Here is a 57,671-nt window from a genome sequence, read left to right on the forward strand (position 1 = left end):
CCATCCCCTCCGCCCCACTGATGGAATCGCAGGCCATTGCCACACCAGCCCCGGTCATGGTGCTGCACGGCGGCCTGGACCCGGTGCTGTCCCCGGAAGACGTGAATACTGCGCGCAAGGCATTGCCCAACCACCAGTGGCTGCTGTTCCCACAACTGGCCCACGATATTATTTCGGCGAGCAACTGCGCCGAACAGGCCGCCGCGCGCTTTCTCAACAACCCGATGGAAGATCAGACCCAGGCCGCCCTGATCTGTCGCCAGCAGGAGTTGAACCACCAGCAAGCAGCGAAACCGCAGCAGACAGAAGCGCTGCCCGCACAATCATCGACACCGGAAAGCGGACTTTGATCAGCCCATATTTTCTCTGGGCGACACAAATCCTGGAACAACGCAATGGAAAAGAACAGTGATGACCCGCTAATCGAAGTGGCGGCGCTCACTCGGTTGCAGGCGTGTGCGGATCCGGTGATTCTGGACTGCCGCTACGCATTGTCAGATCCCGACAAGGGTGCACGGGCCTTTGCCAACGGGCATATTCCCGGAGCCCACTATGCCAGCCTGCACAGGGATCTCTCAGCGCCCCTGCAGCGATACGGGGGCCGCCATCCCCTGCCAAGCAGCGCACAGTTCCAGCAGTTAGCACGCAAACTGGGCGTGTGCCGTACTACACCCGTGGTTGTTTATGACGATAACCGTCTGGGTTTTGCCGCGCGGGCCTGGTTCCTGTTTTTCTTTTTTGGCCATAAAAGCATCCATATTCTGAATGGTGGCCTGCAAGCCTGGAAGGATGCGGGCCAACCCCTGGAAACCCGTGCGCCCGCTCCGCGCCCGGCGGGTGATTTCAAACCTGAGCCACAGGAAAACCTGCTGGTTCACTATGCACAGGTAAAGGCCGGGCTGCACACTGCTTCCTGGCAATTGGTCGATGCGCGCGATCGCGAGCGCTTTGCGGGCCTGAAGGAGTCCATCGACCCCATCGCCGGCCATATCCCCACCGCCATTAACAGTCCCTGGCAGGAAATCACCGAGACTGCGAGCGGTAAGGTAAAATCCCCCGAGGCCTTGCGCAAACAGTGGGAGTCTCTCTCAAACGGTCGGCCACTGCTCAACTACTGTGGCTCCGGAGTGACCGCCTGTGTGAATTTTTTTGCCCAATACCTGGCCGGCCGGCGCAACTCCCTGCTCTACCCCGGCAGTTGGAGCGACTGGTGCGCGCACCAGCGGGGGCGTCATTAACGCCAAATGCCCACTGGAGAAATGCGCAAGCGCGGAGCCGGGGGCGGCAGTTCGCAAAGCACACCGGGACGGCGGCGCCGAGGTACCCCTCCTGGCTTCAGTCATGCATGGGATTGCTCAGCAGTGGACAAACCGCCTCTTTGTTTTTCGCCATGTACTGCTGGTGATACTCCTCGGCGTAGTAGAAATCCGGAGCCATACTGATTTCAGTAGTGATCCTGCCGCGATTTTTTGCATCCAGCGCTTCCTGGATTGCCGCTTTACTGGCTTCGGCTGCTTCTTTCTGCGTTTCGGAATAGCAGAAGATACAGGAGCGATACTGTGAGCCGATATCATTGCCCTGGCGCATTCCCTGGGTGGGGTCGTGCCGGTCCCAGAAAAGACCCAGCAACTCCGCATAGCTGACAACTGTGGGATCGTAAACAACTTTGACCACCTCGGCGTGCCCGGTGCGCCCACTGCATACCTCGTCGTAATTGGGGTTCTCGGTAGCGCCATCGGTATAACCAACAGCGGTGGCAAAGACACCCTCAGTTTCCCAGAATAAGCGCTCGGCGCCCCAGAAACAGCCCATGCCAAACAAGGCAACTTCCGTACCCTCGGGAAATGGCTCCTTGATGGGATTGCCATTGACAAAGTGGACACCACTGATTTCCATCGGTTGTGGCCGGCCGGGCAAAATCTGATCTGCATCCGGTATCTGGAACTTGTCGTATTGCATACTGTTGTCTCAAGTGCTGAAATTTTCTTTCATCAGGATAGCCATAAGCCGCTGATCTGCCCAGAGCCATACTTAGGCTAAATCCACCCAACTATCAAATAGATAAGAGAGCTATTTGATCCATACCCTAAAATGTTCGCCGATTAACAATATAAGGAGCCGTCATTGGCACGCTTAATTCTTCTGTTTCTCATTTTGATCGCCGCCTGGATTATCTGGCAGAAAATCAAGTCCAGCGCACCGGGGAACCGACGCAAACAGCTCTTCCTTGCCGCTGTACTGGGTGCAGCCGTGATTGTGGTCATTCTGGCCCTGAGCGGGCGGCTGCACTGGGTTGGCGCGGCTGCCCTGCTGATACTGCCGGTGCTTGGACGTCTGCTCAACCAGCTCCCCCGCCTGCTGCCATGGCTGTCACCGCTGCTGCAAAAATACACCCAAAGCCGCCAATCACCCGGGCAACAGCAGCGCAAAGCTGAGCACCGCCAGGCGGGGCCCCCGCTTACCGAGGGCGAGGCCCGGCGTATCCTCGGGGTTGGCGCCAATGCCGGACGGGATGAGATTGTCGGTGCCCACCGCAGGCTGATGCAAAAGCTGCACCCGGATCGCGGTGGTAACGACTACCTGGCATCGCGCGTCAACGCTGCCAAGGAGTTTCTGCTGCGTATACTTTAGGTTTCTCTGCCAGGCTTTGCGAATAAAAGGGGCCGGCAGCGCTTCCACTGTCACTGGGAATCTGCCGGGACAGAAGCCAGTTCCGCTGTAGTGTTCGCCTCCACATCCTCCCTGCTGGTGTGATTTACTCCGCTGTTCCGTCGGCAAAACAGCGACGCGATTACGCTAGCGCCAGCACACCTTGACAAAGACTTTAAAAATCATCGGAAACTCACTGTTTTTACTTGATTTTTTAAACTCAATTACCTTTCAGAATGCCCTCCCTAGCCGCCAGGATTGATCTCAATGCGCGGGACAGAAATTCGCGGCGGTAGAGTATATAGACCACTATAAGGTAACTGGCGATAAACAGGACAGGGTGAATAAACCACCCCAATACAGACATGGAGAAGTAATAGGACCGCAGCCCATAGTTGTAACTGTGGCCCGCATGGTCAATCACTTTGGCGGCATTGATGGCAAAACAGCGCCGCTCCTTTTCAGAAAGAGTGCTATTTTGTGCAGGTGTGGCGCCGATAAGCACATTAGCGAAGGAGTATTGACGCAGAGACCATGTGAAATTGAAGAAGGCAAAGATGTAAATCAGGATTAGCAATATCACCTTGAGTTCAAACTGCTCAACCGTTGTGGGCTCAGCGAAAGGCAGACTGGTCAGCACTGCAATAGCGGCCTTGTTGGCCGTCAGTGCAGTGACCAGACCCGCCAGAATCAGAATACTAGTGGAGGCGAAAAAGCCGATTACCCGCTCGAGGTTGCCCAGTATGGCGGTATCCGCCATGCGCAGTTCCCGATCCAGCATACGCAGCATCCACTCCACCCGAAACCATCGCAAAGAGGAGGAGAGGCACCAGGTTTCCCTGGCTTTTTTTCGTGCAAATAAGGTGTAGCCTACCCAGGTGATAAAAAAGCCTGAGACACTGGCAATATCCAACCAGGACAACCGCGATCTCCCTGTTCGTCTACATTTATGCCGAAGCCTTGGCGGGCCGAACCTTCGCCATGCCGGCGCCCCTGTCAACACTGTCTTTCCGATGCCTGCAAGCGGTAGAATAGCGCCCTTTCGACGGCGGCGGAGGCCGGCGGCAAGATTCAAATAACTCCAGGAAACTGTCCTTTGAGCAACTCACATCCCGCATTTGAACTGGTTACCAACGCAGAAATCGATTCTCTCGGCGTGTGCGTCGAGGAATATCGCCATGTCACCACCGGTGCCCAGCACCTGCATATTGCCGCAGACAACCCGGAGAATGTTTTCCTGTTGGCACTGCGCACAGTGCCCGGGGACTCCACCGGAGTGGCGCATATCCTTGAGCACACCGCACTGTGTGGCAGTGACAAGTATCCGGTGCGGGATCCCTTCTTTATGATGATCCGCCGCTCTCTCAATACCTTTATGAACGCTTTCACCAGTTCCGACTGGACCGCCTACCCCTTTGCCAGCCAGAATCGCAAGGATTTCGACAACCTGCTCAGCGTTTATTTGGATGCGGTTTTCTTTGCGCGACTGGACCCACTGGATTTTGCCCAGGAAGGGCATCGACTGGAATTCTCCGAAGCCGGTAACCCCGACAGCGATCTGGTGTACAAGGGTGTGGTCTTTAATGAGATGAAAGGCGCCATGAGTTCCGTCAGCGCCCAGCTTTGGCACACCCTCAGTAAGTATCTGTTCCCCACCACCACTTATCACTACAACTCCGGTGGTGAACCAACCGATATCCCCAAACTCAGTTACGAACAGCTGGTCGCTTTTTATCGCAGCCACTATCACCCGAGCAACGCTATCTTTATGACCTTCGGCGATATTCCCGCCGCAGAGCACCAGGCGGCATTCGAGGAAAGGGCCCTGCACAAGTTCGAGCAACTGGAAAAAGCCATCGCTGTCGGCCGCGAGGATCGCTACCAGGCACCGCTCAAAGTGGAGGAACACTACCCCCTGAACGGCGAGGAACCCAGTGGCAAAACCCATATCGTCCTGAGCTGGCTGCTGGGTGATGTCACCGACCAGGAAGAGGCCCTGACGGCGCACCTGCTCGCCGGCGTACTGCTGGACAATAGCGCCTCACCCCTCATGAAACTGCTGGAGACCACCGATCTGGGCACTGCCCCCTCTCCGCTGGTGGGGCTGGATGATTCCCAGCGTGAACTGGTATTTGTCTGCGGTATTGAGGGCAGTGAACGGGAGCACGCCGACGAGTTCGAGAAACAGGTACTTGCAATACTGACAGAAGTTGCGCAAAACGGCATCCCCTACGAACAGGTTGCTGCAAGCTTGCACCAGTTGGAATTACAGCAGCGCGAGATTGGCGGCGACGGCTACCCCTATGGTTTGCAGCTGATCCTGACTGCCCTGACCGGCGCCACCCATCGCGGCGATGCCATCGGCCTGCTGAATATCGACACCACCCTGGAGAGACTGCGCGAACAGATCAAGGACCCGACCTTTATTGCCGGCAAAGCCCGTGCACTGCTGCTGGAAAACCAGCACCGTGTGCGCCTGGTACTGAGCCCCGATGACCAGCTGGCAACACGCCGCGCGCGGGCGGAAAAAGACCAGCTTGCGCAGATCAAATCGCGCCTCAGTGAAAAAGACCGAAGCCATATTATCGAGACCACCAGGGCGCTGGCAGACCGGCAAAACCGCGAGGACGATGCCTCAATCCTGCCAAAAGTTGGCGTTGAGGATATTCCCGCGGAACTGCCGGACGTAGAGGGTGAAAAGACCTCCTTGGGAGCGCAAAAACTGACCCGCTACAGCGCTGGTACCAACGGCCTTGTCTACCAGCAGATGGTGTGCGCCCTGCCGGAACTCAGTGAGGAGGAACACCAGCTGCTCCCCTACTACTGTCAAATCCTGAGTGAAGTTGGCCTGGGGGACAGAGACTACCTGCAAGTCCAGCAGTGGCAGACCCGCGTGGCCGGTGCATTGCACGGTTTCACCAGCAGCCGTACCGCCATCGACAACCTCGATACTCTATCCGGTCACTTTATCCTGTCCGGTAAAGCGCTGGCACGCAACCAGGGTGCATTGACCAACCTGATGCAGGCCACCATGGAGCAAGTGCGTTTCGATGAGTCCGCCCGCATCCGGGAATTACTGCAACAGACCCTGGCCCGCCGCGAGCAGGGCGTTGTCGACAATGGCCACGCCCTCGCCATGGCCGCGGCCAGCGCGGGGTACAATCGCGCCGCTTTTGAAAGCCACGCCAGTGGCGGTCTGCTCGGTTTGCGCAATCTCAAGGGGCTGGTACGCGATCTCGAGCACAAAGCAGGACTGCAGAAGCTCTCCACGCAGTTCCAGGCGATCCACCGGAAAATTCTTGCCGCACCACGCCAGTTCCTGTTGATTGGCGAGGCGGAAAAGCTCGACGACTTTAGCCAGGCCTTGTCGCCACTCACTGCCACCCCCACTGAAGCGCCAGCCAATCCCGAGGCACCTTTTGAATACAAACACATACAGGCCCTTTGGATCGTCAACAGCCAAGTAAATTTCTGTGCCAAGGCGTATGCCACTGTTCCGCTATCACATTCTGATGCAGCGCCGCTTTCCGTATTGGGTGGCTTTTTGCGCAATGGCTTCCTGCACCGCGCTATCCGCGAACGGGGGTGCCTATGGCAGTGGTGCGGCCCAGGACAGCAATATTGGTGTATTTCGCTTTTTCTCTTACCGAGACCCACGCCTGGGGAAACCCTGGACGATTTTGATGCGTCCCTGAAGTGGCTGGCAGCGGGGAAGCACAAAGCCGAACAGGTGGAAGAAGCGATTCTCGGCGTCATCGGCGGACTGGACAAGCCCGGCTCACCCGCCGGAGAGGCCAAAAGAATTTTCACTCCGCCCTGTACGGTCGCAGCCACGCAGTGCGCCAGGCGTTTCGCAAGCAGGTAACGGAGGTGACCCTGGCAGACCTGCAGCGAGTAGCCGCCACTTATCTGGACCCGAACAGGGCCAGCGTCGCCGTTGTTACCGGCCCCCAGGGCCGCAGTGGAGGCCTACAGCTGGGCCTGCTGGAAGAACAGCTCTAGCAAAGGTGCTTCACTGGTGTTGGTGTTAGCTGGGGGCCAGCGCACTTGCGATAGCATTGGGCTCAACCCGGAGGATTTTCTCCAGCAGGAACCGGTGACCCCGGTTCTGAAGTTGACCTACCCGGCCCAACCTGTCCCTGGAATAACCGGCAGCTTGTCCGTTACCCTGAGGGATATGTCCTTGTGTGGTTTGGGCAGAGCTTTGGTTTGCCCGGACTCGCCCCCACCACCTGACAGGAAATACGTTGTAGAGGCGACCAACCACCCCCCTCCCCGCCATTGGACAAGTGCCAGGGAACACCTGGAGCAGCTGAAAGCTAATTGACTTGCAGTTTACCGGTTTCTAGGACACAAAAAAGCCGCTCACAGAAGAGCGGCAGTAAATGCGCAGGTTTTCAACTGAATCTATCTCCAACCCGGTCAGCTGAGCGCCGGATCAAGCGCTAGAAATCGTAATTGAACGCCAATGCCAGGGTGCGCGGAGCGCCGTAAAAACCTGTTTGGAAAGGCGCGCCAAAATCATAACCGGCAATGCGGTAGGTTTTATCGCTGAGATTTTTACCGATCAGGCTGGCACTCCAGTTGCCTGATCCCGGGTAATAGGTTGCAGTGGCATCCACCAGGGTATAAGCCTTCTGATCGAGAATACCCGGCGTTTCAAAAATCTGCGTATCCGCACGGTAGGATACCGATGGATTGAACACCAGTTCGCCGTCGGCCATGGGGACAGACCAGTTCAACTGCACCATCGCTGTGGTATCTGGCGTATTCTGCATATCAAATGTATCGGCGATATTTTCACCGCCGCTCTGGAACTCGATAAATTTCGCATCAATTAGACCGAGGACCGCATTGGCCGTCAGATTGTCCGTCACCGCCAAAGAAGCTTCCAGCTCGAGGCCCTGGATACGGGCCTCGCCGGCATTCAGCACCGCACTGGCAAAACCGCCACCGGGAACCAGCGTCTGGGTGGTAACCTGCATATCCGTGTAATCGGCCCGGAACAGGGCGCCGTTAAGGCGCAGGCGGTTGCCCAGCAAATCCAGCTTCCAGCCCAATTCTGCACTGTCAACCGTTTCCGGGTCATAGCCGTCGACAGTTTCCGGATTTACGCTCGCATCTCCGCGCATATCAAAACCACCGGATTTAAAGCCCGCGCTGTAGGACAGATACACCATGGCATTGTCACTAATCTGGTAGTCGATACCCATACGCGGAGAAAACTGGCCCCAGTCGTTCTCACCGGTGTAATCCGTCAAAGCCGCCAGAAAAACCGGATCGGGGGTATCGGCATAGTAAAGGGCATGGGAAAAATCACTGCCGAGTCCCAAGTAGTTACCCTTAAATACCGCTGCCTGTTTTTTGTCTCTGGTGTAGCGGCCGCCCAGATTCAAGTTCCACTGGTCTGCAAACTGCCAATTGTAATGCGCATAGGCGGAAATACTCCGGGTATCCACCTTACCGGCCACTTTCTGGGTAAACCCGGCCGGCGCCGCAAGATAGCCCAGCACTGCATCGAAAGCGCCGGAGGCGGTACCGTCATAGTAGTAAATACCACCCACCAGATCTGCGTTATCCCCCTGCCACAAGAGCTGGAACTCCTGCGTAAACTGCTTGTCGTCGTAGATCGCAGGGACGTCAAACCAGGCACCCTGGGTGCTATCAAAATCGATCACAGTGTCGGTATTACCCTCCCGCCTGGCAGTGATGGACTTCACAGTAATCGCGCTGGAAACCTCATACTCGACGGCCAGGGATACACCGGAGGTCTCGACCAGGTTATCACTGGGCAAATTGGTCTCGGTATCATATACACTATCGAGGATCGGCTCACCGGCAAGGCCCGGACCAAAGCGGTGGCCGTGCTTTGAGGCGGACTTGTCCTTGGTATGATCCGCGGCCAGGCGCACCCACAGCCTCTCACTCGGATTGATTTCCACAGATATGCGACCGCTCACAATATCCTTGTTGTACTGGTCTTCACCGGTAATCACATTTTCGCCAAAGCCATCGCGCTGAAATGTGGCAACAGCACCGCTGACATAGACAGTATCCGATAGCGCGGTTTGCCCGGACACTTTCAGATCGCGCTGATTGTAACTGCCAAGGGCCGCGCTGAAGCTCAGTTCACTGTCACCGGTGAGGCGCTTGGTCACATATTTGACTGCACCGCCGATGGTATTTTTGCCGTACAGGGTACCCTGGGGACCACGCAGCACTTCAATGGAAGCCACGTCATACAAATCCATCACGGCGCCCTGGGGGCGAGCGATATAAATATCGTCGACATAAATACCAACACCCGGCTCGAAGCCCCACAGGGGGTCCTGCTGGCCAATACCGCGCACAAATGCCGTCAGCGTGGAATTGGTGCCCCGGCTGGTCTGCAAAGTGGTGTTGGGCGCAAGTTTTTGCAGGTCGGTAACATCGGTGACGCCATTTTGCTGTAGTGCATCCTCATCGAATGCACTCACGGCCACGGGTACCTCCTGCAGGGACTGTTGGCGTTTTTGTGCCGTCACGATAATTTCTTCCAGTACCGGTTCGGCAGAAGCGAAACTAACACCACTGGCCAGCAGAATGCCGGCAGCTAGCGGATTGAATTTGCTGTTGGGGCCCATGATCCTCTCCCTCAAGATCTAAATGATTCTTATTTCGGTATTACTGTGATCTGCAGAATATACAACCGATCCTGAACTCCGACTCTACCGACTTGTAGTGTCCTTGCCTGCTAGACCAAGGTATGAGTTCAAACTGCTGTGAACAGGTGCCTTTGGTGGCGACAGGTAGTATATTGGCTCTCAACGCGCTCAAATAATGACCAAATCGGATGCCGTTGTGTTTAGCTTGATGACTCTGGCTGTTTTGGGTCTGGCTTACCTGCTGCTGCTTTTCGCGGTGGCCTTTTGGGGAGACCGGCTACCAGTCCGCCGTATAGGTTCCGTCAAACCCCTACTGCTTGCCCTGGCCGGCACCTATACCAGTGCCTGGATGTTTTTCGGCACCCCGGCGCAGGCTGTTGAAGACGGCTGGTTGCTGCCCCCCACGTTTGTTGGCGCTACCCTAATGCTCGCTTTCGGCGCGCCCTTGCTGCGCCGCTTTGTCAAACTGACCAAGCAACAGGGCTGCACCTCTATCGCCGACTTTATCAGCGCCCAGTATGGCGGCTCGCAACTACTGGCAGCGGTGGTGGCGGCAGTCGCACTGGTGGCCGTATTGCCCTATTTGGCACTACAATTGCGTGCGATCAGTGACAGTTTCCTGCTGCTGACCGACGCCTCGGTATCTTTCACGCCCACTATCACACTGGTGATCGGAGTTACCCTGGGCCTGTTCGCATTGATGTTCGGTACCCGCAATATCGACAGCGGAGCGCACCGCAACGGCATGCTGATGGCCGTGGCGCTGGAGGCCCTGATAAAAATCCTCGCTTTTGTCGCTGTCGGCTACTATGCCACCCACCTGTTGTTCGATGGCCCCTGGGATCTTGCCCGCAGTGCACTCAACAGTGAGCGATTGCAACTGCTGGCGGCGAGCCGCCCGGCAGATACTGGCTTTTTTGCCACCATCGTGCTGGGTATGGCGGCCATGTTCTGTCTCCCGCGCCAGTTCCATATTCTGATGATCGAAAGCGACAGCGATAAGGATATCCACACGCTGCGCAAATTGATTCCATTCTACCTGGGTATACTGACCCTATTTATTGCTCCAGTGGGCTACGCTGGCTACCTTTGGCTGCCCGCTCACTACGATAACCCCGAGCGCTTCGTACTGGCTCTGCCGCTCGAAAGCGGGAATCCAGGCCTGGCACTCCTGGCGTTTATCGGTGGCCTGTCGGCCGGCGCCAGCATGATTATTGTCGCTACCATCGCCCTGTCCACCATGATTGCCAACACCATGGTGGTCCCCTGGTGGCTACAGCGGGCCCAGCAAACGCCGCAGCAGGCGCCGCAGCAGGCCTTGGGGCATAACCTGCGCCGGGTGCGCCGCGTGATTATCGCCGGCATTATGGGCTGTGCCCTGTTGGTGAATGCCAGCATGGGGGCAGAGGTCCGCCTGGGCACTTTTGGATTGTTGTCGCTGGTACTGGTAGCGCAATTGGCCCCGGCCATGATTGCGAGCCTCTATTGGCGCCGGGCGCGCGCTGAGGGCGTTGTTGCAGGGCTACTCGCCGGTACCGCTGTGTGGACAGTCTCTCCTCTGGCAAATGCCCTGGGATACCCAGACCTCTTGGGCAGGGCGCTCGGTTTCAGCGCGCTCACCATCGGTTGTGTACTGGGCCTGGGCCTGAACACCCTACTTTTGTGGTGTGTATCCCAATGGTACAACCACCACTCGACGACCACAGCCGCCCGTGACGAATCACCGGGCCAGTTGGATAAAAACGCCTTGTTTCGCCTGCTGGCGCGCTTTATCGGTGCCGATGCCGCGCACAAAACCTTTGCAGGGGTTAAAAACCGGCAAACTGGCGACAAAGCCCTCTTCACCCCGTACCGGGACATAACGGAAAAAGTACTCGCCGGTATTGTCGGCTCCTCCAGTGCACAGCGCCTGCTGCGGGAGCTGGGCAGCGCGAAAGCGCCGGCTATCGATGCGGCGTCGGAGATCTATCGATTTGGCCGCAGCCTGCTGCAGAGCAGTATCGACAATATTGAGCAGGGTATCAGCGTAATCGACGGCAACCTGAATCTGGTGGCCTGGAACCGCCGCTACCTGGCACTGTTTCACTACCCGGGGCCTTTGATCTATGTCGGCCAACCCGTCGCCGAGTTGGTGCGCTACAACGCCGAACGCGGTGAATGCGGCCCGGGCGCGGTCGAAGAGCACGTGCGCAAGCGGGTGGCGCATTTGCGCCGCGGCACCGCCTACAAGGTGCGCCGCTATCGCCGGGATGGCACGGTGCTGGAGATTCGCGGTATGCCATTGCCAGAAGGCGGCTTTGTCACCACTTACACCGATATTTCCGACTACGCGCACGCAGTTCGGGAACTGGAAGACATCCGCAATTCCCTGGAACAGAAAGTGTCTCAGCGCACCGCAGAAATTGAACGGGTCAACCGCGATTTACAGGAGGCCATGGCCAGTAAAACCCGCTTCCTGGCTTCGGCGAGCCACGACCTGGTACAACCGCTCAATGCCAGCCGGTTGTTCTTGGACGCACTGGCTGGACACGACCTGGACAGTGACAGCCGCACCCTGGTGCACCGAACCGACGATGCCCTGCATGCAGCTGAACGCCTGATTACCGACATGCTGCAACTGGCGCGGATGGACGCCGGAGATATCAAGCCACAACTGCAGCCGCTCGCCCTCTCCAGTATTCTCGATGTGGCAGTGGCCGAGGCCCGTTTGCAGTTGCGCCAAAAAGCGGGGCCAACGCTCCAGCTGCGCTATCGCCCCAGCTCGTACTGGGTGGCCAGCGACCCGAACATGTTGCGCCGGGTGGTGCAGAATCTGTTGGAGAATGCAATCAAATATACCCGCCACGGCGGTATTCTGATCGGTTGCCGCACCCGTGGAGATCACCTGTGCCTGGAAATCTGGGATACCGGCGTGGGCATTGCGCCAGAGCAGCAAAACGCTATCTTTGAAGAGTTTACCCGCCTGGGCGGTGCCAGTGAAGGCCACGGTTACGGCCTGGGTCTCGCCACCGTCAAGCGCCTGTGTCACCTGCTCAAAACCCCGCTGGCCCTGCGCTCGCGCGTGGGCCACGGCAGTGTCTTCAGGCTGAGCCTGACGAGAACCGGGGTGCTGCCCGGCCCCCCGGCGGTGGCAGTGACCGGTCCGGGGGCGGCGCAACCCATACACCTGCAGGTGCTGTGTATCGACAACGAACCGCGGGTACTGCAGGCCATGCAGGCGCTGTTGCAGGGGTGGGGTTGCGCGATCCGGGTCAGCACGGGCCGACAGACCCGGGACTTGACCCTGCCAGACGTTATGCTGATGGACTACCATCTCGACGATGCCACCAACGGCATCGCCCTGGCCCGGCAGTTGTTCGTGCAATGGGGAGGCGGCTGCCCCTGTATCGTGATCTCCGCTGAGAATACCGACCAGGTGCGCACCCGCGCCCAGCACGCTGGATTTTACTTTCTGCAAAAACCCATCCGGCCCGCCGCGCTGCGCGCTTTGCTGAGTAGCATCGCCCAGCAAAGCATTCCTACCAAGGTCGAATAGTCGGCGCACAGCGGGTGCGATAGCGTATGGTCTGAGGCCACAACAACCACTATAACCACAAGCGCGGCACGCTTTGCACTGTGAATAACCTATGAGAAAAATTATTGTAGAAGCCTTGATGTTCAGCGCCTACGCGCTGTTTGCGGCGAGTTGGGTGGCCGGGGCCATTCTCACACCGGAAATTCAACAGTCGTTTGCCCAGGAGGGTCTCGCCAACGCCAGTTGGGGCAGCAATGCCATTACTCTGGCAAAGATTCTCGGCAACCTGGCCGCTGCCATGGTGCTGGTCAAACTCGGCATTCGCTATGCGTTCACCACCGCCATTTTGCTGATTGCCGCCGGCGGCCTGGGGGCCTTTGCGGACAGTTACAACGGTTGGTTACTATCCCGATTGGCCCTTGGACTCGGGGGTGCCCTGGCGATTGTGTATTTTAATCCGGTGGTCCTGCACTACTTCAGGCCCAGCGAACGCCCGGTGGTGAACGGAATAAACGCCGCTGCGTTCAATACCGGAAATTTGCTCGCGTTGCTGACAACCAGCATCCTGTTGCCATGGCTTGGCAGCTGGGAAAACCTGATACTGCTCTACGGTGCCATGGTCGCCAGCCTCGCGCTCCTCTGGTGGCTCTGCGCCGAGTCCATTCCCCTGGCCGGCAACAGCACGGATTCCGTACAGACGCGACCCTACCGTCTGCGCGAAGGACTGACAGATCCTTTCAACTGGTGGCTGCCGCTGGCCTACTGTGGCGTACTTTTCTGCTATATCGCCGTGTTTGCGCTCTTTCCACTGCTCGATACCTTCGCGGTACAGAGCACCCACTTGTCCGCGGTAATGATAGCCACAGGGATGGTGGGTACTGTGGCCGGTATCGTCACCACCAAGCGTCTGCCGATGCGACTGCCGGTGATTCGCGCCAGTGGCGCTGCACTGACGCTCAGTGCAACGGCAATGATTGTCACCAGCTCTCCCACCATTGCCTATAGCGCCGCGGCAATGGCAGGCTTTTTTATGTTTCTGCCGATGACGGCTCTGGTCACCCTGCCCCAGGAGCTACCGGGCATGACGCCTGCGCGCATCACTGTCATCTTCGGGATGTTCTGGTCCATTGCTTACGGTATCGAAACTTTGTTGATGTGGGGCGCGACCACTATTGCGGATGTCAGCGGAATAGCCGCCAGCGCTGCCTGGATCGCCGTAGTCTGCTCAGCATCGTTATTTGCTGTCTCCTTCAAACTGCCGGAGACAGGAACCGCCGCCAACACCGAGAGAAGCGTCAATGCCAACACTTGATCCGACCCTGGCAGAGTGGTTGCCAAAAATTCACACTCTGGCCGAGCAGGCAAAGGCAGCGGGAATAGAGCCGACCCCAATCAGTGCACGCGAGGGTCTCGCCAGTCTCACGCGTCAGTTTGTCGACGCCGGACCCGACATGACAATCAAGGACTTTGTGATTCCCGGTGGCGCCTATCAGGTGCCGGTGCGCACCTTCTTGCCACAGCAGGCCAGCGGTGGTCCTGTCATCGTCTATGTGCACGGTGGCGGTCATATGGCGGGCAGCGTGACTGTGTACGACCCGATCTGCCGCCGTATCGCCGAAATCTGCCAGCGCTGCGTGGTTTCCGTTGAATATCGGCGCTCGCCAGAAAACCCCTACCCCGCCGGCCTCGCCGATCTGAATCAGGTGCTGGAAAACTTTGCTCCGACACTGTCAAACAGGGACATTGCCCACAACAGCCAAGTGATTTTAATGGGGGATTCCGCTGGCGGTGCGCTCTGTGCCACCCTGTGTGCTCGCTACCAGCACCGCGCCGACTCACCGATCCTCGGTCAGATCCTGGTGTATCCCAGCCTGGACTACACCATGGGCCACCAGTCTTACACCGAAAACGGCCGTGGACATCTGCTGGAAGTGGAAAAGATCCGCTGGTATTTCCAAAACTATTTCAGTCGGGGAGAAGAGCGGGTACAGGCATCACCGCTGTCTATGCCGGTGAGTGTGGGGCTGCCCCCCACCCTGGTATTCACTGCACAATTTGACCCCCTGCGCGATGAAGGGCATGCGTATGTGGAAAAGCTCCGGGCTGCCGGCGCGCAGGCCTGGCTGCACAACTTCGATGACATGATTCACGCTTTTCTAAATCTGGAGCAACTGGCACCCAGCGCGTGCAGTACCCTCTACCAGCGTACTGCCGATTTTATTACCCAGTTGCTCTCAGACCAGTAACAGATTCCCGTAGGCCTTCATTGTCTGCTGGCGTCTGTCTGCTTGCCAGGTAAAGGTTTACCGAGGCTCTGTGCCTCGCGGATAAGTTGCTTGCGGTCGCGCAGGCCCGTCTTGCGCAGGATGGCGGTGACATGGCTCTTCACCGTGGGCTCGGTAATCCCCAGTTCAAAGGCAATTTGCTTGTTCAACATGCCCCGGGCGATCATCTGAAAAATACGCAGCTGTTGCGGCGTTAGTCCCTGCAGTCGCTCAATCAGTGTACTGTGTGGCTGCGCTGCCAACAGCTCCTCAGCAAACCAGGTTTCGCCTCGCAGAACCGCCCTGATGCAGTTTTGGATTTCCAGCGGCTGTGCGGTTTTGGAGAGAAAGCCCACCGCACCGAATTGTGCAGCACCCGCTATACTTTCGGCACTGTCACTGCCAGACACCACCACCACCGGCACCTGCGGGTACTCTTTGCGAATTCGTGCCAGGCCATTGTAGCCATCGCTGCCGGGCATATTTAAATCCAGCAGAAGCAGATCGAGATCCGCTTGTCGAGCGAGTGCCGCCAGGGTGGATTCCAGATCGACACTCTCGATCAGTTTCGCGTCGCTGGCATGCTGCAATGTGGCGAACAGAGCACTGCGATAAAGTGGGTGATCATCCGCAATCAGAATGGTACTGCTCATCGCCAGAAACCGGGGGTTATTGTCTGGCTTCAGTCTACTGAGCTGTCCAGCCTCCGTCCACCGGCAGGGCAATGCCGGTCATGGTGGCTGCGGCATCGGACAGCAGAAAGACCACAAGCTGCCCGATCGCCGCAGGTTGTGTCGCCACAGGCAGCGGCTGCTTCTCTCCCACAAGAGCCATTTTGGCCCTCTCGATATCGATACCCTGCGCCTGGGCAATGGCTTGAATCTGCGGCTCAATCAGGGGCGTTTCCACCCAGCCGGGGCAAATCGCATTGACGGTTACCCCGGCCTTCGCGGACTCCAGGGCGAGCACTTTAGTGAGTCCTACCAAGCCGTGTTTGGCTGCGCAATAGGCGGCTTTCTTATTGGAAGCCACCAGGCCATGTACCGATGCAATATTGATAATACGGCCCCAGCCGACCGCCAGCATCGCCGGCAGCACCTGTTGGCTCAAATAGAAAGGAGCATTCAGATTGACGGCAATAAGGCTGTCCCAACGCGCTTGTGGAAAATCCACCGCTGCTGATGTGTATTGAATGCCGGCGTTGTTCACCAGCACATCCACACTGCCGCCGAACTCCTGAGTGGCCACTACCAATTCGGTACATCCCCGCAGAGTGCTGAGATCAGCATTGCTGAATCCACAGTCAACAGCAAATTCCCGCGTGAAATCGGCTGCAAGGTCAGCACCGGCACCGGCATCCAACAGGCCGTGCAACATGATCCGGTAGCCACTACCTGCCAACTCCCGCGCCACACCCAGCCCAATGCCACTGGTAGAACCGGTCACCAGGGCCAGCTTGCAGGAGTGATCACCTTCAGACACCACAATTCTCCGTTTCAACTTGGTCAGTCGAAATTGATCCTAGCAAGGAGCAAATAGCCCGTCTGTATGACCAAGGTATGAGGCTTATGGCAAACACTTCAATAATAAAAAATACCGGGTCCCAGTGGAGATACCGCCTTCCAACTGCTCAGATGCCGATATGGTTTGCAGGCCGCTTAAGAGGGCATCTCTCTCATTGGAAAGGGTTCTCGGCAGCTTCCCTGCAGACAGCAGCAGGGAGCCTGGTCTGTGGTGTTACAGCCTGCAATCACTTTTGCTGAACTCTCCCAGCGAGAGCATTTCTGAGGGGGGGGAAGTCACCCAAAAAACTACGGGGCGATCTCAGCAGAAACCTGCGGCACACGGCGCTCACGATTTGCGGAAACTGCCTCGGCATCGGGAACACGCCCTTTACCTTCCTCTGTCATCTCCTTCGCTTCAACCGGTTCGATGTGTGTTTTATCAATGTGCCCAGCGTTGGTGCGCTTGGCACGTTTGTTGTTTCGCTGGAAGAAGTCTCCGAGATAATTGGCATAGTCAATGCTGACCGAATCCACATGGGCACCACTGGCATCGACACCGCCGGACCAGGTGTGTCCCAGACCATGGAACCAGAGCATGGAGACACGTCCATCCTGCCATACATGTTCATCGGCCGTGTGACCGGGTGCGTCACTAAGGAGGTTGGAGCCGCGCAACTGCTTCACCCCATACACCTTGGCCATACCGTTGGCATTTTGTGTGTTGTAGCAAGCATTCACCACAGTATCCTCAGCGCCATGGCCTATGCTGGCAATCTGGGTATCCAAATGGCTGGCATAATTGCCGGCATAATTGCGACAGCGACTGGCAACGTCGGCGCGCTCACAGTTGCCAATGGCCCCACTGGCACTGGTACCAATACTGGGCCCGGCACTGGCGCCAAAACCTGCAAAAATATCTGGAGCAATACAGGCGGCGGTGTTGGCAAAGACCGCTCCGGAGGAAAGGCCCGCGATATACACCTGGCTTGGATCGATATTGTGTGCGGCTTCGCCAGATAAGGCGGTGGCCAGACTAATCAGATTGGCGTAGTCACCGTGGCTGCGGGTACGTGGCCCCTGCCAGTAAGACCAACAGCCAAAACCCGCTTTGTTCGCCGCATCCGGCACGGCGATCGCCATACCGTGGTTTTCCGCTGTTTCCTCCAGCTTCGCTGTCAAAAATGCATCGATAGATTGACTACAGCCATGTAGAAGGATCAGCAGCGCTTTGCCGTTACCGATGACCGAGGAGCTATCCGGAATAAACACATGCACCCGTTCAAAGCCACCTATGGCCACGTTTTGCTGCCAGGAACCAGCCATCACCGGGTTACTGCCAAAAACCGTAAACAGCGTACTGAGCAAAAAAATTGATAGCTGCTTGACCGGGTGTTCAGAAAACATAGCTGGCGCCTCTTTATGGTATAGTGAGTAGGTGAAAACTGCGCTGCCTGTATGCCGCTCTCCTCACAGACAGTCAACCACTGGTCAACATAAAAGCTGTGTATAACAGACACAACTAGACTTAGGTCGGAGAGGTCTTTTAGAAACAGATACCGCCCGGATAAGAGCAACAACCCGATCAACCCAGATCGATGAATAGGGGGTGCGCCGGCGGCTTTTAAATTCACTTCCCCGGCAAGTGTTTGCAGTGATATCAGAATATGCTCGAGTAGACCCCTTCAAGACACTTTCCCCCACTGTTCCAGCACTCTCTGCCAACGTTTGTGATTCAATACGATAAACTCTCCGTTGCACAAAATGCAGTGCTGAAAACCACGGTCCTTTTTACATTGAAACAGCACCAGAACCGCCGGGCCCTGGGGATAAAATTGTCTTCCATTGCTCTCTTTGTTGGTGATCGCATTGATTTGCTTGGTATCATTGCAACACCGTCTTGACGGGTTGTTGCAGCCTTCCATAAGTACATAGAAATATCCGATGAGTAAACACGACAATCTTTACGCAAACCCGCTGAGGCAAGTGGCTGGTTTTGAGTTTGACCGCCAGGTTGTGGACGTTTTTCCGGATATGATCAAGCGCTCAGTACCCGGCTACGCTACCATTGTAGCCATGATCGGTACCCTGACAGAACGCTACGCCCAGGCGGGCAGCCGCTGCTACGACTTGGGCAGCTCCCTGTGCGCAGCCACCCTTGCCATGCGCCATCGCATCCCAGCAGCAAATTGTGAAATTATCGCCGTGGACAATTCCTCCGCAATGGTGGCGCAGGCCCGCGCTGTGCTCGCCGCAGACAGCGGAGAAATTCCGGTACAACTTATCTGCAGCGATCTGCAAACGGTTGCCATTGAAAACGCCTCGGTGGTGGTGCTGAATTTCACCCTGCAGTTTATCCCGCTGACAAAGCGCCGGCTGATCCTTCAGAAAATCTATGACGGCCTGCGACCGGGGGGGATTGTGATTCTCTCGGAGAAGGTGCACTTTTCCGATAAAACACACAATGCACTGATGATTGAGCTGCATCACGCCTTTAAGGCCGCCAACGGCTACAGTACCCTGGAGATTGCGCAAAAGCGCTCATCCCTGGAAAACATCCTGGTTCCAGAAACTTTGGCTACCCACCGCGAGCGCCTGAAAGACATTGGTTTTTCCAGCGTGGATGTCTGGTTCCAGTGCTTTAATTTTGCCTCTTTACTGGCTTTTAAGGGCAAGCCCGAAGAGTAAGTATTTCTGTGATTGACTACACACGTCTCTACCAAGGCCTGCAACATATCCCGGCCCTGCGCGCCTGGCTGTCACAACTACCGCAACAGGTCGCTGAGGGTCTGAGCCCGAAGCGCTGGGGCGACCTGCCCGATTGGCGCTCGACATTGGAAGCTCTACCGGATATAGCGCCCTCGAGTATTCAATTGAATCACCGGATATGCGCCGGCAACGCGGCCGATGCCAGTGCCGAGCAACTGCAATTGCTGGAAGCGGGGCTGAAAAAACTCCACCCCTGGCGCAAAGGCCCCTGGGATCTGTTTGGCGTATCTATTGATACGGAGTGGCGATCCGATTGGAAGTGGGATCGTGTGCAGCCGCACCTGGCCCCGCTCAAAAACAGGCTGGTGCTGGATGTGGGGTGCGGCAATGGCTATCACTGCTGGCGGGCCTACGGTGCCGGTGCGCGCCGGGTGATCGGAATAGATCCCTCGGCCAAGTCTGTTGCGCAGTTTTACGCTCTGAAAAAATATCTGGGAAATGAAAAACCGGTGGACCTGCTGCCACTGGGTATTGAGGTGCTGCCGGAAAACCTGCATGCCTTCGACACCACTTTCTCCATGGGGGTACTCTACCACCGGCGTTCGCCCATGGATCATCTGCGCGATCTGCGCGGGACCCTGCGCCCGGGGGGACAGTTGGTGCTGGAAACTCTGGTGATCGATGGCAAACTGGGAGACTGCCTGGTACCCGAAGGGCGCTATGCAAAAATGCGCAACGTATGGTTTTGCCCCAGTTGTGCAACTCTGGAGAGCTGGCTGCGCAAGTGCGGCTTCGACAACCCCAGAACCGTGGACCTGAGCACTACCACTACTGAAGAGCAGCGGCGCACCGACTGGATGCGCTTTGAATCCCTGGCGGATTTTCTCGATCCGCAATCACCAGGTAAGACCATTGAGGGTCATCCTGCGCCTAAACGCGCCGTTCTGGTCGCAAAAGTACCGTAACTTCTCTTACACCATGGCTCTGTGTATTCATAAATCCGGAAAAATCCCCTATTAGTAGAATATTATACGGAATACCCGCTGTGATCTTGATTATTGCCCCCCCTGTGGCAAAGCTCGCCCCCAAACCGTGCAACAATGCCCTCAGGGAAGGCTGCCAATCAGTGCAGCCCAGCGCAGAGTATCTCTATGAGTATTAGTGTTTTCGAGCTCTTTAAAATCGGCGTGGGCCCCTCCAGTTCCCACACGGTGGGCCCCATGATCGCTGCCCGCCAGTTTGTACGGGACCTGCGCGCCCGCGGACAACTGTCCCAGACTGATCGCGTGCAGATACACCTTTACGGCTCCCTGGCCCTCACCGGTATAGGGCATGGCACCGACATGGCAGTATTGATGGGACTGCTGGGTCAATCCCCTGATACCATCGATGTGGACAGCATTGATGAACGGTTGGCTGCGATCCAACAGACGTCTGCCCTGCTGCTGTACAATGACCACAAGATAGAATTCGTTCGCGAACGCGACCTGACTTTCCACACCGAGGCATTTCTGCCCCAACACTCCAACGGTATGACCTTCCAGGCTTACTCGGGCTCAGAGCGGTTATTTGAACGCAGCTACTTTTCTATCGGCGGCGGCTTTGTGTTGTCTGAAGAGGATTTTGCCCACAGAGAGGAAATCGCTACCCTGCTGCCCTATGACTTTCACAACGCCGAGCAGCTGATGAAGATCTGCACACAGCACGGCTGGACCATTGCCGATCTGGCCATGGAAAACGAGAAGGCATTTCACAGTGAGCAGGCGGTGAGTGACCGCTTGTGGAATATCTGGAAGGTGATGGATGCCTCTATCGAGCGGGGCTGTCATCAACAGGGCATTCTGCCCGGGGGTCTGAACGTGCCACGTCGCGCAGCCGAACTGTATCAGGAACTGAGTAAACAGCCCACGGAGGAACGCAATCAGGGACTGGCTATCCTCGATTGGGTCAGCCTGTTTGCCCTTGCGGTTAACGAGGAAAATGCCGCACGCGGACGCATTGTTACCGCCCCCACCAACGGGGCTGCAGGGGTCATTCCCGCTGTCATCGCTTACTATGTGAAGTTTGTGCACGATGCCGACAAACACGGTGCACTGAAGAATCAGGTGGTGAAATTCCTCCTGACCGCCGGTGCCATTGGTATGCTGTACAAGAAAAATGCCTCCATTTCCGCTGCAGAAGTGGGTTGCCAGGGAGAGATTGGCGTGGCCTGTTCCATGGCCTCCGCCGGCCTCGCAGCCGTGCAAGGCGGCAGCAACCAGCAGACCGAGAACGCAGCGGAAATCGGCATGGAACACAACCTGGGGCTCACCTGCGACCCTATCGGCGGGCTTGTCCAGATACCCTGTATTGAACGCAACACCATGGGCGCGGTAAAAGCCATTAACGCTGCACGCCTCGCACTGCGCGGTGACGGCGAGCATATAGTCCCCCTCGACAGCGTGATTGAAACCATGCACCAGACCGGTATCGATATGCAGAACAAGTACAAGGAAACCGCTCTGGGCGGCCTTGCGGTCAACGCCGTGAACTGTTAATACAATCTCCCTACTCTACGGGTTACCCTGGCACTTGATACAGTCTCAGCATTTACTTGGTGCCACCTTGTGGGGATCTTTCAGTTTCGGTGGTGTCGCATTGCCGCCGTGCTGATGCAACCATTTACAAGCGTGAATAATATCATCCGCCAAGCCTTCAACGGCATTGTAATTGAGGTGCGGGCGCACCACGATGCGCAAGGAGTTTACTGACTGTGCATCGGGAGGCATGGCATAGGCAGACAGCACCCAGCCGCGCTCGCGCACCTTGTCGGATATATCGTACTCATTGAAATTGGTATACTTTCCATTCAAGGTCATGGCCACTACGGGGATGCGCTGGGTCTTATTCATGATCTCGAAATAACCACTATCCACAAGGCGATTGCGCAGGTGCTGGGCATTCTCCAGAGTGTGCAGCATGATATCCCGATATCCCTTGAAGCCCAGGCGGATAAAATTGTAGTACTGGTAGGCGACGGTGGAAGCATTGCGGCTGAAATTCAAGGTGGCCGTCGGCATTTCACCGCCCAGATAATTCACATAGAACATCAGCTCCTCATCGAAAACGGAGCGCTCGCGAAAAATCACCCAACCGAGCCCCGGCGGCACCAGCCCGAACTTGTGGCCGGATGCATTAATGGATTTCACCCTTGGCAGGCGGAAATCCCAATGGTAATCGGGGTATAAAAACGGGTTTACAAATCCGCCGGAAGCGCCATCAATATGCATGGGGATATCGTGCCCGGTGTTTTCGTGATGGCGATCCAGCCAATTGTGAATAGCACGAAAGGCATCGTCCTCACCGGTAAAGGTCTGCCCGGCAATGGCCACTACCGCGATGGTATTTTCATCCACCAGTTGATCAAGATGCGCACTGGTAAAACGGTAATGCCCCGGCCTCAAGGGGGCTATGCGCGGCTCCACATCAAAGTAGCGCATAAATTTTTCCCACACGATCTGTACATTGGCACCGGTCACCAGATTGGGCCTGGAGCCGTCTTTGCCCATTTTTTGCCGGCCTTTACGCCAGTTCCACTTGTGGGCCAAACCCGCCAGCATACAGGCCTCTGAGGAGCCAATGGTGGCAGCACCGTATGGCTCCACACCCTCGGGACCGTTCCACAACTGGTGCAGCCAACGCACCATGCGCGTTTCCATGGCAAACAGCTGAGGATACATATCGTGATCGATGTAGTTTTTCAGATAGTGATCCTTTGCCACTGCAAAAGATTCGGGTTCGGTAAAGGTGGTCACAAACGAAGATAAGTTCATCGCCGGTTTGGCATCGGACCAGGTCTCGCTGGTGACAATGGATTCGGCGGCATAGGCAGAGATACTATCTCTGGGAAAATGATTTTCTGGAATATCCTCATTGTATTCATCAAAGAACAGATCAAACGGGGATTTCTGTTTCATGACCACACTCCTTGTCGCGCTTCGACGCCGCAAAAAACCCTCGGTAAAGCCCCTCTCATCGCATCGGGAAAGTGGATATGGACTCAATTCCCGTTTCTAGGCGCTGAGCAAGATGGGTTCCGGAATCTGTCACACACCTCATCTTGGCAAAAGATGAAAAAATAGGTGACCTTTGGCCGCCCCTTTACCTAATACTACCTGCCAGTGTAGATAAATCAGGACATGGTTATGGAAAAAGCACGAATGACGGTCGTGCCCCCGGTAAACTTTCTCTGGGGAAGGAGTTCGTTTTCACAAATACGGACAAACTGTCTAGGGTCAACCACCGGACACAAGGAACGCGTTCAACTCGGTATGCCATGTTTGGTATAGATATCAAAACGTCCGGATTTGCCCTGCAACAAAAGGCTGGGGTTTTTTCCGGCCAGGCAGGGCGCCAGCCTGGGGCGTTTGACCACGGTACGGTAGTAGCAGGCTTTGAAAGCAGGTTCTAACAACTGATCCGCGTCCTTGTCCACACCCACCAGATAGTGGAATGCCGCCATTTCTTTCTTTACTTTCGCACTCTTGCCCCCCAATGGGAACATGGGGTCCAGATAGACAACCTGCCAGGAATCCTCGTCCTGCTGGGTCAGCCAGTCCACTGCGGAAATGGTGTCATCAACCAGGCACAAACGTCCGGCAGCCGGGACCAACTCGGTGTCGGCTGCTGCCGCCTGATGCAATCGCCGCAGGCCATCTTGCAACAACAGGCGCACCACCGGGTTGCGCTCGAGCATCCACACCTCACACCCCAGTGTCGCCAGTACAAAGGCATCGCGCCCGAGTCCGGCAGTAGCATCCAATACACGTGGGTAAAAGCCCGGACGCAAACCAATGGCTCTGGCAACCGGCTGCGCCCTGCCACCACCAAATCTGCGCCGGTGCGCCAGGGCACCCCCCACAAAATCCACAGCGACAGGCCCCGGCGCCTGGCGACCGGTAGCACACAGTTCCAAGCGCTCGCCACAGCGCAAAACCTGGGAAAAGTCGCCTATTTCCCGAGGGTCTGTAACGCCCAGGCAGGGAAAATCGAGCTGACTGGACAACTGTTCGGCAGCGGGGAGGTGTTCTGGGGTCGCTGCAATCAAAGCCATTGCCGGATTCATCGGCACTCCGTGCAATAGTCAAAAAAGCGGCCTATGCTAGCCCGGATTTTCCAGCCATTCCAGGGCCTGGGAATACGCATTCAGCGAAAAGGGCCGCACTTCGGCACTGACGAAATGGCAGACTAGGCTTGGCATAAAACTCAGGACGGGATTGTCGGATAATACGGCTATTTTCTGGATGTGCCTATGGTGGTCGTGCACAAAACGGAAGTGCGAAATCAGCGCGACAAAACTCTCCCAGCCAGCAAAATCCTGGGCATTGATCAGCAGCCCCTCGATCCTGCCCTGCTCCGTGATGACCGGATCTATCTGGGCTGCAAGCTGCTGAAAATCTTCCGCAGAAAATTTTCCTACAGGTTTGACTTCGAGTATCTCGTGTTCCCGGCACCACTTATGTTCAATCATGATCCCACAACGGGCAAGGGCCGCCTCTGCCGGCAGCCCACGCGCCCTGCAATGTTTTGCTATCCCTGCCTGGGTTGATTTGAACCCAATTTCACAACTTGTACAATCCCGGTACCGCTTGCCGGAGATGACCGCTTCCGAAATTCAGCGCGCAACAAGTGCCCTACTCGGCAGAAGCCCCTTCAACAATCTTGTCAGCCTTTTTGCCCGTACCCGTACTGTCTGTCGAATTGCCACTGTTGCCGGTGGCAGTCTGAGGGGGTTTACCACCCGCACCGGTGGATGCCGGCCTGCTGGCATCAGGCTGTCCAGCGACCGGTTTTGTAGCTGCGGCACCAGAGCCCGGATCGGTAGTGTTACTGGCTCCAGGGGGATTGGGGTTTGTCTGATCCGGCTCCTGTGGCGTTTGCATGTCCGGGTTACCCATACCATCAGGAGGCGTAGGCGCATCGTTGGGAGGGGGTGTATCGTTATCACCACCACTATCCGATGGTGTCGAGTTATCATTCATCTGCTCGCTTTGCGGCTGATTCATCGAGTCATAGGCATCTTTTGCCTTGTGCTCACCACCACGCGAAATAAAATAACCGATAATCAGTAACAAGATGATCAGTGGTATCAGTAGTTTCTTCATATTGCGACCTCTCGACGCCAGCCAAAATCAGAAAAAATACCTGTCGCAAGGCCAGCCGGTCATGCAATTTACAGGCGGCGGACAGCGTTGGCAGCTGTGCGTCGCTGGCCCTGCATCCCTGCGGTAAAACCTGTGGCCTAAGCCTTTTTGGCGCCAGAAGGCAGCGTTAGATCATCCGATAAAACAACGCACCTTCTCTAAAGAAGGTGACGCCAATACTGATAAGAATAACCCGGCATTGGCGTTCTTCAAGGAATCGGCCCCCTTTATTAGAGGTTGGATTGCTGTAAGTGTGGGTAGATTTAAAACCGGAGATTATATCAACCGGGCAAACAGCGGATTGTGAAAATCAAGCCGCTAAGTGGTGTGTCCCAACTGCCCCGGAGTGAGTGGACGCCTATGGACCCAACACCCCCCGGGGCAGTTTCTCCAGAACTTTGCCCGTTGAGAGCTGGGTTGATCCCGAGCAGTCAAGTCACTGAGTATTGCCAGCAGCGTCTCCGCATCAGACTCCGCCACAGCCGCCTCGCAACTGAGCAGCTGCAACCTGCCGTAGTTATCGCGACCGGCAAAGATCAAGTAACGCTCCCCTATTTCCAATTTCCTGTCGCAGTACTCCAGTCCGAGACGGAAGGTGATCTGCTCGGCAACCGCACCCTTCCACACCCGACTGGGCGCAGCCGAATACACATAACCCGAAATCGCAGTAACCCCTGGCGCTGAAAGGGCACTGTCTACATCACGGTGGATATCGATCACCTCCACCTGTGCCACCACCGCCGCCCCGGCAAACTGCGCCTCCAGGTGAGTGACGGTTTGCGAAAACGCCGCTTCACCCTCGTCTTGCCAGGCAAGGGCCAGTGTGGCGAACAATGCGGGAAGAATAGACACCAGACACAGGGTGGTGTTTACAGACCGACGGCGGCTCACGGTTATTCTCCATTATTGCTGCAGTGGCTGACCTACAGACAACAAGATCGGACAACAGCACCTTGGTGATTGTTTCTGTAAAAAACATTGAGCCGCTCAAAAGAACGCCTTGACCGGCCAAAACCGGTCCTTAAATCTACACAGCTCCACACAATTGAGTTGCTCTTTAAGGCCAAGCAATCAAAAAATCACCGAAGCTCAGGATATTTACCTGTCTGGATATAATAAAGGGCACCAGATGCCCTTTCGCGAAGATTTCCTGTCCGTTCACGGCGCAAATGCGGCTGTATCAGTGACAGTATGGCACCCTAACCGGCCGTGTGGATCACAGCGGCAGGAGCTCCAGCTCTACGCGGCGGTTGGCCTGACGCCCGGCCTCCGAGTCGTTGCCGGCCAGCGGGTAGCGCTCACCGTAACCAATGGCCTGCAAACGGCCAGGGGCGAGGCCATTGCGACTGAAAAAGCCCGCCACCGAATCAGCCCGCTGCTCACTCAACGTCTGGTTATAGACATCTGAACCGGTGCTATCGGTGTGGCCGCTGACGCGGATCGCGGTTTTGTCAAACTCCTGAAGAACCACGGTGACCGAATCCAGGGTATCGTAAAAACCCGGGCGGATATCAGAGCGGTTGGTAGCAAAAGTGATATTACCCGGCATGATCAGACGGATATTGTCGCCTTCGCGCTGTACGCGTACACCGGTGCCCTCCAGACGCTGTCGCAGAGCCATCTCCTGCTGATCCATATAATAACCAATGCCACCGCCAATAGCGGCACCACCCAGCGCACCGGTGAGCGCACCCTTGCGGCGATCTTTTTTACTCGCGGTCGCCGCACCGATAATGGCACCCGTGAGTGCACCGATGCCGGCCCCCTTTGAGGCATTACTGGTTTTGCTTTCTCCGGTGTACGGGTCCAGAGTGGAACAACCCACCAGTGATCCCAAAGCCAGAATTGCTACCCAATGTTTCATTATTGGTTCTCCTAACACACTTTTACTTTAGGGGTTTCGGGATGCGCTGAGCACAGCGCCCATGCAAAGTCCCGGGAGTATCCAGCACGCAAGCTGTCTGGCGGCTGAATCCATCCAAAGAAATTATGCAAAGACTACGGCGAAGTCACCGCCGGTTCTACTAACCAGTCCCCATTGCACATCATAAATCACGCCAAAATTGTACTATCGTACAGATTCCCTGAATAGAAAGCCGTCAAACCCTTTTCTTCCACAAGTTCTGTGGATAACTCTGTGCATTAATAAACAAAGGGCAGCGATAAACGGCATAAACTCTTGCTCACAGCATTTTGCACATTTTTTAAACTTTTTATTTTTACCTTTAAAAACAATGAGTTATAAAAAATAAAACAAAAAAGTGACAGTTGTATTCCACCACTTTGAGGCGTCACTTCCCCCTCATAAGCATGTGGAAAAGTTTGTCAATACCTCTGGCGCGAGAGGACAAACATTGCTTAGACACTTTTGAACTTAGGCTCCCGGCTAAGTGGCACCAGACCCATTATGTTTTCTTATACGCCAGCAAGGGCAGTTAGCGATACAGGAGACAGTCGCTGGAACTGGGACAGCTTCCTGCACACCAAGCCACATTTACTGGTCAAACCGACCGCTGAATGTCTTTGGACTGCCAGGTTGACTAATAGTGCGGCGGCTTGTCATCCGAGGACCTGGTACCCCCCGGTAATGCACCGCTGATTGCACTGTACTTCTGCGACAACTCACGCATATGCAGCAAAAGGCGGCGGATATCGGCATCCTGCCTGGTAATCACATCATTCAACTGGGCGATCGTATCTTCCTGAAATGTCAGCCGGGCCTCCAGTTCATCCATGCGCTCGGACAGTTTCATAAGAGCCTCTGTCATGACAGCAAACCGTACAGTGCACGCACCAAACCCACCGCGCGCCGGTCCATAAACAGGCTCTGCCCCAGGCGCGTGGTGATATAACCCAGACCCAGCCCTCGCTCCGGATCGGCGAAACCAACGCTACCGCCGGCACCCGGATGACCGAACCCCCGTGCTCCACCGAAACGCAAATCCGCCGCTTCACCACTCAGAATGAATCCGCAACCGAAGCGAACCTCGGCCTGCAGTATCTTGTCATGGCCACAACTCTGCTCACGCGACGCCTCTGATACCCACTCTCGCGACAAGGTGGTCGGGGTTTTCTGGGCCAGGTCACCGTAAAACGCTGCCAAGTCCCGGGCACTGAAATGCCCATTGGCCGCGGGAATCAATGCACTGCGCCACTCGGGACTGTTGGTGCCCATCACCAGACTCACAGGGTTGCCGAATGCCATGGCCACGGGACCCTTACGATCTTCCTTGATCGCCCGGCCTATGGCGTTTTCCCGCAGCTCCGGCAGAGGTTGCTTCAATGGGGCCACATCGGCAATACGGTGTGAACGGTGGCCATTGGCACCAAACCCACCATCAAGATCCAGCGGGTTGGCCAGTGATTCCCGATAGAGTTCTGTCAGGGGTTTTTGCGCAACCCTTTCAATCAGTCCGCCCAGGCCCCAGCCATACAAAAAAGGGGCATAACCCTGCTGGCTGCCCGGTGGCCACCAGGGCTCAGTGCGGGAGACTTCCTTACAGGCGGCGTGCCAATCGTAAATCACCTTGTCGTCCACACGCTTGCGAAAAGCCACCAGGCCGCTGCGGTGGCAAAGCAGCTGGCGCGCGGTGACAGTCGCTTTGCCTTCGGTAAATTCTGGCCAGTAATCCGCCACCGGGCGGTCCAGGTCCAACTTACCGGCCGCCACCTGCTGCAGAGCCATCAGTGCCAGCACGCCCTTGCTGGCAGAAAATACATTGGCAATCGTATCTTCGGTAAAAGGACACTCCGCGTTCCGGTCCGCACTACCCGCCCACAGAGAGCAGATCAACTGGTCATGCTGGCGTACCGCAAAGGCCGCACCCGTATCCCCGCACTCGCGAAAATTCCTGGCGAAAGCATCCTGGAGGGCCTCAAAACCGGGGGCACAAAAGCCGTATATTTTCATCTCTTTATTTCCGATAACACGCTCGGAGGCCCGCAAGGTTAGTTTCTTCCCCTCTCCGACGCAAATCGGTAGTATGGCGCGTCCAGAGCGAGAGACCGATATGATTGAGCAAACCGCCATCCAGGACCTGCTGTCCGACAATCACTGCTTCGGCTGCGGCCCAGACAACGACCGCGGACTGCGCATCAAAAGCTACTGGGCCGGCGAGGGGAAAACCCGCTGCATATTCACCCCCGCTACTCATCACAATGCCGGTCCCGCACACTATTTAAACGGCGGGATCATTGCCACGGTGATCGATTGCCATACGGTGTGCACCGCCATCGCGGACGGCTACCTTCAGGCCGGGCGCGACATCGGCGCTGGGAGTACAATCTGGTACGCCACTGGCAAACTCGCAATCCGGTACCTGGCCCCCGCTGCCATTGACAAGCCGGTGATACTCGAAGCCACCATCGTCGAACGCAGCCCCCGCAAAACCGTGTTGCACTGCGACCTGAGCGGCAGCGGACGTCTGTGCGCCGAGGCGCAAGTGATTGCTGTGCGTGTACCGCAGGAGTGGTGATTACCCATCGCCCAAGCAAAAAGGTTCAGACTTCCGACACCTCCTCTGCATCTTCCAGTCTGTGCCCACAGAATTTACAGTATTCCGCATCCGGATCATGAGCGCTGCGGCTGCAGTTATGGCAGGCCAGCTGAATGCGCTCCCGATGCATTTCACCGGCCAGTTCCGCGGTGAGAATTCCTGTGGGCACGGCAATAATGGAGTAACCGATCAACATGGTCATTGCCGCGATACTCTGCCCCAGCGGTGTTTGCGGAGAAATATCCCCATAGCCCACAGTGGTAATGGTGACAATGGCCCAATAGATACTGGTGGGAATACTGGTAAACCCGTGCTCCGGGCCTTCTACTACAAACATCAATGCGCCAAAGATAACGCACATCACAAGCACACTGGAATAAAACACAAAGATTTTTCTCCGTGCCAAGCCCAGGGCGCGCAGGAGGATATTGGCATCGCGCAAATAGCGCACCAGTTTGAGAATGCGGAAAATGCGCAGCACCCGCAACAGGCGGATCACCAACAGGTAGGTGGCGCCGGTATAGAGGAGTGCCAGGTAACTGGGTAGTATTGCCAGCAGATCAATAACCCCGTAAAAACTGACAATATAACGGCGCCGGTTGACCGAACAATAAATACGCGCGATATATTCCACCGTAAAGAGCCCGGTAAACACCCATTCAAGCGCGATCAACAGGGGACCATAACGCTCGGCAACGGCGCTGATGGATGCCAGCAGCACCAGGCCCACACTAATCACAATGGCCCAGATTAAAAAAACATCAAAGTTGCGCCCGGCAGGTGTGTCCGTACCGAATATCACTTCATTGAGCAGTTTTCGACGTCCCGTCAACGCCATTTCTCACCCCGACTACAAGCTGCTGCCAATTTGCGACGAGATTCTAACCCCTGGGCACTGTCGGGTCGCCCTCTATTTTCAATCCCGTCGCTATTCACGCAGCGCTCCGAGTTGCGCCTTTAACTTCCCTTTCCCCTCAGGCACAATCGCGTCCTTTACGCACTGAACAACCACCGACCGGGGAGAACCATGGCCAGGGAGAATCGTCTTGTCTATTCCACTGACCGTGGCCGTATTGCGGATACCTCCCCGCAGGAGAAACGCCACGAGGGCAGTGCGACAGTGCGTATACAAAGGGAAACCAAAGGGCGCAGAGGCAAGGGGGTGACCTGTGTGCGCGGCCTCTCAGGCACCGACAGTGAACTAAGACGGATACTGGCAGAATTGAAAAAACGCTGTGGCTGTGGGGGCACCCTGAAAGACGGTGTTATCGAAATCCAGGGCGACAAACGCGCCGACATCAAGGCGCTGCTGGAAGCGCGCAACTACACTGCAAAACTGGTTGGCGGCTAAACTGTGCGCAGTAATCGCAGTGGCTTCACACCCAACTGCTGCTCCTGCTCCAGGCAGGGAATCAGCAGGGTTCCCAACTGCACCCGGTAGCCTTGCATTATAACCGAATTGGCATATCTACAGCGGGATTCCATCGCCTGAAGCGCTGCTCGCATCTCCCGATGATGCCGCGGGAGGTCAGATTTGGCCTTGATATCCAGTATGCTGTGCAGGTCTTGCGCTTTTAGGGTCTCCGATGACCCCACTATAACCTGCAGAGCGTTGAGTGTTCTGGCGCTGAGCGCCAGGTATTTCTTCACCAGTTCGCGCTCCACCATTTCAGGAGTCAGGTGCCTGGCGAGCAGGGCAAGACTCTTGCTGTAGCCAGCGAGCTGCTCCAGGTGGGGCGCGAGAGGTTCATAGGCGGATAGCTGGCGCAGGTGACACTGCGCTGACTGTTGCGCTTTGGACGGCATCAGCGCTATCGCCAGACACAGGCGCTGATAGAAAATGGCATAGACCTTCTGTAGCTGCCGCTCCGTTTCCTCCAGTTCAGATCGTTTCACCGCAGCCATCTCCTGAGCAGCGGTCAGGCTTGTGCTTTCCAGAGAGTAGTCCTGTGGACTGATCTGCACCTTGGCCCTGATCAATGCCGCGCCTAATTGCATGGCCACAAGACACCCCAGTAGCCCTTGCCGCTGCTCGCGAAGCCCGCGCAACTCAATCAACTTGCCGCGCAGCCAATCGATGGTGGCTTGCAGATCCATTCCCTTCACCTGCTCGGCAGCAGGGCGTTCGAGCGGCAGTAGCGTGTGCGGCGGCAGGCGGTTGAAATACACATCCAGCACATCAACGGCCTCCTGCACCCCGCTGTTTGAACTCAGCAATTGCCGGTTTGGCACAACCTGGCAATCGGGCCCGGCGCTGGCAAGACTGACCGCTCGAGCCAACCCGTCCAGATCACAGAAAAAGTCCCTCAGAGAAAACGCCCTGGTGATCTGCGCCGGCAACCGCTGCTGACTGATCGCAGAGATGCGCGTGTCATCTGCGGCCTGACCAGAGTCCCAGGGGTCACTCGCCTGTGCCATGGCCAGTTCAATGGCCTTGCAGGTTTCCCTATCCAGCTTTTCCAGCGTCCACTGCACTGCCGCAGGAATATTCTCTAGACACTGCCCCAGTAACAAGGCATCCCGGTTAATCTCGGCAACAAGCAAATCTGCATGAACCAGACGGTGCCACCTCTGGGCAAATTTCGCAAAGACCTCGCTGCCAATCGCCCCCGCCGCGTAGAGATCCGCGCGGGCCTCAAGATACCGTGCAGCACGGCTGGTAAGCGCGCGGTGCAGATTGTCCAAGCGTTCGATCAGCGGCAGTAAAAAATGACCACAAATCACCAGTAAGCGGTGCACCGGCTTTTGCAGTCCACTGGGCCTGCCGGAGTTACAAACTGCACTGCGTTCATTTTCCAGGGCCCACTGCATGGATTCCAAACGGCTTCCCCCGCCCAGCACCAGCCAGGCAAGAAACCCATTTACCCTTCCGCAGTAGAGGCCCATTGCCCGCGCCACTAGCGCCAGAGCTTCCCTGCCCGGGAGGGCGACGACACCGGCAAGCCCCAGGTGAAGTGGCAGTACCTGACTGACCACCTGAGAAAAGCTCGGCGCGGAGAAAACCCTGGCATCCGGCACAATCCATACACGCTGTACTTTCGGCAAGCCGAGACTGGTGGAAAGTAATTCAAGTAAACGCAGCAGTTCCCGGCTCTCGGAGCGACTCAGCGCCCGCATGCCGGGTTTGCTCTGCAGATCTCGCAGAGGCCGGAAATAGGGAGACACAAGCAGCAGGACAACAATACAAAAGGCAGCCGCAACCAAACTAAGAGCCACAACAACTCCATTCAGCTCGCCCTGCCAAACGGCCAGGGGGATCTGCCAAAGGGCATAGCCAGCCCCATAGACACAAAATCCCAGCAGCAGGATAAAAATTCCCGGCAATACCGCAGCGGGAATCAAACCCAGTATTACCTCGCCAGCGGCGGATATCCCGGCAGGGGAAAATGTCTTGTCATCACGGAACAGATGTTCCATCCCATCGCTGGCATTGAATGGTCGCACAGCGCGAAGCGCAGCGCCCTTGGAGGAAACTGCTGGCTGGCGCCTTGCCCTGCTTTGCTGGCCATGCACGGCTGGGTTGCGACTCTTGTCCTCAATAACAGGGGCATGCGTCCCGCGCCCCTCACTGCGATCTGATTTGCTGCCCTGAGCGCTGCGGCGCTGCGCCACCTGGATCCTGGCTATCAGCTGCAGGTTGTCAAATCGACCCGCCGGGTACACTTTTACACGCAAACCAATGTTGTGCAGACCGGCACGATATTTGAGCGCCTGTGCAGAGGCCAGCTGATCTTTGATCACCCAGCCTTTCAACAGGAGCCTGCGGGCCTGGGGTTCAGGGATGGAAAACAGCCTGGCTGCATCCTGTACCACCAGTTCCGGCTTTTTGCCATACAGCGTCCGCCCCATGGATACTATCTGGAATAAACCCTCAGTTGACATCTCCCTCTCCCGTCACCAAGTGACACAAAATGTCAAATTTGTGGCAATTTTCGCGCAGGATAAAAGATTCAGAACAACGCCAGTGAGCGCCAGTTCTCAGGAGTCCCGTGTCGATTGGAAATTTGTCAGGAAAAGAGGAAAAGCGCACAGTTTTGCCGGCATCTCTTTCCAGCAGCACTTCACCGTCAGTGGATACAGTCCCGGGGAACTGTATTGTGTGGCCCTACATGAGCCAATTGCGTCTGCCGGTTTTGCACCGAATACATCAGGGAGCAAAAATCAACAGGATACGATCTGCCAGCTCGGCAATAGAGAGCCCTTTGCCTCGCGGCTTGAACCAACTGTAGGTATGGCTGAGGGCTCCCACTAACAGGCGTCGCACCAGTGCCGCATCCCCACCAGGGCACTTGGCCGCTCGAATCGCAATTAACCAAATATGCTCGTATTCATCCCGCAACCGCAACACTTCCTTGCGACTGTCTTTAGACAGGCTGCGCCATTCCAATACCAGAATGGAAAACCCCGGCACCGCCTGGCCGTGAATCGCCTCCAGTTCCGATTGAATACAGGCGCGCAATTTATCCCGCGGTGACTCGGCCTGTTGCATCGCACTGCGCATACGCGCACTGGCAAAAATAGTGACCTCCCGCATCACCGCGCAGAGAATCTGCTCTTTACTGGCAAAATGGTGGAAGATACTGCCGGACAGAATACCGACTTCGGAAGCGATATCCCGCACCGTGGTTCGAGCGTAGCCCTTCTGCTCAAACTGCCGCGCGGCCACATTGAGGAGGCGCCCTCGGGGAGAGCCCGGATCGGTGAGTTCCCCCCGCTCTACCAACGCGCCGATCAATTGTTGCGGACTCAGGTTTTGCCCTAACCGGGCCAGACTTGCGGCGCCTTTGTGCACTGAACACCCCCCAAGAAAATCCGCATATGGTAACGGTCGGATGAATTTTTCACCAAACTGGGAACAATGGTTGAATACCAAGCGCTTGCTTGGTAGCGTTAGAGTATTCTGCGCATTCAGTCGCGCGGGTGCAAGCAACAACGATAAGAACTGACAAGCCTCAAGGGCTTGATAAAAGGACATTTTTATGCGCTATCACAGCCAGTTACGTCCCGGCAGCTTCAGTGAACAAACCCATATCGTCACCGGTGGCGGCAGTGGTATCGGCCGTTGTATCGCCCATGAACTGGCCAGCCTCGGCGCCCGCGTTTTCTTGATCGGGCGCAAGTTGGACAAACTGGAGCGTGTTGCCGGGGAGATCGCAAGTGACGGCGGCGAGTGCAGTTTCTATAGCCTCGATATCCGCGATGAGCAGGGTGTAAAGGATACGGTCGCCAAGATTGTGCAGGCTCAGGGTAGGATTCAGGGACTGGTGAACAACGCCGGCGGTCAGTTTCCCTCCGCATTGGAGCACATCCCCGCAAAGGGCTTTGACGCCGTCCTGCGCAGCAATCTGCTGGGTGGATTTCTGATGGCCCGGGAAGTGTATGTGCAATCTATGAAAACCCACGGTGGCAGTATCGTCAATATCACCGCAGACAACGCCGGTGGTATGCCGATGATGGGGCACTCCGGGGCGGCCCGTGCAGGCGTGGAAAACCTGACAGAAACCGCTGCACTGGAATGGGCGGCCTCCGGAGTCAGGGTCAATGCGGTGGCACCCGGTTATGTCCTCACCAGCGGCCTGGATACCTATGACCCGGAATTTCTGCGCGAACTGTTACCGGGCTTCCGCGAATCAATCCCCCTCTACCGCCTGGGCGAGGAAGCAGAGGTAAGCGGCGCTGTGTGCTTTCTACTGTCTGATGCTGCCGGCTATATCACCGGCCAGACATTGCGCATTGATGGTGGCTCCAGCCTCAAGCACCACTCCCCGCTCTGGCGCCCTGTGGCGGCCAACAGTGTCAAGCGCTTTAACGGCTTCCACCGCAAGCGCCGGCCCAAAGTGGTGGCAGCGCTGGAAGCAGAGGGCAAACTCTGATGCAACCCATCCACTCCCAACTGGACAACCGCTCCAGCGATTTCAACAATAATCGCACCGCAATGCTGGAGCAGATTGCCCACTTTCGCGAGGCCGAACAGCGGCCGCTGCAAGCCGAGCGGGAGCGCGCCTCCCGCTACCGGGAACGTGGCTGGCTGCTGCCCCGCGAGCGCCTCAACCTGTTGCTGGACCCGGGCGCCCCCTTTATTGAGCTGTGTGCTCTGGCGGGGTACAAGCTCTACGACGATCAGGACGGCAGTGGTGCCGGCGGCGGCGCTATCTGTGGTATTGGCCAGGTCAGCGGGCGCCGCTGCATGGTGCGGGTGGACAATTATGCAGTGAAAGGGGGCACCATTTCCCCTGCCGGAATGGATAAAGCCCTGCGCATACAGCAAATAGCACTGGAGAACCGCTTGTCGGTGGTCACCCTGGCGCAAAGTGGTGGCGCGAACCTGAAGTATGCCACCGACACCTTCGCCCCCGGCGGGCTCGGCTTCGCCAACCAGGCACGCATGTCCGCGGCCGGTATTCCTCAGATCACAGTCGTGCATGGTGGCGCCACAGCCGGTGGTGCTTACCAGCCAGGCCTGTCCGATTATGTGATAATGGTGCGTGGACAATCCGGCATGTATCTCGCGGGGCCCCCCCTGCTCAAGGCGGCAACCGGGGAAATTGCCGACGAGGAGAGCCTGGGCGGTGCAGAGATGCACTGCAGTGAGTCCGGCAGTGGCGACTACCTGGCGGAGAGCGACGCCGATGGCATCCGCTTGGCACGGGAAATAGTCGCTACCCTTCCCTGCCGGCATACCCCCAATCTCCCGGAGGAGTATGCAGACCCTCTCTATCCAATCGACGACCTGCTCGGCTTGATTCCCGCCGACAGCAAAAAACCCTATGATGTGCGCGAACTCCTCGCACGCATCGCCGACGGCTCGGCGATGCTGGATTTTAAAGCACAATTTGACCGACAGACTGTCTGTGGCCATATCCGCATTGAAGGACAAGCAGTGGGCATTATCGGCAACAACGGCCCCATCACCCCCAAGGGCGCCAACAAGGCCGCACAGTTTATCCAGCTGTGTGAACAAAGTGGCACGCCACTGCTGTTTTTGCACAACACCACTGGCTTTATGGTCGGTACCGAGGTCGAACATCACGGCATTATCAAACATGGGGCCAAAATGATTCAGGCTGTCGCCAACGCCAGGGTAGCCAAGCTCAGTATCCTGGTGGGCGGCTCCTATGGTGCCGGTAACTACGCCATGTGTGGGCGCGGCTTCGGCCCGCGTTTTATTTTTGCCTGGCCCAATGCGCGCACCGCGGTCATGGGCGCAGCTCAGGCCGGCAAGGTTTTGCGCATTGTTACCGAACAGAAAATGGCGCGCAGCGGTCAGGTAGATACTGCGTTACTGGACAAACTGGAAAACGACACCAGTGCCTTTATGCAGGCAAATTCCGATGCCCTGGCCTGCAGCGCCCGCCTGTGGGACGACGGCATTATCGATCCCCGCGACACGCGTAAACTGCTGGGCATGCTGCTGGCAATCTGTCGCGAGGCGGGATCTGTTCCAGCGCGCCAAAATACCTTTGGCGTAGCGAGGTTCTAGTCATGTTGCACCTGGCCCGGGAATCTCAACCGGACGAAAGGCAGTCAGTTCGCGAATAAAAAACCCCCGCAGAAAAAGCCCATAAAGAGGATAAAGCATTCATGATACTCAGCGAACAACACCGGGAATTACAGCGTACGGTAGAGCATTTTGTAGAGCAGGAAATCAACCCCCATGTAGAGGCGTGGGAAAAAGCCGGCAGCTTTCCCATTCGCGATATCTTCAGGCAGCTGGGAGATTTGGGCCTGCTGGGCATCAGCAAGTCCAGCGATTACGGCGGCCTCGGGCTCGACTTCAGCTATGAAACCGTTTTTCTGGAAGCCCTGGGCGGTGCCCATTGCGGTGGTGTGCCCCTGGCCATTTCGGTGCAGACTGCCATGTGCACCCCGGCACTGGCAAACTTTGCCAGCGACGACCTGCGCCGGCAATTCCTGATCCCGGCGATTCGCGGGGAGATGGTCGGCGCCATCGCCGTATCCGAATCCGGTGCCGGCTCGGATGTGGCCGCCATCAAGACTACGGCAAAAAATGATGGTGGCGATTATCTGGTCAACGGCAACAAGATGTGGATCACCAACGCACCCTGCGCCGACTTTTTCTGCACCCTGGTCAACACCAGTGAAGGCAAGGCCCACAAGAACAAATCCCTGCTGATTATTCCCGCCAAAACACCGGGACTGCGCATCGGGAAAAAACTGGAGAAGCTGGGGATGCGCTCCTCGGAAACCGCACCGGTATTTTTTGACAATGTGCGGGTTCCCAAACACTTCCGTATCGGCGACGAGGGGTCCGGCTTTCTGTTGCAGATGCTGCAATTCCAGGAGGAGCGTCTCGCCGGTGCCGCCCTGACCCTGAAGGGCCTGGAAAATTGTATCAGCAGTACCATTGAGTACGTGCGCGAGCGCCACGCTTTCACGGCACGGCTGCTCGACAATCAGACCGTGCACTTTGCCTTGGCGGAAATGCAATCCGAAGTGGAGTGTCTGCGGGCACTCACCTGGCGTGCGGTAGAAGCCTATGTGGCGGGTGAGGATGTCACTACGCTGGCCTCCATGGCAAAGCTCAAAGCGGGCCGCTTGTCCCGCACCATTCCCGATCAATGCCTGCAGTTCTGGGGTGGCATGGGCTATATCGAGGAAACCAGCATCAACCGTGCCTACCGCGATAGCCGTCTCACTGCCATCGGTGGCGGCGCCGATGAAGTAATGCTCGGTATTATCTGCAAGTTGATGGGCATCCTGCCCGGCAAACGCAAGTCCGGCGAATAGAGTGGGCCCACTATGCAAACCATCATTGATGAAACTGTGGGCATTGCCCGGCACCTCACCCTCAACCGCCCCCGACAACGCAACGCCATCAGCCTGCCAATGGTGGACGAGCTGCTACAGAAGCTGACAGAGGCGGAGGCCGCTTCGCAGACCCGGGTACTGGTACTGCGCGGTGCCGAACACAACTTCTGTGCAGGTGGGGATATTGGCGATATGCTCACTGCCCAACAAAACGCCAGCGACGGCGATACGGATGCCTTTTATCACCTGAACCGCCGCTTCGGCGAACTGCTGGAAAGAGTCAACAGCTCCTCGCTGGTAGTGATTGCCGTACTCGAAGGCGCTGTGATGGGTGGCGGTTTTGGGCTGGCCTGCAGTGCCGACATCGCCATTGCCGATCACAGCTGCCGCTTCGCGTTACCGGAAACCCGACTGGGCCTGCCACCGGCACAGATTGCACCGTTTGTGGTTGCCCGCGTGGGCCTGTCCCAGGCGAGGCGGCTGGCATTGGGTGGCACCACGCTGAAAGCACGGGAGGCACTGGATATCGGCCTGATTCACCAGCTGCTGGACAGCTCCACGACGTTGGAGGCCGCACTGCAGGGACACCTGGACAATATCAATGCCTGCGCGCCAGGAGCCCTGGCTACCACCAAATATCTGCTTTTACAGGCCGCACAGATTGCCGACAAATATGCCCTGAGCCACCTCCTCGATGACGCTGCGAAACATTTTTCCAATGCCATTCAGGGTAGCGAAGGTCGTGAAGGCGCCCGTGCCTTTATGGAAAAACGCGCACCGGAGTGGCAACACTGATGTCCGCACCAGCCACACTCCTGATCGCCAACCGCGGGGAAATTGCCCTGCGCATCCTGCGCACGGCCCGAGCGGAGGGTTATCGTACCGTTGCCGTGTTCAGCGATGCGGATCGCCACGCACCCCATGCCAATAGCGCCGACCTGGCCGTTGCCCTCGGCGGCCGGACTTCCGCAGAATCCTATCTGGATATTGACAAAATCCTCTCTGCCGCAAGAACAACCGGGGCCACCGCCATTCATCCCGGCTATGGATTCCTGGCCGAAAATGCCGATTTTGCCCGTGCCTGTACAGAGAACGGCCTGCAGTTTATCGGCCCAAGCGCTGATGTTATTGAACTGATGGGCAACAAACGGCGCGCCAAAGCGTTTGTCTCAGATGCCGGTGTGCCCTGTATTCCCGGCTTTCAGGGGGCCCAGGACGACCGCACCCTGATGGCTGAGGCGGACCGGATTGGCTTCCCCCTGATGATCAAGGCCGCCGCTGGCGGCGGCGGCCGCGGCATGCGTCTCGCCCACAGCAGCGACGAACTGGCAGCACTGCTGCACGCTGCGCGCAGTGAATCCCAGAGCGCCTTTGGCAGCGGTGAACTGATTCTGGAAAAGGCCCTGGTCGGCGCCCGCCATATCGAAATCCAGGTGTTTGCCGACCGGCACGGCAACTGCATCCACCTGGGCGAGCGCGACTGCTCTGTACAGCGACGCCACCAGAAAGTGGTCGAGGAATCCCCCTCCCCGGGAGTGGAAGCAGACCTGCGCAGAGCCATGGGTGAAGCCGCAGTAGCCGCGGCACGCGCCTGCGCCTATGAGGGCGCCGGTACGGTGGAGTTCCTGCTCTGCCCCGACGGCGAATTCTATTTCCTGGAAATGAACACCCGCTTGCAGGTGGAGCACCCGGTAACAGAAATGGTAACCGGATTCGATCTGGTGGCCTGGCAACTGGCTGTAGCCCGTAGCGAAGCGCTGCCGGTTACCCAGCAGCAGGTCAGCCAGTGCGGCCACGCCATTGAAGTGCGCCTCTATGCGGAAGATCCCGGACAGCAATTTCTGCCCCAGGCGGGGCCTATCCTCTACTGGCGTGAACCCAGTGGGGAAGGAGTACGCCTTGATCACGCTGTGCGGGAGGGCGTTGAAATCACCCCCTTCTACGATCCCATGCTGGGCAAGCTGATCGCTTGGGGAAGGGACCGAGAAACCGCCCGGAGAAAACTGCAACAAGCACTGGCACAGCTGCAGCTGATTGGCCCAAAAAACAATATTCGCTTTTTGTACCGACTACTGGCAGAGCCTGAATTTGTGTCCGGCAAGGCCGATACCGGCTTTCTGGATACCATCACCCACCTCACTGTACCCGAGGCAATATCCAGCGATTGGGTGGCACTAGCGGCGGTACTCAATCATCAGCGTTATCTGAAACCGCAGGATAGACGCGGGGGGCGCACTAACTGGCGCAGTGGCGACAGCAGTGCCCACCTGCACTACTGGCTCAGCAGCGAAGGGCGAGACTTTGAGTGCACGCTGCTGCCACTGGGGCCACACCGCTACCGCGTGAGCGTGGCGGATCAGACCCATGAAATTGCCGTGCAGCCACAGGCGCTCGACAATACCGCGATCGCCATCATAACGCTCGACGGTGTCACCCAGAGCACTCTTTTCCTGCAACAGGGCTGTAGCCTCTACCTGTTGCGGGCGGGTCGCCAGCTGCAGTTCGAAGACCGGAGCCAGAAGCCATTACAGGCAAGCCTCGGCCAGGGCAGTGGCCAAATTACCGCCCCGATGGACGGCTCCCTGCTGGAGGTGCTGGTAGAGCTGAATCAGGCCGTGCGCTGCGGCGATATCCTCGCCGTGATGGAAGCCATGAAGATGGAACACCCCCTGCGCGCGGATCGCGATGGCACCGTTATCAAACTGGGAGCCTGCGCCGGCGATCAGGTGCGCGGCGGTCAGCTTCTGGTACAGATAGAGGCCGCCCCCAGCGGAACGCCCAGACGCCGTCAATGACCCTTGCTAGAGGATGCCACCGTGTACGATATCGATGCCACCCGTATGGCCAGCCCTTTCTACGGAGAGAGCCACCGGCAGTGGCGCAACCAATTGCGCCGTTTTGTCGAGCGGGAAATCCAGCCCCACATCACCTGCTGGGACGAGCAGGGCCTGCTGCCGGAGACACTCTGGGAAAAGGCTGCCGAAGTGGGCCTGCTGCAAATGGGCTACCCCGAGTGCTATGGCGGTACTGAGACGGATGCCTTTCATATGATTGTTGCCGCCGAGGAACTGGCGCGCACCGGTGCAGGTGGTCTCTATGCCAGCCTGATGGTACATGGTATCGCCCTGCCCCCCCTGCTGCACTATGGCAGCGATGCCCTGAAAGACGCGGTGATACCGGCGGTACTGCGCGGCGAAAGACAAATCTCCCTGGCTGTCACCGAACCCGGTGCCGGCTCTGACGTGGCCAATCTCCAATGCCGCGCGGTGCGCGATGGCGACAGCTACATTGTAAACGGGGAAAAAACCTATATTACCGGTGGTATGCGGGCCCACTGGTTTACTACTGCCGTGCGCACCGGCGGCGAGGGTTTTGACGGTATCTCCCTGTTGCTGATACCGGCGAACGCACAGGGGGTCAGCCGGCAGCTACTGGACAAAAAGCAGGGCTGGTGGTGCTCAGATACCGCCAGTATCTTCTTTGACCAGGTCCGCGTGCCCGCGGACAATAGAATCGGCGTTGAAAACCACGGCTTCCTGCCCATAGTGCACAATTTCAACCATGAACGTCTGGGTATCGCCGCTTCCTGTGTGGAATACAGCCGTGTCTGCCTGCAGGATGCGATCGAATGGGCCCAGGCCCGGGAGACTTTCGGTAAATGCCTCGCCAGTCACCAGGTGATCCGCCACAAGTTCGCACAGATGCTGCAACGCATCAATGCCACCCAGGCCTATCTGGACCTCTGTGCCTGGGCTGAACAGCAACAGCAACTCAAAGTGGCTGAAGTCGCTCTGCTCAAGGTTCAGGCCACAGAAACCCTCGAGTACTGTGCCCGGGAAGCCATGCAGGTGCTCGGCGGCGCCGGCTATATGCGCGGTGGTCGGGTTGAGCGCATCTATCGAGAGGTACGGGTCAATGCAATCGGGGGTGGCTCTGAGGAAATCATGCGGGATTTGGCTTCCAGGCAGATGGGGATTTAGGGGGTTCTCACACTCAGCGCAGCTGACTTCGCCCAGCGACAAATGCGCGGCGGGTACTTGCAGCCAGTATCCCCGGCCGGACAACCTATAAAGCATTTGCTCGGCCGGATTATGGGCTTTATTTTCCCACTCAGATCGCAATCGACAATCCACATCCACCCTCACATAGCGCTTGCCAATGGAACAAATTAAGCCAAACTATTTCGCCCACAGGTTTCTATCGCCTATTATACGGCCCAAACTGACAGCCTCTCCGATTAAAAAACAAACAACCTGGTGAGCTTCTGGCTCACTGTTTCCCTTGCACACCGACGAATTTTTAAGAGTACTTCATGAGTAGCAACCACCATCGACTGATCATTCTCGGCTCGGGCCCCGCCGGGTACACCGCTGCGATCTACGCAGCCCGTGCAAATCTAAAACCTGTAGTTATCACCGGTATGCAACAGGGTGGACAATTGACCACGACTACAGAGGTGGAAAACTGGCCGGGTGGTGCTGCGGACTTGCAGGGACCCGACCTGATGGTCCAGATGCAGGCGCACGCGGAGCGCTTCGACACCCAGGTTATTTTTGATCACATCGAATCAGTAGATTTGAAGCAACGGCCATTTACACTGCAGGGCAACAGGACTTATACCTGCGATGCACTGATTATTGCCACCGGTGCCTCTGCCCAGTATTTGGGGCTGCCATCGGAAGCGGCCTATCAAGGCCGCGGCGTCAGCGCCTGCGCGACCTGCGATGGTTTCTTTTACCGCGATCAGAAAGTAGCCGTGGTTGGTGGCGGTAATACCGCTGTAGAAGAAGCGCTTTACCTGTCCAATATCGCCAGCGAAGTAACCCTCATCCACCGCCGCGATCAGCTTCGGGCAGAGAAAATTCTGCAGGATCGCCTGATGGAAAAAGTGCAAAACGGCAATATTACTGTCTGCTGGCAGCACACGCTGGAAGCAGTTCTGGGCGATGATAATGGCGTTACCGGCCTGCGTCTGCGCAGCACACAGGACAACTCCACCAGGGAACTGGTTGTCTCCGGCGTCTTTATCGCCATCGGTCATAAGCCAAATACCGACATGTTTGAGGGGCAGCTGGAGATGCATGGTGGCTATATCATTGTCCGCAATGGCCTTGAGGGGAATGCCACCCAGACTTCTGTCGCAGGCGTTTTTGCCGCAGGCGATGTGTCCGATCATATCTACCGCCAGGCGGTGACCTCTGCCGGTACTGGCTGTATGGCGGCGCTGGATGCCGAGCGCTTCCTGGACGCGCAATAGCAAAGCAACCCCGATACCCGGCTGACAGGCCTCCGGGTATTGTGTAGCCCCTCAAACAGGAGTCAGACCATGGTAGGGAGTCGTACCCAACACTTGGTGTGGCTCGACGATCAGCATATCGCCTTCCCGTCCACAGCAGCAGCACTGACGGATCCCAACGGGTTGCTGGCTGCGGGGGGGGACCTGACCCCCGAGTGGCTGCTGGCTGCCTACCGGCGGGGGATTTTTCCCTGGTACTCAGACGGCCAACCCATCCTCTGGTGGAGCCCCTCCCCCCGTTGCGTGGTTTTTCCGCAGGCATTCCGTGTGGGCCGCAGCCTGCAAAAAGTGTTGCGCCGCAAAACCTTCAGGGTCACATTTGACCGAGCATTCGAATCTGTTATCGATGGCTGCCGCATTCAGAGGGCCAGCGGGGAGGGTACCTGGATTACCGACAGGCTGCGCCGGGCATTTATCCACATGCACCATCTCGGTCTCAGCCACTCTGTGGAGGTATGGCGCAATGGTGATCTTGTTGGAGGACTCTATGGTATCGCTCTGGGCCGTGTATTTTTCGGGGAGTCGATGTTTCACCGTGAGAAAGACGCCTCCAAAGTCGCTTTTGTTCACCTGGTTCGGCAATTAGAATTGTGGGGCTGCCCGTTGATCGACTGCCAGGTGGGCAGTCCTCACCTGACCAGCTTGGGGGCAGTGGAGATCTATCGCAGGGATTTCGAACACTTGTTGAAAAGCGGGCTGAAACAACCCGCCTTTGCAAAGCCCTGGAAGCTTTCGTGGACTTATGGGTAAATACTCTCAGTTGGATTCAGTCCGCCTCTTGGCCACTCTGCCCCACCCCTGTGGCTACCTGCCGGACCGGGAAGCCAATACGGTATTTGTAGACCCGCAGACCGAGGTGGATCAACGTCTATACAACTACCTTTCGGAGCTGGGATTCCGCCGCAGCGGCGCCTACTTGTACCGCCCCCAGTGCGCCACCTGCAAGGCTTGCATCCCGGCGCGGGTACCGGTGAATCTGTTTGTCCCCAGCCGCAATCAGCGCCGCTGCTGGAAGCGCAACCGGGACCTGGATATCTTCCATATTGAATCCATCGACACCGATGAGCACTACGCGCTCTACGCACGCTATATTGAACAGCGCCACGCCGACGGTGAGATGTACCCCCCCGGTCGCGAGCAATATCGCAATTTCCTGTGCCAGGCCTGGGGCGCCACGCGCTATTTCGAATTGCGCGCTCGGGGCAAACTGGTCGCTGTGACTGTGACCGATCTGCTCACCGCGGGCCTGTCCGCCATCTATACTTTCTTCGACCCGGAGGAGGACAAGCGAAGCCTGGGCAGTTACTGTATTCTCTACCAGATTGAGTGGGCAAGACGACTCGGCCTTTCCAACCTTTATTTAGGCTATTGGATTGAGCAGTGCCATAAAATGGCCTACAAAAGCCAGTTCCAGCCGATAGAAATGCTCGTGGAGAACCGCTGGAGACTGAAACCCCGCTAGCGCTATCATACGCGCCCTTTGCTCTAGCGCATCTTTTCGTGCAAAATGCTCGCCCGTCGAACCGCGGCTAGGCCAGAGTGTCTCCGGGGTACAGGTCAGATCAAGATATTTTAAGGTTGCTGCCGCATGGCAAAAGACGATTATATTGAAATGGAAGGCGAGGTGATTGACACTCTGCCGAATACCACCTTCCGCGTGAAGCTGGAAAACGGACATGTGATCATCGCACATATCTCGGGGAAAATGCGCAAAAACTATATTCGCATCCTCACCGGTGACAAGGTCAAGGTGGAACTGACCCCCTACGATCTGAGCAAGGGGCGTATCACCTACCGGGCGCGCTAATCTGCGCATTGGTGAAGGCGCCTTTCCGGCAGCTTGACCATACAAAAAAAGCCACCACAGGTGGCTTTATTTGTTGCAATCGCGCATCCATCGATAATCAGGCTGGCACGGCGGTTTTTATTGCCAACTCATCATTTTCTATCGTCACTCTCACACGCCCTCCCTCTTCCGCCAACTCACCGAACAGAACGGCTTCGGCCAGGGGTTTACGCAACTTGTCGCGAATCAGGCGGGACATGGGGCGGGCCCCCATTTTTTCATCGTAACCGTGCACGGCCAGCCACTCGCGAGCCTCATCATCCACAACCAGGGTCACCCGTGAATCATCCAGTTGCGTCTGTAGTTCGACAATCAACTTGTCTACCACCGTTTTCACTACATCCAGTGGCAGGGCAGCAAACTGGATAACGCTGTCCAGGCGGTTGCGGAACTCTGGGGTGAATATCTTTTTGATCTCCTCCATACCATCCGTGGAATGATCCTGACTGGAGAAACCAATTGAGCGGCGGCTCATCAACTCGGCGCCGGCGTTCGTGGTCATAATCAGGATCACATTGCGGAAGTCGGCCTTGCGCCCGTTGTTATCCGTGAGGGTGCCGTGATCCATCACCTGCAGAAGTAGATTAAACACCTCGGGGTGGGCTTTTTCAATTTCATCCAGCAAAACCACGCTGTGGGGATGCTTGGTAACAGCGTCGGTCAGCAGGCCGCCCTGGTCAAATCCCACATAGCCCGGCGGCGCCCCGATCAGGCGGGAAACCGTGTGCCGCTCCATATACTCCGACATATCAAAGCGAATCAGTTCAATGCCCATCACCTTCGCCAACTGCCGACACAACTCGGTCTTGCCGACACCGGTGGGGCCGGAAAACAGGAAGGAGCCTATCGGTTTCTCTTCGGCACCCAAACCCGCACGACTGAGCTTGATTGCGGTACTGAGTGCCTCGATAGCCCGATCCTGGCCAAAAACCACCATCTTGAGGTTATCGTCGAGTTTGGACAGCTGCTCTTTATCCGACGCAGAAACACTCTTGGCCGGGATACGGGCCATTTTTGCGATCACCGACTCAATTTCCCCCACGCCAATGATCTCTGTACGCTCCTCAAGGGGCAATAGCGATTGGTAGGCGCCGGCCTCATCGATGACATCGATGGCCTTATCCGGAAGAAAACGCTCGGTGATATGGCGGCTGGAAAGCTGCGCCGCCGCTTCCAGAGCCGCCTCGGTAAAACGCACCTTGTGGTGATCCTCGAAGCAGCTCCTAAGCCCCTGCAGAATCTGCACCGTCTCCTCCACGGTTGGCTCGCTCACATCAATCTTCTGGAAGCGACGGGACAAGGCGCGATCTTTTTCGAAGATACCGCGATACTCCGTGAATGTGGTGGAGCCGATACAGCGCAGATGGCCACTGGAGAGCAGCGGTTTAAGCAGGTTGGAGGCGTCCATTACGCCACCAGAGGCTGCTCCGGCACCGATAATGGTATGGATCTCATCGATAAACAGCACCGCGTGCTCACGCTTCCTCAGTTCGGCCAACAGTGCCTTGAAGCGCTTCTCGAAATCCCCACGGTACTTGGTACCGGCCAGCAAAGAACCGAGATCCAGTGAGTAGATGGTACTCTCTTTGAGGGGCTCGGGAATATCCTCATCCACAATGCGCCGTGCAAGTCCTTCGGCGATAGCCGTTTTACCGACGCCGGACTCGCCAACCAGCAATGGATTGTTTTTACGCCGGCGTGCCAGCACCTGGGTAACCCGCTCCACCTCCGGGCCGCGCCCCACCAGGGGGTCGATACGGCCTAGAATAGCCTCCTGGTTCAAGTTGGTGGCGTAGCTTCCCAGAGGGTCCGCACCACCGGCTTCGGTACCACCGCCAATCTCTTCGTCGACCTGCTCTGGGGCAGCATCGGGGCTGTGGTGGTGATTGTTGCCACTGGAACCGACACGAGAAATTCCGTGAGTGATGTAATTGACCACATCGATGCGCGCAACACTCTGCTGCTTCAGATAGTAAACAGCCTGGCTTTCCTGCTCGCAAAAGATCGCCACCAGGACATTGGCCCCGGTCACTTCTTTTTTGCCGGAGGATTGGACGTGGAAAACGGCCCGCTGCAGGACTCTCTGGAACCCGAGTGTCGGCTGGGTTTCGCGGTCGGTATCGGCCTCGGGAATCAGTGGGGTGGTGGAATCCACAAACTCCAGCAGTTCACGCCGCAGCGCACTGAGATCGGCTCCGCAGGCATGCAATACATCGGCTGCCGATTCATTGTCCAAAAGTGCCAGCAACAGGTGCTCTACGGTCATGAATTCGTGCCGTTTTGCGCGCGCACCCTTGAACGCCAGATTAAGCGTTACCTCTAAGTCCTTGCTGAGCATTTAAACCTCAAACCGTAATCGCCAATAGTTCCCGCCGACTCCGCTGGTTGGCGCGCACCCTTTGCCGGCGTCTGTATCCTGGCTGATTCCTTTCAGGTGACGGGGCCCTAGTTCAAAGGCAGCTCTGTTCAAGCTCACTGGTCTTTACTTTCATCCGCCTCAATCTCGCACAGCAATGGATGTTCATTCTCCTGGGCGAATTGATTGACCTGGGCGGCCTTTGTCTCCGCTATATCCCGAGTATAGACACCGCACACTGCTTTTCCCCGCGTGTGTACCTGCAGCATCAACTGCGTGGCACGCTCCCGATTGACACCAAAAAACCGCTCCAGAGTCTCAACCACAAAGTCCATGGGGGTATAGTCATCATTGAGCATCACCACCTTGTACATCGGGGGCCGCTTTAACTTTGGTGGCGCCTCTTCCAGGGCGAGCCCACCGTCTGAGAACCCGCGATCCTCGAGGTCTCCCCCCCCTTCACTGGCATTTAGTTTAATGATTTGCGTAATACTCATAAAAATTATCAATGCATTCTTTCTTTCGAGCCCGGACGTTGCCACCTGCACAAACACTAATGACCTGCCATTGTAACCTTATTTGACCATCGACACAGGAATACCGCAGTAGCCAACTGGGTTTCTTGACATTCTCACGCCAGTTGACTACAAGAGGTACTGTCTGCCTCATTCGCAGCCATTAATCGCAGTCAGGATCGCAGCCGATTCATTCGCAGTTCAAATAAAAATAAAAACTCTGTACGGTGGCCAGGGGGCCGCCTGGGCAATTAGAGGGAGTTCGCTATGCCTACCGGTACCGTGAAGTGGTTCAATAATGCCAAGGGATATGGATTTATTCTTGCGGATGACGGAGGGGAGGACCTTTTTGCACACTACTCCGCAATTCAGATGGAGGGTTATCGAACCCTGAAAGCTGGCCAACAGGTCACTTTTGATATCATTCGAGGCGATAAAGGTTATCACGCAACCAATATTTCCACTGTGCCTGCAGGGGACTCCAGACCCGTCAGTCACGAAACTGAGTCGATGCCTTCTGAAGCACTCAGGGAAAAGGAAGCCGAGGCGCTGGATTAGACGCCCTACCCGGCTATACACTCAGGCAAAAAAGCCCTCCACCTGCCGGTGAAGGGCTTGTCTGCAGCCGTCGCCCGGACGGCCAGCCCGGCGTTAATCTAGGTCATGTGCCTGATAACTTCGCCACCAAACTCCGAGCAGGATTTCAACTCGGCGCCCTCCATCAGGCGTTCGAAATCATAAGTAACCGTCTTGGCCTCGATAGCGCCTTCCATACCTTTGATAACCAGATCTGCCGCTTCCTTCCAACCCAGATGACGTAACATCATTTCCGCAGACAGGATCAGGGAGCCGGGGTTTACCTTGTCCTGACCGGCATACTTGGGTGCTGTGCCGTGCGTAGCCTCAAACAACGCGACTTCGTCGGAAAGGTTGGCACCCGGTGCAATGCCGATTCCGCCCACCTGAGCAGCCAGGGCATCGGACAGGTAATCACCGTTCAGATTCAGAGTGGCGATAACATCATACTCCGCCGGGCGCAGCAGGATCTGCTGCAGCATGGCATCTGCAATCACATCCTTGATAATGATTTCCTTACCGGTTGTCGGGCTCTTGAAGCTATGCCAGGGCCCTCCGTCCAGAGGCTGAGCGCCAAACTCATCGCGCGCCAGTTCGTAGCCCCAATCAGCAAAGGCGCCCTCGGTGAACTTCATGATATTGCCTTTGTGTACCAGGGTAACGGAATCGCGGTCCTGGTCTATGGCATACTGGATCGCCTTGCGCACCAGGCGCTTGGTGCCTTCGGCAGAGACCGGCTTGACGCCGATACCGCAGTGCTCCGGAAAACGGATTTTCTTAACGCCCATCTCGTCTTGCAGAAACTTAATGACTTTTTTCGCCTCGTCACTGTCCGCTTTCCACTCGATACCGGCGTAGATATCTTCGGAGTTTTCCCGGAAGATCACCATATCTACCTTGTTCGGCTCCTTTACCGGAGAGGGCACGCCGCTGAACCAGCGCACCGGCCGCTGGCAGACATACAGGTCCAGCTCCTGGCGCAGAGCGACATTCAGGGAACGGAACCCCCCACCTACCGGAGTGGTGAGAGGGCCTTTGATGCTGACAACATAGTCCCTGATCGCGGCGAGGGTTTCGGCTGGGAACCAGTCACCCGCGTAAGTCTCGGCCGCTTTTTCTCCACAGTAGATTTCCATCCACGCAATTTTCTTGCCGTCACCGTAAGCCTTCTCTACTGCAGCATCAATCACCTTGCGCATGACCGGGGTGATATCCACACCGATGCCGTCGCCCTCGATAAAGGGAATCACCGGGCGATCCGGAACATTCAGAGAACCGTCGGCATTGACTGTAACTTTTTCGCCGTCTGCCGGCACTTGGATATGACCCATATTGCGTAAACTCCCTAAATTCTGTGACTTTTTAGGCCCAGCATTGCTTGCATCACTGCCCCGGCACCCTCGGACCAGGACAAAAACGGCGGGATTATAGCAGCATCGGCCTCTTTTTGTAGTTGGATTACAATACCGGATTTTTGTTATGGCCAAGCTCATTCTTCTTAACAAACCCTACGGCGTCCTGAGCCAATTTACGGATACCCAGGGCCGCCCCACGCTTGCAGACTACGTCCGCGAAAAGGATGTCTACCCCGCCGGCCGGCTCGATTTTGACTCGGAAGGGCTGCTGCTGCTCACAGCCGATGGCGCGCTGCAACACCAAATCAGCCACCCAAAGAAAAAGGTGGCAAAAACCTACTGGGTCCAGGTTGAAGGGGAAATCAGTGCTGATGCGCTCACGGCTCTGGACCGTGGCGTACCGCTCAAAGAGGGGCGCACTGCGCCGGCCAGGACCCGGCGCCTGTCCGATGTTAAACTGTGGCCGCGCACACCGCCGATTCGGGAGCGAAAATCCATTTCCACCAGTTGGCTGGAACTGACCATTTGCGAGGGCCGCAACCGCCAGGTTCGACGGATGACCGCAGCTGTCGGTTTCCCCACCCTGCGTCTGGTGCGTATGGCAATCGGCCACTGGCATCTCGGCGCGCTCAAACCCGGAGAGTACCGGATGGAGGAAATTTTCACCGTCAATCAGGCCCCCTCAAAGCTCGGGCAAAAACGTCGGCAGCGGTAGATGCTAGCGGAAAATCCAAGCGGTCTTGGTCCGAGGTGTTTTCACAGGTAAAATTCGCCCCTTTTTTCTCTTCCAGTGAGGTAGCGACAGTCTCTATATGTCTGACTCCACACCCAGCAAGCCGCCCAAGCGTATCATTGTCGGTATGTCCGGCGGTGTCGATTCCTCCGTAGCCGCACTGCGCCTGATCCAGCAGGGCTTTCGGGTGGAGGGTCTGTTTATGAAGAACTGGGACGAGGACGACGGCACCGAATACTGTACCGCCAGGGCCGACCTGGCTGATGCCCAGGCCATCTGCCACAGGCTTGGTATCCATCTACACACTGCCAGCTTTGCCGCTGAGTACTGGGATCATGTCTTTGCCTACTTCCTGGCGGAATACAAGGCCGGGCGTACGCCCAATCCGGATATCCTGTGTAATCGCGAAATCAAATTCAAAGCCTTTCTGGAATACGCAGAAGTACTGGGCGCAGATGCCATTGCCACCGGCCACTACGCGCGCCGTCTCGATATCAAGGGGCGCACCTATCTGCTCAAGGGGCTGGATGTCAACAAGGATCAGAGCTATTTCCTGCACGCGGTGGAAGAAGCGGCCTTTGCCCGCGCCCTCTTCCCGCTCGGAGAGCTGGAAAAGCCCGCGGTGCGGCGTATTGCTGAGAAAAACGGTTTTGTCACCCACAACAAAAAAGACAGCACCGGCATCTGTTTTATCGGCGAGCGCCGCTTCAAGGATTTTCTGGAACAGTACCTGCCGGCACAGCCTGGGGATATGGAAACGCCGGAAGGCAGGTTCATGGGGCGCCATGCGGGATTGATGTACCACACCATTGGCCAGCGACAGGGCCTGGGTATCGGCGGTGTCAAAGGTGGCGGGGAGGACCCCTGGTACGTGGTGGGCAAAGACCTGCAGCGCAACGTACTGATCGTTGTACAGGGTGCACACCACCCCCTGCTCTATGCCACAGGGTTGGAAGCAACCCAGACACACTGGATTAATGGTGCTGCACCCGGCAAAACATTCCGCTGCCAGGCGAAAACCCGCTACCGCCAGCCAGACCAGGATTGCACAGTGCAGGTACAGGAAAATGGTGACCTGATTGTGGCATTTGATAAGCCACAGCGCGCCGTGACACCGGGTCAATCACTGGTACTCTACGACGGCGAAGTTTGCCTTGGCGGTGCGGTGATAGAAAAATCCACCGGCATCGGCTCTGCCGTGTCGAAAAAACAACAAGCACTAAGGAGCGATTTTGAATAACTGGCGGGATCAGGCTCTGGCACTGGCCGGAATATTTCAAGCTGCAACACTGGTAGAGCGCCTGGCAAAGACCGGCACGGCTCCACAGACACAGCTGGAAACAGGTGTGTTCAGCCTGTTTCAGCTCAATCCCGACCACACCGACACTGTCTTTGGCGGTGCCGCCAATCTACTGCCAGGGCTGCAGGTTTCAAGACAACTGTTACAGTCACGTCAGCATCCAGAATATACCGACTGCCTTCGGTATGCGCTCTCTATACTCTATCTGCAGCGGCAGCTCAGCAAAAAGAGCGCACTCCTTTCCATCATCGGCAACCGCCTGCAAAAAGCCAAAGCCCAGGCCGAGCATTTCGCCCCGACACACGAAAATGTGTTTTCAAACCTGGCCAGTATCTACAGCGATACCCTCGGCACCTTCCGCTTCCGAATTCAGGTACTCGGTGATTTTAACTACCTGCAACAGCAGCGCATCGCCAACCAGATCCGCTCCATGCTGTTTGCCGGCATCCGTGCCGCAACCCTGTGGCGGCAACTGGGCGGTCGCCGCCTGCACCTGCTGTTTCAGCGCAAGAGACTATTGCATGCGACCAATGATTGGATCGCACAACTCGAATCCACAAATCACTAGCTCCGGAGATTGACTATGACCGTTGCGCTTTCCGCACTCACAGCGGTATCCCCCATTGATGGCCGCTACGAAAGCAAGACCGCCCCTCTGCGCGCTATTTTCAGCGAATACGGCCTGATGTCCGCCCGCGTTGAAGTAGAGGTACGCTGGCTGCAGCAACTCTCCGCGCACAGGCAAATCACCGAGGTAGCGCAGTTCGACGACGACGCCAACCAGCTGCTCGACCGCATCGTGGCTGACTTCTCCCTGGGAGATGCCCGGCGTATCAAAGAGATCGAGCGCACCACCAACCACGACGTAAAAGCCGTCGAATACTTCCTCAAGGAAAAAATCCGTAGCAATGTACAATTGGCCGGAGTCAGCGAATTCGTCCACTTCGCCTGTACCTCAGAAGACATCAACAACCTTGCCCACGCACTGATGCTGCGCGCCGGGCGTGAAAAGGTCCTGTTGCCAGCAATGCACAACCTCGTGGACAAAATCGCCGAGCTTGCCCAACATTTTGCCGACGTGCCCATGCTGTCGCGCACCCACGGCCAATCCGCCAGCCCCTCCACCGTGGGTAAGGAGCTCGCCAACGTGGTTGCGCGCCTGCGCCGTCAGATAAATCAAATCCGCGCAGTACCCCTGCTGGGTAAAATCAATGGCGCGGTAGGTAACTACAATGCACACCTGTCCGCCTATCCGGAGGTCGACTGGGAAGAATATGCAGAAGCCTTTGTCAATTCCCTGGGCCTGACCTGGAACCCCTACACCACCCAGATCGAGCCACACGACTATATCGCTGAACTGTTCGATGCAATCGCACGCTTCAACACCATCCTGATTGATTTTAATCGGGATATCTGGGGTTATATTTCCCTCGGCTATTTCAAACAGCGGGTGGTTGTCGGCGAGGTGGGCTCTTCCACCATGCCGCACAAGGTCAACCCCATCGACTTCGAAAACTCCGAGGGCAATTTAGGCCTGGCCAACGCCATGTTGCAGCACCTGGCCGCCAAGCTGCCCTTGTCCCGCTGGCAGCGCGACCTGACTGACTCTACCGTACTGCGCAATATGGGTGTTGGTGTCGGCTATTCCGCCATCGCCTATGCCGCCACCACAAAGGGCCTGGGCAAGCTGGAAATCAACCGTGAGCGCCTCGCAAAAGACCTGGACAATGCCTGGGAAGTACTGGCGGAACCCATTCAGACCGTGATGCGCCGCTACAATATTGAGGCACCCTACGAGAAGCTCAAGAACCTCACGCGCGGCCAGGGCATCACCCGTGAAACCCTGAAAACATTTATTGAAAGCCTGGAGATTCCTGCCGAAGCCAAGAGTGCCCTGCTGGAATTGACTCCGGCCACCTATACCGGAAATGCCGCGGAACAGGCTCGCAAGCTTTAACCAAGCCCCGACTGCGGCCACCGGCAGGTGGCCGCATGGAGACACTGCCTGCGCGCTCCGGGCCTTCCAGTGGGCAATGACCGGAAACAGCACGCCGGTGCACTTTTGGTTTTCAATAACGAGTTTCCCATGCCCAGCCCCCTGACCCATCTCGGTGAAATGCCGATCGACATTTTTATGCGCGACTATTGGCAGCAAAAACCCCTGCTGATCCGCAACGCTTTTACCGATTTCAAATCCCCGATCTCCGCTGAAATGCTGGCGGGCATGGCCCTCGAAGAAAGGGTGGAATCGCGCCTGGTAATGGAACAGGGGGAAAACGAACCCTGGCAACTGCGCACAGGACCTTTCACCGAGGCGGACTTCCTCTCCCTGCCCCGCACCCACTGGACCCTACTGGTTCAGGCCGCTGATCAATGGTTATCTGAAATAGCCGAACTCAAAGAGTGCTTTCGTTTTATACCCGATTGGCGCCTTGACGATGTGATGATCAGCTATGCCGCCGACCAGGGCAGCGTGGGTCCGCACTACGACCACTATGATGTGTTTCTACTCCAAGCGGAGGGCAAGCGCCTCTGGCAGCAGGGGCCCAAAGTCGATGAAACCCAGCCGCGGCTGGCGGGCACACCACTCAGTATCCTCAGCGCGTTCGAAGCGGAAAACCGCTGGATACTGGAACCGGGCGATATGCTTTACCTGCCCCCGCAATACAGCCACTGGGGTATTGCCGAAGGCGCCTGCACAACAATTTCCATCGGTTTTCGCGCGCCCTCTGCCGCCGAGATTCTCGAAGAACTCGCCAGCGAAATCGCAACGGGATTGCCAGACAGCATGCGCTACACCGATGCGGGCATAGAGCCCACAGGAAATCCCGCTGAAATTGACGCGGCCTCTGTGGTACGTTTGCAAAAACAGATAGGCCATTGGCTGCAACAGCCGGAGAAAATCACCCGGTGGTTCGGTGCGGTGATGACCGAGGCAAAATATCCAGATATCGTAGCCCTGGATGCGGACAGCGCTGCCGACTGGCGGAAACAACTGCGCCGGGGACTGTCGCTGGTACTGAATCCTGCATCGCGCTGTGCCTTTTGTCGCCAGCCTGCAACGCTGTTTGTAGATGGGGAAGCCCTCCCTGTGCCCCTTGCTTTTGCCAGACAATTTACTGCAAACCGCACAATCCGCTGGCGCGATATCGACAACTACCCGCTACTGGGCGTCGCAGATGGCCTGATCGATCAGTTGGTTTCCCAGGGCACGCTCATCTATCCCCCGGAGGATTTCTGATATGGCTATTGTTGTCCGCACTGCTAACTGGCATAGCGAGCGAAGCACTATCCGCACCATCCGAGAGACTGTGTTTGTGCGGGAACAGAAAGTCCCCGCCGATTTGGAGTGGGATACTCTGGAAGAAAGCGCCCAGCATTTCCTTGTTTTCGAAGATGGCGTGGCAATAGGCACTGGGCGTCTGACAGCAGGTGGCAAGATCGGTCGCCTAGCAATCAAAAAATCTGCACGGGGCCTTGGGTATGGCGCGCAGCTGCTTGAGACCATTTGCGAACATGCCCGACACCTTGGGCACCAACGTGTTTATTTGCACGCCCAGCAACAAGCCCAGGGGTTTTACAGTCGGTCTGGCTTTGTTGTCGAAGGTGACATTTTCTCAGAGGCGAATATCCCCCATATCAGGATGGTGCGGGATCTGGATTCATTATCTGGCTGACCATTAGCCTTCCCTTGACGCGCTGGATTGCCGGCCTGAAAGGCAGCACTCATCACCAGGCGTAGCTGCTCATCCAGGCTCATACCGAACCTGCAGCCGACAGTGGCACCTAAAGCTTCAGGTTGACTTCCCCCTGGGCACTACAGCCTCCACCCACAACTCCGCTCAAAAGCGGAAAATACCATATATTGTGCAGCATTGCTTTTTATAGTCAATATATAGTGATCCAGATCAAGTGCTACCCCAAGCGCCTCGCTATGCTTCGCGCAGTGTTTTTGAGGACTGCCTATGACGAGCATTGCCACTCCCGCCAACCAAAATCTGTCCAGCTCGGCACACCCAGCCACAACGCCGGAAGGCTTTCTGGTCTGCAAGCGCGATGGACGCACACTGGCTTTCGATGCCAGGCGAATCACCAGTGCACTTTTGCGTGCCGGGCGCGCTACCCAGGCTTATGACGAAGAGGAAGCATTGCGTCTCACCCAGTCGGTGTTGCAAGTGATTGGCCACCGCTTTGATGACAGCGCACCAATTGATATCGAGGAGATCCAGAATATTGCCGAGCAGGTGCTGATCAGCTGCCATTATGTGGATACTGCACGGGCTTATATTGCCTATCGGGGCCGGCATCAGCAACTGCGCAGTGATCGGCAGTCCCTGGTGAATGTGGAAACCTCAATCAATGAGTATTTGCAGCGGGCAGATTGGCGTGTCGCGGCCAACGCCAATCAAGGCTACTCTCTGGGCGGTTTGATTCTGAACAGTGCCGGCAAAATGATTGCCAACTACTGGCTGAATCATGTCTATTCGAATGAAATCGGCGCGGCCCACAGAGATGGTGACCTGCATATCCACGACCTCGATATGCTCGCGGGTTATTGCGCCGGCTGGTCGCTGCGCACCCTGTTGCACGAGGGTTTGAACGGCGTGCCGGGCAAGGTGGAATCCGCACCACCGGCACATCTATCCAGCGCCGTAGGCCAGATTGTCAATTTTCTCGGAACCCTGCAAAACGAGTGGGCTGGCGCCCAGGCCTTCAGTTCCTTCGATACTTACCTGGCCCCCTATGTGCGCAAGGACCGACTGGACTACCCCACCGTGCGCCAATGTATGCAGGAATTGATTTTCAACCTCAATGTGCCGTCCCGGTGGGGGACCCAAACGCCCTTTACCAACCTCACATTTGACTGGGTATGCCCGCAGGATCTGCGCGATCAGGTACCGGTGATCGCAGGCGAGGAAATGCCCTTCACCTATGGTGCTCTGCAGGAAGAAATGGACTTGATCA

50 protein-coding genes and 1 pseudogene (2 of these 51 running past the window's edge) are annotated in these 57,671 nt (G+C 56.8%); 31 read left to right on the top strand and 20 right to left on the bottom strand.

The genetic code is table 11. From position 1 onward, the window contains the following. Together M8T91_RS09980 and M8T91_RS09985 are read left to right on the top strand one after the other, a co-directional pair. Positions 1-350 carry the final stretch of an alpha/beta fold hydrolase gene (locus M8T91_RS09980; RefSeq protein WP_301413944.1) on the top strand. The gene continues 1,276 nt to the left of window position 1, outside the view, so only the last 350 of its 1,626 coding nucleotides appear in the window; its start codon lies beyond the left edge, outside the window; its stop codon occupies positions 348-350. 45 nt (positions 351-395) lie between these two features. Beyond that, complete coding sequence (locus M8T91_RS09985; protein WP_301413946.1) at positions 396-1,238, top strand: sulfurtransferase; 843 nt, start codon at positions 396-398, stop codon at positions 1,236-1,238. 97 nt (positions 1,239-1,335) lie between these two features. Here the strand turns inward: M8T91_RS09985 and msrA are convergent, their stop codons facing one another. Further along, complete coding sequence (gene msrA / locus M8T91_RS09990; RefSeq protein WP_301413948.1) at positions 1,336-1,959, bottom strand: peptide-methionine (S)-S-oxide reductase MsrA; 624 nt, start codon at positions 1,957-1,959, stop codon at positions 1,336-1,338. Between the two features lie 165 nt (positions 1,960-2,124). Here msrA and M8T91_RS09995 point away from each other — a divergent pair, with 165 nt between their 5' ends. Further along, positions 2,125-2,631 (top strand): J domain-containing protein, encoded by a 507-nt coding sequence (locus M8T91_RS09995; protein ID WP_301413949.1) that lies wholly within the window; start codon positions 2,125-2,127, stop codon positions 2,629-2,631. Positions 2,632-2,869: 238 nt separating this feature from the next. On the opposite strand, the gene M8T91_RS10000 is transcribed toward M8T91_RS09995, so the two are convergent. Further along, positions 2,870-3,571, bottom strand: a complete 702-nt coding sequence (locus M8T91_RS10000; protein WP_301413950.1) for a DUF599 domain-containing protein — start codon at positions 3,569-3,571, stop codon at positions 2,870-2,872. Between the two features lie 174 nt (positions 3,572-3,745). Between M8T91_RS10000 and M8T91_RS10005 the strand changes: the two are divergent. Further along, a pseudogene (locus M8T91_RS10005) lies at positions 3,746-6,651 on the top strand (insulinase family protein). Positions 6,652-7,094: 443 nt separating this feature from the next. On the opposite strand, the gene M8T91_RS10010 reads toward M8T91_RS10005, so the two are convergent. Then, complete coding sequence (locus M8T91_RS10010; RefSeq protein ID WP_301413951.1) at positions 7,095-9,272, bottom strand: TonB-dependent receptor; 2,178 nt, start codon at positions 9,270-9,272, stop codon at positions 7,095-7,097. A gap of 217 nt (positions 9,273-9,489) precedes the next feature. Here M8T91_RS10010 and M8T91_RS10015 point away from each other — a divergent pair, with 217 nt between their 5' ends. The 3 genes from M8T91_RS10015 (at position 9,490) to M8T91_RS10025 (ending at position 15,053) form a co-directional block, all read left to right on the top strand. Beyond that, positions 9,490-12,828 (top strand): PAS domain-containing hybrid sensor histidine kinase/response regulator, encoded by a 3,339-nt coding sequence (locus M8T91_RS10015; protein ID WP_301413952.1) that lies wholly within the window; start codon positions 9,490-9,492, stop codon positions 12,826-12,828. A 91-nt stretch (positions 12,829-12,919) separates the two neighbouring features. Next, the gene (locus M8T91_RS10020; RefSeq protein ID WP_301413953.1) at positions 12,920-14,119 is read left to right on the top strand and encodes an MFS transporter; all 1,200 of its coding nucleotides are present in this window, start codon (positions 12,920-12,922) and stop codon (positions 14,117-14,119) included. After that, positions 14,106-15,053: an alpha/beta hydrolase gene (locus tag M8T91_RS10025; protein WP_301413954.1), complete on the top strand. Its 948-nt coding sequence runs from the start codon at positions 14,106-14,108 to the stop codon at positions 15,051-15,053. Before M8T91_RS10020 ends, M8T91_RS10025 begins: the two co-directional genes overlap by 14 nt. Before the next feature lie 17 nt (positions 15,054-15,070). Here the strand turns inward: M8T91_RS10025 and M8T91_RS10030 are convergent, their stop codons facing one another. The 3 genes from M8T91_RS10030 to M8T91_RS10040 all read right to left on the bottom strand — a co-directional run bounded on the left by M8T91_RS10030 (position 15,071) and on the right by M8T91_RS10040 (position 17,980). After that, positions 15,071-15,724 carry a response regulator gene (locus M8T91_RS10030; RefSeq protein WP_301413956.1) on the bottom strand — a complete coding sequence of 218 codons (654 nt, stop codon included), beginning with the start codon at positions 15,722-15,724 and terminating at the stop codon, positions 15,071-15,073. Between the two features lie 34 nt (positions 15,725-15,758). Then, positions 15,759-16,553, bottom strand: a complete 795-nt coding sequence (locus M8T91_RS10035; protein WP_301413957.1) for a 3-hydroxybutyrate dehydrogenase — start codon at positions 16,551-16,553, stop codon at positions 15,759-15,761. A gap of 329 nt (positions 16,554-16,882) precedes the next feature. Further along, positions 16,883-17,980: an extracellular catalytic domain type 1 short-chain-length polyhydroxyalkanoate depolymerase gene (locus M8T91_RS10040; RefSeq protein ID WP_301413959.1), complete on the bottom strand. Its 1,098-nt coding sequence runs from the start codon at positions 17,978-17,980 to the stop codon at positions 16,883-16,885. A 323-nt stretch (positions 17,981-18,303) separates the two neighbouring features. Here M8T91_RS10040 and M8T91_RS10045 point away from each other — a divergent pair, with 323 nt between their 5' ends. From M8T91_RS10045 to M8T91_RS10060, 4 genes are all read left to right on the top strand, one after another. After that, complete coding sequence (locus M8T91_RS10045) at positions 18,304-18,477, top strand: hypothetical protein (RefSeq protein WP_301413961.1); 174 nt, start codon at positions 18,304-18,306, stop codon at positions 18,475-18,477. Between the two features lie 40 nt (positions 18,478-18,517). Continuing rightward, positions 18,518-19,261, top strand: a complete 744-nt coding sequence (cmoA, locus tag M8T91_RS10050; protein WP_301413963.1) for a carboxy-S-adenosyl-L-methionine synthase CmoA — start codon at positions 18,518-18,520, stop codon at positions 19,259-19,261. Positions 19,262-19,269: 8 nt separating this feature from the next. After that, positions 19,270-20,247, top strand: coding sequence for a tRNA 5-methoxyuridine(34)/uridine 5-oxyacetic acid(34) synthase CmoB (gene cmoB, locus M8T91_RS10055; RefSeq protein ID WP_301413965.1), 978 nt, complete (start codon positions 19,270-19,272; stop codon positions 20,245-20,247). A gap of 186 nt (positions 20,248-20,433) precedes the next feature. Next, a complete protein-coding gene (locus M8T91_RS10060; RefSeq protein ID WP_301413967.1) occupies positions 20,434-21,819 on the top strand; it encodes an L-serine ammonia-lyase in 1,386 nt (461 codons plus the stop codon). A gap of 45 nt (positions 21,820-21,864) precedes the next feature. On the opposite strand, the gene gad is transcribed toward M8T91_RS10060, so the two are convergent. The 8 genes from gad to M8T91_RS10100 all read right to left on the bottom strand — a co-directional run bounded on the left by gad (position 21,865) and on the right by M8T91_RS10100 (position 29,374). Then, positions 21,865-23,238 (bottom strand): glutamate decarboxylase, encoded by a 1,374-nt coding sequence (gad, locus tag M8T91_RS10065; RefSeq protein WP_301413969.1) that lies wholly within the window; start codon positions 23,236-23,238, stop codon positions 21,865-21,867. Positions 23,239-23,582: 344 nt separating this feature from the next. Next, on the bottom strand, positions 23,583-24,386 hold the full coding sequence (locus M8T91_RS10070) for a class I SAM-dependent methyltransferase (protein WP_301413970.1): 804 nt from the start codon (positions 24,384-24,386) through the stop codon (positions 23,583-23,585). Between the two features lie 36 nt (positions 24,387-24,422). Beyond that, on the bottom strand, positions 24,423-24,791 hold the full coding sequence (locus M8T91_RS10075) for a SpoIIAA family protein (RefSeq protein ID WP_301413971.1): 369 nt from the start codon (positions 24,789-24,791) through the stop codon (positions 24,423-24,425). A gap of 163 nt (positions 24,792-24,954) precedes the next feature. Then, positions 24,955-25,425 carry a hypothetical protein gene (locus tag M8T91_RS10080; protein WP_301413972.1) on the bottom strand — a complete coding sequence of 157 codons (471 nt, stop codon included), beginning with the start codon at positions 25,423-25,425 and terminating at the stop codon, positions 24,955-24,957. Between the two features lie 357 nt (positions 25,426-25,782). After that, positions 25,783-26,355: a hypothetical protein gene (locus M8T91_RS10085; RefSeq protein ID WP_301413973.1), complete on the bottom strand. Its 573-nt coding sequence runs from the start codon at positions 26,353-26,355 to the stop codon at positions 25,783-25,785. Positions 26,356-26,680: 325 nt separating this feature from the next. Beyond that, positions 26,681-27,328 carry a YiaD family glycine zipper/OmpA-like lipoprotein gene (locus M8T91_RS10090; protein ID WP_301413974.1) on the bottom strand — a complete coding sequence of 216 codons (648 nt, stop codon included), beginning with the start codon at positions 27,326-27,328 and terminating at the stop codon, positions 26,681-26,683. A 676-nt stretch (positions 27,329-28,004) separates the two neighbouring features. After that, entirely contained in the window at positions 28,005-28,217 is a 213-nt protein-coding gene (locus M8T91_RS10095; protein WP_301413976.1) for a SlyX family protein, read from the bottom strand. Between the two features lie 11 nt (positions 28,218-28,228). Next, a complete protein-coding gene (locus M8T91_RS10100; protein WP_301413978.1) occupies positions 28,229-29,374 on the bottom strand; it encodes a serine hydrolase domain-containing protein in 1,146 nt (381 codons plus the stop codon). Positions 29,375-29,474: 100 nt separating this feature from the next. On the opposite strand from M8T91_RS10100, the gene M8T91_RS10105 reads away from it, so the two are divergent. Beyond that, positions 29,475-29,939: a PaaI family thioesterase gene (locus M8T91_RS10105; protein WP_301413981.1), complete on the top strand. Its 465-nt coding sequence runs from the start codon at positions 29,475-29,477 to the stop codon at positions 29,937-29,939. A gap of 25 nt (positions 29,940-29,964) precedes the next feature. On the opposite strand, the gene M8T91_RS10110 is transcribed toward M8T91_RS10105, so the two are convergent. Then, positions 29,965-30,798 (bottom strand): ion transporter, encoded by an 834-nt coding sequence (locus tag M8T91_RS10110; RefSeq protein WP_301413983.1) that lies wholly within the window; start codon positions 30,796-30,798, stop codon positions 29,965-29,967. 189 nt (positions 30,799-30,987) lie between these two features. On the opposite strand from M8T91_RS10110, the gene M8T91_RS10115 reads away from it, so the two are divergent. Then, positions 30,988-31,311, top strand: a complete 324-nt coding sequence (locus M8T91_RS10115) for an SUI1 family translation initiation factor (protein WP_301413985.1) — start codon at positions 30,988-30,990, stop codon at positions 31,309-31,311. On the opposite strand, the gene M8T91_RS10120 is transcribed toward M8T91_RS10115, so the two are convergent. Together M8T91_RS10120 and M8T91_RS10125 are read right to left on the bottom strand one after the other, a co-directional pair. Next, positions 31,308-33,842, bottom strand: a complete 2,535-nt coding sequence (locus tag M8T91_RS10120) for a hypothetical protein (protein WP_301413988.1) — start codon at positions 33,840-33,842, stop codon at positions 31,308-31,310. The two genes, M8T91_RS10115 and M8T91_RS10120, sit on opposite strands and share 4 nt — an antisense overlap. 265 nt (positions 33,843-34,107) lie before the next feature. After that, complete coding sequence (locus M8T91_RS10125) at positions 34,108-34,752, bottom strand: TetR/AcrR family transcriptional regulator (RefSeq protein WP_301413990.1); 645 nt, start codon at positions 34,750-34,752, stop codon at positions 34,108-34,110. Between the two features lie 187 nt (positions 34,753-34,939). Between M8T91_RS10125 and M8T91_RS10130 the strand changes: the two genes are divergently transcribed. From M8T91_RS10130 to infA, 10 genes are all read left to right on the top strand, one after another. Next, entirely contained in the window at positions 34,940-35,833 is an 894-nt protein-coding gene (locus M8T91_RS10130; RefSeq protein WP_301413992.1) for an SDR family oxidoreductase, read from the top strand. Next, the gene (locus tag M8T91_RS10135; RefSeq protein WP_301413994.1) at positions 35,833-37,440 is read left to right on the top strand and encodes an acyl-CoA carboxylase subunit beta; all 1,608 of its coding nucleotides are present in this window, start codon (positions 35,833-35,835) and stop codon (positions 37,438-37,440) included. The genes M8T91_RS10130 and M8T91_RS10135 overlap by 1 nt, the downstream gene beginning before the upstream one ends. Before the next feature lie 101 nt (positions 37,441-37,541). Then, on the top strand, positions 37,542-38,708 hold the full coding sequence (locus M8T91_RS10140; protein ID WP_301413995.1) for an acyl-CoA dehydrogenase family protein: 1,167 nt from the start codon (positions 37,542-37,544) through the stop codon (positions 38,706-38,708). Positions 38,709-38,720: 12 nt separating this feature from the next. Continuing rightward, positions 38,721-39,524 carry an enoyl-CoA hydratase/isomerase family protein gene (locus M8T91_RS10145; RefSeq protein ID WP_301413996.1) on the top strand — a complete coding sequence of 268 codons (804 nt, stop codon included), beginning with the start codon at positions 38,721-38,723 and terminating at the stop codon, positions 39,522-39,524. Further along, positions 39,524-41,524: an ATP-binding protein gene (locus M8T91_RS10150; RefSeq protein ID WP_301413998.1), complete on the top strand. Its 2,001-nt coding sequence runs from the start codon at positions 39,524-39,526 to the stop codon at positions 41,522-41,524. The genes M8T91_RS10145 and M8T91_RS10150 overlap by 1 nt, the downstream gene beginning before the upstream one ends. Before the next feature lie 21 nt (positions 41,525-41,545). Next, positions 41,546-42,709 (top strand): acyl-CoA dehydrogenase family protein, encoded by a 1,164-nt coding sequence (locus M8T91_RS10155; RefSeq protein WP_301414001.1) that lies wholly within the window; start codon positions 41,546-41,548, stop codon positions 42,707-42,709. Positions 42,710-43,041: 332 nt separating this feature from the next. Continuing rightward, the gene (trxB, locus tag M8T91_RS10160) at positions 43,042-43,986 is read left to right on the top strand and encodes a thioredoxin-disulfide reductase (RefSeq protein WP_301414005.1); all 945 of its coding nucleotides are present in this window, start codon (positions 43,042-43,044) and stop codon (positions 43,984-43,986) included. Positions 43,987-44,055: 69 nt separating this feature from the next. Then, positions 44,056-44,775, top strand: a complete 720-nt coding sequence (aat, locus tag M8T91_RS10165; RefSeq protein WP_301414007.1) for a leucyl/phenylalanyl-tRNA--protein transferase — start codon at positions 44,056-44,058, stop codon at positions 44,773-44,775. Beyond that, positions 44,768-45,487, top strand: a complete 720-nt coding sequence (locus tag M8T91_RS10170) for an arginyltransferase (RefSeq protein WP_301414009.1) — start codon at positions 44,768-44,770, stop codon at positions 45,485-45,487. Before aat ends, M8T91_RS10170 begins: the two co-directional genes overlap by 8 nt. 126 nt (positions 45,488-45,613) lie before the next feature. Continuing rightward, a complete protein-coding gene (gene infA / locus M8T91_RS10175; protein ID WP_299943510.1) occupies positions 45,614-45,832 on the top strand; it encodes a translation initiation factor IF-1 in 219 nt (72 codons plus the stop codon). Positions 45,833-45,929: 97 nt separating this feature from the next. Here the strand turns inward: infA and clpA are convergent, their stop codons facing one another. Both clpA and clpS read right to left on the bottom strand, forming a co-directional pair. After that, complete coding sequence (clpA, locus tag M8T91_RS10180) at positions 45,930-48,209, bottom strand: ATP-dependent Clp protease ATP-binding subunit ClpA (RefSeq protein WP_301414011.1); 2,280 nt, start codon at positions 48,207-48,209, stop codon at positions 45,930-45,932. A gap of 134 nt (positions 48,210-48,343) precedes the next feature. Continuing rightward, positions 48,344-48,724 (bottom strand): ATP-dependent Clp protease adapter ClpS, encoded by a 381-nt coding sequence (clpS, locus tag M8T91_RS10185; RefSeq protein WP_301414013.1) that lies wholly within the window; start codon positions 48,722-48,724, stop codon positions 48,344-48,346. 285 nt (positions 48,725-49,009) lie between these two features. Here clpS and cspD point away from each other — a divergent pair, with 285 nt between their 5' ends. Continuing rightward, positions 49,010-49,300, top strand: a complete 291-nt coding sequence (cspD, locus tag M8T91_RS10190; RefSeq protein ID WP_301414015.1) for a cold shock domain-containing protein CspD — start codon at positions 49,010-49,012, stop codon at positions 49,298-49,300. 98 nt (positions 49,301-49,398) lie between these two features. On the opposite strand, the gene icd is transcribed toward cspD, so the two are convergent. Beyond that, entirely contained in the window at positions 49,399-50,649 is a 1,251-nt protein-coding gene (icd, locus tag M8T91_RS10195) for an NADP-dependent isocitrate dehydrogenase (RefSeq protein ID WP_301414016.1), read from the bottom strand. Positions 50,650-50,797: 148 nt separating this feature from the next. Between icd and M8T91_RS10200 the strand changes: the two genes are divergently transcribed. The 7 genes from M8T91_RS10200 to M8T91_RS10230 all read left to right on the top strand — a co-directional run. Next, positions 50,798-51,388: a pseudouridine synthase gene (locus tag M8T91_RS10200; RefSeq protein ID WP_301414018.1), complete on the top strand. Its 591-nt coding sequence runs from the start codon at positions 50,798-50,800 to the stop codon at positions 51,386-51,388. A 97-nt stretch (positions 51,389-51,485) separates the two neighbouring features. Then, positions 51,486-52,646 (top strand): tRNA 2-thiouridine(34) synthase MnmA, encoded by a 1,161-nt coding sequence (gene mnmA / locus M8T91_RS10205; protein WP_301414020.1) that lies wholly within the window; start codon positions 51,486-51,488, stop codon positions 52,644-52,646. Next, a complete protein-coding gene (gene hflD, locus M8T91_RS10210) occupies positions 52,639-53,274 on the top strand; it encodes a high frequency lysogenization protein HflD (RefSeq protein WP_301414021.1) in 636 nt (211 codons plus the stop codon). Before mnmA ends, hflD begins: the two co-directional genes overlap by 8 nt. A gap of 15 nt (positions 53,275-53,289) precedes the next feature. After that, complete coding sequence (gene purB / locus M8T91_RS10215; protein ID WP_301414022.1) at positions 53,290-54,663, top strand: adenylosuccinate lyase; 1,374 nt, start codon at positions 53,290-53,292, stop codon at positions 54,661-54,663. Positions 54,664-54,690: 27 nt separating this feature from the next. Then, on the top strand, positions 54,691-55,947 hold the full coding sequence (locus M8T91_RS10220; RefSeq protein ID WP_301414023.1) for a cupin domain-containing protein: 1,257 nt from the start codon (positions 54,691-54,693) through the stop codon (positions 55,945-55,947). 1 nt (position 55,948) lies between these two features. Next, positions 55,949-56,383: a GNAT family N-acetyltransferase gene (locus M8T91_RS10225; protein ID WP_301414024.1), complete on the top strand. Its 435-nt coding sequence runs from the start codon at positions 55,949-55,951 to the stop codon at positions 56,381-56,383. Positions 56,384-56,671: 288 nt separating this feature from the next. Beyond that, positions 56,672-57,671, top strand: the 5' portion of a protein-coding gene (locus M8T91_RS10230; RefSeq protein WP_301414025.1) for a ribonucleoside triphosphate reductase. It continues 1,100 nt past the right edge of the window; the window shows 1,000 of its 2,100 coding nt (coding positions 1-1,000); the start codon lies at positions 56,672-56,674; the stop codon falls past the right edge of the window.

It is taken from the genome of Microbulbifer sp. MI-G, assembly GCF_030440425.1.
GTDB lineage: Bacteria > Pseudomonadota > Gammaproteobacteria > Pseudomonadales > Cellvibrionaceae > Microbulbifer > Microbulbifer spongiae.

What these genes read in the sequence shown, in the direction of transcription:
- clpS (WP_301414013.1), bottom strand. Translation starts at nt 48,724, where the DNA reads ATGAGTATTACGCAAATCATTAAACTAAATGCCAGTGAAGGGGGGGGA.
- clpA (WP_301414011.1), bottom strand. Translation starts at nt 48,209, where the DNA reads ATGCTCAGCAAGGACTTAGAGGTAACGCTTAATCTGGCGTTCAAGGGT.
- M8T91_RS10140 (WP_301413995.1), top strand. Translation starts at nt 37,542, where the DNA reads ATGATACTCAGCGAACAACACCGGGAATTACAGCGTACGGTAGAGCAT.
- M8T91_RS10025 (WP_301413954.1), top strand. Translation starts at nt 14,106, where the DNA reads ATGCCAACACTTGATCCGACCCTGGCAGAGTGGTTGCCAAAAATTCAC.
- M8T91_RS09985 (WP_301413946.1), top strand. Translation starts at nt 396, where the DNA reads ATGGAAAAGAACAGTGATGACCCGCTAATCGAAGTGGCGGCGCTCACT.
- M8T91_RS10120 (WP_301413988.1), bottom strand. Translation starts at nt 33,842, where the DNA reads ATGTCAACTGAGGGTTTATTCCAGATAGTATCCATGGGGCGGACGCTG.
- M8T91_RS10095 (WP_301413976.1), bottom strand. Translation starts at nt 28,217, where the DNA reads ATGAAACTGTCCGAGCGCATGGATGAACTGGAGGCCCGGCTGACATTT.
- infA (WP_299943510.1), top strand. Translation starts at nt 45,614, where the DNA reads ATGGCAAAAGACGATTATATTGAAATGGAAGGCGAGGTGATTGACACT.
- M8T91_RS10115 (WP_301413985.1), top strand. Translation starts at nt 30,988, where the DNA reads ATGGCCAGGGAGAATCGTCTTGTCTATTCCACTGACCGTGGCCGTATT.
- M8T91_RS10040 (WP_301413959.1), bottom strand. Translation starts at nt 17,980, where the DNA reads ATGTTTTCTGAACACCCGGTCAAGCAGCTATCAATTTTTTTGCTCAGT.
- msrA (WP_301413948.1), bottom strand. Translation starts at nt 1,959, where the DNA reads ATGCAATACGACAAGTTCCAGATACCGGATGCAGATCAGATTTTGCCC.
- M8T91_RS10110 (WP_301413983.1), bottom strand. Translation starts at nt 30,798, where the DNA reads ATGGCGTTGACGGGACGTCGAAAACTGCTCAATGAAGTGATATTCGGT.
- M8T91_RS10010 (WP_301413951.1), bottom strand. Translation starts at nt 9,272, where the DNA reads ATGGGCCCCAACAGCAAATTCAATCCGCTAGCTGCCGGCATTCTGCTG.
- M8T91_RS10090 (WP_301413974.1), bottom strand. Translation starts at nt 27,328, where the DNA reads ATGAAACATTGGGTAGCAATTCTGGCTTTGGGATCACTGGTGGGTTGT.
- purB (WP_301414022.1), top strand. Translation starts at nt 53,290, where the DNA reads ATGACCGTTGCGCTTTCCGCACTCACAGCGGTATCCCCCATTGATGGC.
- M8T91_RS10060 (WP_301413967.1), top strand. Translation starts at nt 20,434, where the DNA reads ATGAGTATTAGTGTTTTCGAGCTCTTTAAAATCGGCGTGGGCCCCTCC.
- M8T91_RS10070 (WP_301413970.1), bottom strand. Translation starts at nt 24,386, where the DNA reads ATGAATCCGGCAATGGCTTTGATTGCAGCGACCCCAGAACACCTCCCC.
- M8T91_RS10080 (WP_301413972.1), bottom strand. Translation starts at nt 25,425, where the DNA reads ATGAAGAAACTACTGATACCACTGATCATCTTGTTACTGATTATCGGT.
- M8T91_RS10225 (WP_301414024.1), top strand. Translation starts at nt 55,949, where the DNA reads ATGGCTATTGTTGTCCGCACTGCTAACTGGCATAGCGAGCGAAGCACT.
- aat (WP_301414007.1), top strand. Translation starts at nt 44,056, where the DNA reads ATGGTAGGGAGTCGTACCCAACACTTGGTGTGGCTCGACGATCAGCAT.
- cmoA (WP_301413963.1), top strand. Translation starts at nt 18,518, where the DNA reads ATGAGTAAACACGACAATCTTTACGCAAACCCGCTGAGGCAAGTGGCT.
- M8T91_RS10020 (WP_301413953.1), top strand. Translation starts at nt 12,920, where the DNA reads ATGAGAAAAATTATTGTAGAAGCCTTGATGTTCAGCGCCTACGCGCTG.
- M8T91_RS10030 (WP_301413956.1), bottom strand. Translation starts at nt 15,724, where the DNA reads ATGAGCAGTACCATTCTGATTGCGGATGATCACCCACTTTATCGCAGT.
- mnmA (WP_301414020.1), top strand. Translation starts at nt 51,486, where the DNA reads ATGTCTGACTCCACACCCAGCAAGCCGCCCAAGCGTATCATTGTCGGT.
- cspD (WP_301414015.1), top strand. Translation starts at nt 49,010, where the DNA reads ATGCCTACCGGTACCGTGAAGTGGTTCAATAATGCCAAGGGATATGGA.
- M8T91_RS10150 (WP_301413998.1), top strand. Translation starts at nt 39,524, where the DNA reads ATGTCCGCACCAGCCACACTCCTGATCGCCAACCGCGGGGAAATTGCC.
- gad (WP_301413969.1), bottom strand. Translation starts at nt 23,238, where the DNA reads ATGAAACAGAAATCCCCGTTTGATCTGTTCTTTGATGAATACAATGAG.
- M8T91_RS10135 (WP_301413994.1), top strand. Translation starts at nt 35,833, where the DNA reads ATGCAACCCATCCACTCCCAACTGGACAACCGCTCCAGCGATTTCAAC.
- M8T91_RS10145 (WP_301413996.1), top strand. Translation starts at nt 38,721, where the DNA reads ATGCAAACCATCATTGATGAAACTGTGGGCATTGCCCGGCACCTCACC.
- M8T91_RS10075 (WP_301413971.1), bottom strand. Translation starts at nt 24,791, where the DNA reads ATGATTGAACATAAGTGGTGCCGGGAACACGAGATACTCGAAGTCAAA.
- icd (WP_301414016.1), bottom strand. Translation starts at nt 50,649, where the DNA reads ATGGGTCATATCCAAGTGCCGGCAGACGGCGAAAAAGTTACAGTCAAT.
- M8T91_RS10105 (WP_301413981.1), top strand. Translation starts at nt 29,475, where the DNA reads ATGATTGAGCAAACCGCCATCCAGGACCTGCTGTCCGACAATCACTGC.
- M8T91_RS10100 (WP_301413978.1), bottom strand. Translation starts at nt 29,374, where the DNA reads ATGAAAATATACGGCTTTTGTGCCCCCGGTTTTGAGGCCCTCCAGGAT.
- M8T91_RS10130 (WP_301413992.1), top strand. Translation starts at nt 34,940, where the DNA reads ATGCGCTATCACAGCCAGTTACGTCCCGGCAGCTTCAGTGAACAAACC.
- trxB (WP_301414005.1), top strand. Translation starts at nt 43,042, where the DNA reads ATGAGTAGCAACCACCATCGACTGATCATTCTCGGCTCGGGCCCCGCC.
- M8T91_RS10200 (WP_301414018.1), top strand. Translation starts at nt 50,798, where the DNA reads ATGGCCAAGCTCATTCTTCTTAACAAACCCTACGGCGTCCTGAGCCAA.
- M8T91_RS10170 (WP_301414009.1), top strand. Translation starts at nt 44,768, where the DNA reads ATGGGTAAATACTCTCAGTTGGATTCAGTCCGCCTCTTGGCCACTCTG.